At 52.5% G+C, this 57,671-nt stretch carries 50 protein-coding genes, 2 tRNA genes, 3 pseudogenes and 1 riboswitch (2 of these 56 cut by a window edge); of the genes and pseudogenes, 34 read left to right on the forward strand and 21 right to left on the reverse strand.

Going from position 1 to position 57,671, the window contains the following annotated elements; genetic code table 11:
• Both OLM33_05200 and OLM33_05205 read right to left on the reverse strand, forming a co-directional pair.
• Positions 1 to 971, reverse strand: the 5' portion of a protein-coding gene (locus OLM33_05200; GenBank protein MCW1713072.1) for an EAL domain-containing protein. It extends 1,786 nt beyond the left edge of the window; only the first 971 of its 2,757 coding nucleotides appear in the window; the start codon lies at positions 969 to 971; the stop codon falls past the left edge of the window.
• A 366-nt stretch (positions 972 to 1,337) separates the two neighbouring features.
• A tRNA-Leu gene (locus tag OLM33_05205) sits at positions 1,338 to 1,423 on the reverse strand.
• A 114-nt stretch (positions 1,424 to 1,537) separates the two neighbouring features.
• Here OLM33_05205 and OLM33_05210 point away from each other — a divergent pair.
• Positions 1,538 to 2,026 (forward strand): DUF2703 domain-containing protein, encoded by a 489-nt coding sequence (locus OLM33_05210; GenBank protein ID MCW1713073.1) that lies wholly within the window; start codon positions 1,538 to 1,540, stop codon positions 2,024 to 2,026.
• Positions 2,001 to 2,564 (forward strand): cob(I)yrinic acid a,c-diamide adenosyltransferase, encoded by a 564-nt coding sequence (locus tag OLM33_05215; GenBank protein ID MCW1713074.1) that lies wholly within the window; start codon positions 2,001 to 2,003, stop codon positions 2,562 to 2,564. The genes OLM33_05210 and OLM33_05215 overlap by 26 nt, the downstream gene beginning before the upstream one ends.
• A 54-nt stretch (positions 2,565 to 2,618) precedes the next feature.
• Here OLM33_05215 and OLM33_05220 read toward each other — a convergent pair whose 3' ends face one another.
• Both OLM33_05220 and OLM33_05225 read right to left on the reverse strand, forming a co-directional pair.
• A complete protein-coding gene (locus OLM33_05220; GenBank protein ID MCW1713075.1) occupies positions 2,619 to 3,938 on the reverse strand; it encodes a replication-associated recombination protein A in 1,320 nt (439 codons plus the stop codon).
• Positions 3,939 to 4,919 (reverse strand): HAD family phosphatase, encoded by a 981-nt coding sequence (locus OLM33_05225; GenBank protein MCW1713076.1) that lies wholly within the window; start codon positions 4,917 to 4,919, stop codon positions 3,939 to 3,941.
• A gap of 442 nt (positions 4,920 to 5,361) precedes the next feature.
• Here OLM33_05225 and OLM33_05230 point away from each other — a divergent pair.
• The 11 genes and pseudogenes from OLM33_05230 (at position 5,362) to OLM33_05280 (ending at position 17,856) form a co-directional block, all read left to right on the forward strand.
• Positions 5,362 to 6,711 (forward strand): annotated as a pseudogene (locus OLM33_05230) (DUF3536 domain-containing protein).
• A gap of 138 nt (positions 6,712 to 6,849) precedes the next feature.
• Positions 6,850 to 8,586: an alpha-glucan family phosphorylase gene (gene glgP, locus OLM33_05235; GenBank protein MCW1713077.1), complete on the forward strand. Its 1,737-nt coding sequence runs from the start codon at positions 6,850 to 6,852 to the stop codon at positions 8,584 to 8,586.
• A gap of 3 nt (positions 8,587 to 8,589) precedes the next feature.
• Positions 8,590 to 10,071, forward strand: coding sequence for a glycogen synthase (locus OLM33_05240; GenBank protein MCW1713078.1), 1,482 nt, complete (start codon positions 8,590 to 8,592; stop codon positions 10,069 to 10,071).
• A 230-nt stretch (positions 10,072 to 10,301) separates the two neighbouring features.
• Complete coding sequence (gene glgC / locus OLM33_05245; protein MCW1713079.1) at positions 10,302 to 11,606, forward strand: glucose-1-phosphate adenylyltransferase; 1,305 nt, start codon at positions 10,302 to 10,304, stop codon at positions 11,604 to 11,606.
• A complete protein-coding gene (gene glsA / locus OLM33_05250; GenBank protein MCW1713080.1) occupies positions 11,566 to 12,564 on the forward strand; it encodes a glutaminase A in 999 nt (332 codons plus the stop codon). The genes glgC and glsA overlap by 41 nt, the downstream gene beginning before the upstream one ends.
• A gap of 292 nt (positions 12,565 to 12,856) precedes the next feature.
• Positions 12,857 to 12,979, forward strand: coding sequence for a hypothetical protein (locus tag OLM33_05255; GenBank protein MCW1713081.1), 123 nt, complete (start codon positions 12,857 to 12,859; stop codon positions 12,977 to 12,979).
• 154 nt (positions 12,980 to 13,133) lie between these two features.
• The gene (locus OLM33_05260) at positions 13,134 to 13,607 is read left to right on the forward strand and encodes an Rrf2 family transcriptional regulator (protein ID MCW1713082.1); all 474 of its coding nucleotides are present in this window, start codon (positions 13,134 to 13,136) and stop codon (positions 13,605 to 13,607) included.
• A gap of 23 nt (positions 13,608 to 13,630) precedes the next feature.
• On the forward strand, positions 13,631 to 14,806 hold the full coding sequence (gene nifS / locus OLM33_05265) for a cysteine desulfurase NifS (GenBank protein MCW1713083.1): 1,176 nt from the start codon (positions 13,631 to 13,633) through the stop codon (positions 14,804 to 14,806).
• A gap of 35 nt (positions 14,807 to 14,841) precedes the next feature.
• Positions 14,842 to 15,195: pseudogene (nifU, locus tag OLM33_05270) on the forward strand (Fe-S cluster assembly scaffold protein NifU).
• A 208-nt stretch (positions 15,196 to 15,403) separates the two neighbouring features.
• Positions 15,404 to 15,793 (forward strand): MOSC domain-containing protein, encoded by a 390-nt coding sequence (locus tag OLM33_05275; GenBank protein MCW1713084.1) that lies wholly within the window; start codon positions 15,404 to 15,406, stop codon positions 15,791 to 15,793.
• Positions 15,794 to 15,876: 83 nt separating this feature from the next.
• The gene (locus OLM33_05280) at positions 15,877 to 17,856 is read left to right on the forward strand and encodes a heavy metal translocating P-type ATPase (GenBank protein MCW1713085.1); all 1,980 of its coding nucleotides are present in this window, start codon (positions 15,877 to 15,879) and stop codon (positions 17,854 to 17,856) included.
• A 56-nt stretch (positions 17,857 to 17,912) separates the two neighbouring features.
• Here the strand turns inward: OLM33_05280 and OLM33_05285 are convergent, their stop codons facing one another.
• Positions 17,913 to 19,583 carry an FAD-dependent oxidoreductase gene (locus tag OLM33_05285; protein MCW1713086.1) on the reverse strand — a complete coding sequence of 557 codons (1,671 nt, stop codon included), beginning with the start codon at positions 19,581 to 19,583 and terminating at the stop codon, positions 17,913 to 17,915.
• Between the two features lie 207 nt (positions 19,584 to 19,790).
• Between OLM33_05285 and OLM33_05290 the strand changes: the two are divergent.
• From OLM33_05290 to OLM33_05305, 4 genes and pseudogenes are all read left to right on the forward strand, one after another.
• A pseudogene (locus OLM33_05290) lies at positions 19,791 to 20,111 on the forward strand (Spx/MgsR family RNA polymerase-binding regulatory protein).
• A 132-nt stretch (positions 20,112 to 20,243) separates the two neighbouring features.
• Positions 20,244 to 20,672, forward strand: a complete 429-nt coding sequence (locus tag OLM33_05295; protein MCW1713087.1) for a TOBE domain-containing protein — start codon at positions 20,244 to 20,246, stop codon at positions 20,670 to 20,672.
• A gap of 206 nt (positions 20,673 to 20,878) precedes the next feature.
• A complete protein-coding gene (locus OLM33_05300; GenBank protein MCW1713088.1) occupies positions 20,879 to 21,373 on the forward strand; it encodes an Lrp/AsnC family transcriptional regulator in 495 nt (164 codons plus the stop codon).
• On the forward strand, positions 21,370 to 22,545 hold the full coding sequence (locus OLM33_05305) for an aminotransferase class I/II-fold pyridoxal phosphate-dependent enzyme (GenBank protein ID MCW1713089.1): 1,176 nt from the start codon (positions 21,370 to 21,372) through the stop codon (positions 22,543 to 22,545). Before OLM33_05300 ends, OLM33_05305 begins: the two co-directional genes overlap by 4 nt.
• A gap of 65 nt (positions 22,546 to 22,610) precedes the next feature.
• Here the strand turns inward: OLM33_05305 and OLM33_05310 are convergent, their stop codons facing one another.
• The 5 genes from OLM33_05310 to OLM33_05330 all read right to left on the reverse strand — a co-directional run bounded on the left by OLM33_05310 (position 22,611) and on the right by OLM33_05330 (position 26,590).
• Positions 22,611 to 23,789, reverse strand: coding sequence for a DegT/DnrJ/EryC1/StrS family aminotransferase (locus OLM33_05310; protein MCW1713090.1), 1,179 nt, complete (start codon positions 23,787 to 23,789; stop codon positions 22,611 to 22,613).
• Between the two features lie 40 nt (positions 23,790 to 23,829).
• The gene (locus OLM33_05315; GenBank protein MCW1713091.1) at positions 23,830 to 24,945 is read right to left on the reverse strand and encodes an iron-containing alcohol dehydrogenase; all 1,116 of its coding nucleotides are present in this window, start codon (positions 24,943 to 24,945) and stop codon (positions 23,830 to 23,832) included.
• Between the two features lie 121 nt (positions 24,946 to 25,066).
• Positions 25,067 to 25,789, reverse strand: a complete 723-nt coding sequence (gene kdsB / locus OLM33_05320) for a 3-deoxy-manno-octulosonate cytidylyltransferase (protein ID MCW1713092.1) — start codon at positions 25,787 to 25,789, stop codon at positions 25,067 to 25,069.
• A 189-nt stretch (positions 25,790 to 25,978) separates the two neighbouring features.
• The gene (locus tag OLM33_05325) at positions 25,979 to 26,338 is read right to left on the reverse strand and encodes a hypothetical protein (protein ID MCW1713093.1); all 360 of its coding nucleotides are present in this window, start codon (positions 26,336 to 26,338) and stop codon (positions 25,979 to 25,981) included.
• 164 nt (positions 26,339 to 26,502) lie between these two features.
• Positions 26,503 to 26,590 (reverse strand) — tRNA-Ser (locus OLM33_05330).
• Positions 26,591 to 26,662: 72 nt separating this feature from the next.
• On the opposite strand from OLM33_05330, the gene OLM33_05335 reads away from it, so the two are divergent.
• From OLM33_05335 to OLM33_05345, 3 genes are all read left to right on the forward strand, one after another.
• The gene (locus OLM33_05335; protein MCW1713094.1) at positions 26,663 to 28,825 is read left to right on the forward strand and encodes a cation-translocating P-type ATPase; all 2,163 of its coding nucleotides are present in this window, start codon (positions 26,663 to 26,665) and stop codon (positions 28,823 to 28,825) included.
• Between the two features lie 16 nt (positions 28,826 to 28,841).
• Positions 28,842 to 29,045, forward strand: a complete 204-nt coding sequence (locus tag OLM33_05340) for a heavy-metal-associated domain-containing protein (GenBank protein MCW1713095.1) — start codon at positions 28,842 to 28,844, stop codon at positions 29,043 to 29,045.
• Between the two features lie 122 nt (positions 29,046 to 29,167).
• On the forward strand, positions 29,168 to 29,518 hold the full coding sequence (locus OLM33_05345; GenBank protein MCW1713096.1) for a hypothetical protein: 351 nt from the start codon (positions 29,168 to 29,170) through the stop codon (positions 29,516 to 29,518).
• Positions 29,519 to 29,614: 96 nt separating this feature from the next.
• On the opposite strand, the gene OLM33_05350 is transcribed toward OLM33_05345, so the two are convergent.
• The 7 genes from OLM33_05350 to OLM33_05380 form a co-directional block, all read right to left on the reverse strand.
• Positions 29,615 to 30,562 (reverse strand): DUF4115 domain-containing protein, encoded by a 948-nt coding sequence (locus tag OLM33_05350; GenBank protein MCW1713097.1) that lies wholly within the window; start codon positions 30,560 to 30,562, stop codon positions 29,615 to 29,617.
• The gene (gene rpe, locus OLM33_05355; GenBank protein ID MCW1713098.1) at positions 30,555 to 31,268 is read right to left on the reverse strand and encodes a ribulose-phosphate 3-epimerase; all 714 of its coding nucleotides are present in this window, start codon (positions 31,266 to 31,268) and stop codon (positions 30,555 to 30,557) included. Before rpe ends, OLM33_05350 begins: the two co-directional genes overlap by 8 nt.
• The gene (locus OLM33_05360; protein MCW1713099.1) at positions 31,247 to 32,401 is read right to left on the reverse strand and encodes a PASTA domain-containing protein; all 1,155 of its coding nucleotides are present in this window, start codon (positions 32,399 to 32,401) and stop codon (positions 31,247 to 31,249) included. The genes rpe and OLM33_05360 overlap by 22 nt, the downstream gene beginning before the upstream one ends.
• Before the next feature lie 19 nt (positions 32,402 to 32,420).
• A complete protein-coding gene (locus OLM33_05365; GenBank protein MCW1713100.1) occupies positions 32,421 to 33,740 on the reverse strand; it encodes an RNA methyltransferase in 1,320 nt (439 codons plus the stop codon).
• Positions 33,741 to 33,851: 111 nt separating this feature from the next.
• Positions 33,852 to 34,541 (reverse strand): zinc metallopeptidase, encoded by a 690-nt coding sequence (locus tag OLM33_05370; GenBank protein MCW1713101.1) that lies wholly within the window; start codon positions 34,539 to 34,541, stop codon positions 33,852 to 33,854.
• Positions 34,542 to 34,590: 49 nt separating this feature from the next.
• Positions 34,591 to 35,739, reverse strand: coding sequence for a DegT/DnrJ/EryC1/StrS family aminotransferase (locus OLM33_05375; protein MCW1713102.1), 1,149 nt, complete (start codon positions 35,737 to 35,739; stop codon positions 34,591 to 34,593).
• Positions 35,723 to 36,472 carry a GntR family transcriptional regulator gene (locus tag OLM33_05380; protein ID MCW1713103.1) on the reverse strand — a complete coding sequence of 250 codons (750 nt, stop codon included), beginning with the start codon at positions 36,470 to 36,472 and terminating at the stop codon, positions 35,723 to 35,725. The genes OLM33_05375 and OLM33_05380 overlap by 17 nt, the downstream gene beginning before the upstream one ends.
• A gap of 148 nt (positions 36,473 to 36,620) precedes the next feature.
• On the opposite strand from OLM33_05380, the gene OLM33_05385 reads away from it, so the two are divergent.
• The gene (locus tag OLM33_05385) at positions 36,621 to 36,872 is read left to right on the forward strand and encodes a hypothetical protein (protein MCW1713104.1); all 252 of its coding nucleotides are present in this window, start codon (positions 36,621 to 36,623) and stop codon (positions 36,870 to 36,872) included.
• Here the strand turns inward: OLM33_05385 and OLM33_05390 are convergent.
• Positions 36,845 to 38,047 (reverse strand): hypothetical protein, encoded by a 1,203-nt coding sequence (locus OLM33_05390; protein MCW1713105.1) that lies wholly within the window; start codon positions 38,045 to 38,047, stop codon positions 36,845 to 36,847. The genes OLM33_05385 and OLM33_05390 overlap by 28 nt on opposite strands.
• Positions 38,048 to 38,147: 100 nt before the next feature.
• Between OLM33_05390 and OLM33_05395 the strand changes: the two genes are divergently transcribed.
• The 10 genes from OLM33_05395 (at position 38,148) to OLM33_05440 (ending at position 50,881) form a co-directional block, all read left to right on the forward strand.
• Complete coding sequence (locus OLM33_05395; protein ID MCW1713106.1) at positions 38,148 to 38,342, forward strand: hypothetical protein; 195 nt, start codon at positions 38,148 to 38,150, stop codon at positions 38,340 to 38,342.
• Between the two features lie 30 nt (positions 38,343 to 38,372).
• Complete coding sequence (gyrB, locus tag OLM33_05400; GenBank protein ID MCW1713107.1) at positions 38,373 to 40,280, forward strand: DNA topoisomerase (ATP-hydrolyzing) subunit B; 1,908 nt, start codon at positions 38,373 to 38,375, stop codon at positions 40,278 to 40,280.
• A 217-nt stretch (positions 40,281 to 40,497) separates the two neighbouring features.
• Entirely contained in the window at positions 40,498 to 43,593 is a 3,096-nt protein-coding gene (locus OLM33_05405; protein MCW1713108.1) for an efflux RND transporter permease subunit, read from the forward strand.
• A 20-nt stretch (positions 43,594 to 43,613) separates the two neighbouring features.
• Complete coding sequence (locus tag OLM33_05410) at positions 43,614 to 44,918, forward strand: TolC family protein (GenBank protein ID MCW1713109.1); 1,305 nt, start codon at positions 43,614 to 43,616, stop codon at positions 44,916 to 44,918.
• Positions 44,915 to 46,135 (forward strand): efflux RND transporter periplasmic adaptor subunit, encoded by a 1,221-nt coding sequence (locus OLM33_05415; protein ID MCW1713110.1) that lies wholly within the window; start codon positions 44,915 to 44,917, stop codon positions 46,133 to 46,135. The genes OLM33_05410 and OLM33_05415 overlap by 4 nt, the downstream gene beginning before the upstream one ends.
• A 12-nt stretch (positions 46,136 to 46,147) precedes the next feature.
• A complete protein-coding gene (gpmA, locus tag OLM33_05420; protein ID MCW1713111.1) occupies positions 46,148 to 46,894 on the forward strand; it encodes a 2,3-diphosphoglycerate-dependent phosphoglycerate mutase in 747 nt (248 codons plus the stop codon).
• A gap of 162 nt (positions 46,895 to 47,056) precedes the next feature.
• Complete coding sequence (locus OLM33_05425) at positions 47,057 to 48,712, forward strand: diguanylate cyclase (GenBank protein ID MCW1713112.1); 1,656 nt, start codon at positions 47,057 to 47,059, stop codon at positions 48,710 to 48,712.
• Positions 48,713 to 48,949: 237 nt separating this feature from the next.
• The gene (locus OLM33_05430; GenBank protein ID MCW1713113.1) at positions 48,950 to 49,921 is read left to right on the forward strand and encodes a formimidoylglutamase; all 972 of its coding nucleotides are present in this window, start codon (positions 48,950 to 48,952) and stop codon (positions 49,919 to 49,921) included.
• 166 nt (positions 49,922 to 50,087) lie between these two features.
• Entirely contained in the window at positions 50,088 to 50,297 is a 210-nt protein-coding gene (locus OLM33_05435; GenBank protein MCW1713114.1) for a 4Fe-4S binding protein, read from the forward strand.
• Entirely contained in the window at positions 50,294 to 50,881 is a 588-nt protein-coding gene (locus tag OLM33_05440) for a 4Fe-4S binding protein (GenBank protein ID MCW1713115.1), read from the forward strand. Before OLM33_05435 ends, OLM33_05440 begins: the two co-directional genes overlap by 4 nt.
• A gap of 3 nt (positions 50,882 to 50,884) precedes the next feature.
• Here OLM33_05440 and OLM33_05445 read toward each other — a convergent pair whose 3' ends face one another.
• The 3 genes from OLM33_05445 to OLM33_05455 all read right to left on the reverse strand — a co-directional run bounded on the left by OLM33_05445 (position 50,885) and on the right by OLM33_05455 (position 54,513).
• A complete protein-coding gene (locus OLM33_05445; GenBank protein MCW1713116.1) occupies positions 50,885 to 51,565 on the reverse strand; it encodes a Crp/Fnr family transcriptional regulator in 681 nt (226 codons plus the stop codon).
• A 62-nt stretch (positions 51,566 to 51,627) separates the two neighbouring features.
• Positions 51,628 to 52,422: an amidohydrolase family protein gene (locus tag OLM33_05450; protein MCW1713117.1), complete on the reverse strand. Its 795-nt coding sequence runs from the start codon at positions 52,420 to 52,422 to the stop codon at positions 51,628 to 51,630.
• A gap of 135 nt (positions 52,423 to 52,557) precedes the next feature.
• Positions 52,558 to 54,513: a TonB-dependent receptor gene (locus OLM33_05455; protein MCW1713118.1), complete on the reverse strand. Its 1,956-nt coding sequence runs from the start codon at positions 54,511 to 54,513 to the stop codon at positions 52,558 to 52,560.
• 204 nt (positions 54,514 to 54,717) lie between these two features.
• Positions 54,718 to 54,879, reverse strand: a riboswitch (cobalamin riboswitch).
• A gap of 174 nt (positions 54,880 to 55,053) precedes the next feature.
• Here OLM33_05455 and OLM33_05460 point away from each other — a divergent pair.
• The 3 genes from OLM33_05460 to feoB all read left to right on the forward strand — a co-directional run.
• Positions 55,054 to 55,263 (forward strand): ferrous iron transport protein A, encoded by a 210-nt coding sequence (locus OLM33_05460; protein ID MCW1713119.1) that lies wholly within the window; start codon positions 55,054 to 55,056, stop codon positions 55,261 to 55,263.
• A 17-nt stretch (positions 55,264 to 55,280) separates the two neighbouring features.
• A complete protein-coding gene (locus tag OLM33_05465; protein ID MCW1713120.1) occupies positions 55,281 to 55,502 on the forward strand; it encodes a ferrous iron transport protein A in 222 nt (73 codons plus the stop codon).
• A gap of 94 nt (positions 55,503 to 55,596) precedes the next feature.
• Positions 55,597 to 57,671, forward strand: partial view of a ferrous iron transport protein B gene (feoB, locus tag OLM33_05470; protein ID MCW1713121.1) — the 5' portion only. Its footprint extends 115 nt past the window's final position; 2,075 of the gene's 2,190 nt are visible here — the first part of the coding sequence; its start codon is at positions 55,597 to 55,599; its stop codon lies beyond the right edge, outside the window.

Below are 57,671 nucleotides of genomic sequence, written 5' to 3' on the forward strand. Positions count from 1 at the left end.
CTTGATCCGTCCGGCCTCAAAAACCGTTTTTCCAACGAATAACCATCAATTTTACCGGACTTGAACTGATCGAATTTTTCAAGATCGGCGCCAAGATCGTCGGGATGTGTTATTTCTGTCCACACTATATCCGTTAATTCACTGCTTTTCCAGCCAATGATCCGTTCAAACATGGGGTTGATGTTCATCTGTATATATTCAGATCGCGTGGCAAAGCTCTTGTCATTTACTATAGCTATGCCGATCGGTGCCTGGTCAAATACGCTGCGGTAGAGGGCTTCGTTCAGAGCCAGCTTTTTGCTTACTTCCTTCAGTGTGGAGTTCTGGCTCCAGAAGCGAAGAAGGACAAAAAAGAGGATCAGGAGGCTTATTATCACCAGATCGGGGATCATGCGCTCCCTTAAACGGGCATACCACTCTGATGCAGAATAATCTACGCCAAAGATTGCGATCACTTCACCGGTTTCGGGGTCTTTTACCGGCACGACGGCGCTTATCCATCTTCCCCATCTGTCAGTCGCGGGACCGATAAGTTTTGTCTTGTCTGATTTGAAGGCAGATCTGAATTCTTCATCCGCCTCATCGTAGATCTGTCCCGGGGGGGAGTAATCCGGTGAATCGGGCGGCTCTGAATCTACAAGGATAATTATTTTGCCGTCACGTTGAGACATAAGGTAGGCGAAACGGATCGGATTGTTTGTCTTTACCAAATTTGACAGGCTGAGTTTTGTCAAGATGTAATCAGGATTCAAGACATCTTCTTCGCTGCCTGAGAGCTCCAATATATGCTCGGGATGGATGACCGACTCTACCGACTCAGCCAGCATGATAGCCTCAGATGAGGCAATTTCATTGTATCTGTTCCATGAGAAACGCAAATGAAGGGCGACGACAGACAGTACCAGGACAGTAAGAAGGATACCTTGCAGGCGGTTTGGCCCGGTTTTTGAGCTGCCTGGTGAAGAGGGCATATTTAACCCTGCCTCTTTTTTCACTTATGAAGACACCTCTTTCTTTCTGCGCCATAAAATTTCATAATAAACAAAGTGGTAAAATATTGTGTCAATTTTTATATATAAGTATTCTATGTTACGTTTGACCGCACTTAAATAATAAGGAATAAAAAGAAGAGGTTTTTCTAAAAGGTTTTTGATCATTGCCCTAAGGTTTTACCATTGCTTGGCTATCGCTTGTCTACTGCTTGCCAAATTCTTGGGGGTTTGCCGCCGGGCACTTCCCGGCCGCCCTTACAACTGCCTGATCTTACTAATTGATCCCAACAGATTTGCAATCGATTTCCAATTGACTCCCGCAGGATGTGCCATCCTGTATTCCAGTGGTGCCGGAGGGGGGGGTCGAACCCCCACGGGTGTTACCCCGGAGGATTTTGAGTCCTCTGCGTCTGCCATTCCGCCACTCCGGCAATGTTTCAACTCGGATATTCTAGCGGAATTATCCCTTGACCGCAATGCCCTTAGCTTTCAAAATGTTGTAATATATACAGGGAATTCCAAAGCGGCGATTAGGGGGACAAATTATGAAAAATATTATTCTTTCGCACTATACAGTCAAGGACATCGAGCCCGAACCATGGAAGGAGACATGGGAGAACCTCGTCGACTTCGGTGAGAGGATGGCTCCGAAGCTTGAGCCAATGGACATAAAGCTGAAGCTCAGGAAGGTGATCCTTGACGAGATCTCCCAGGATACCCTGATGGCGGGGAACATGGTAACTATACAGTCGCCGGAGATCGACGTGGAGGAGACGCCCATCGAGGAACTGATGATGCTGGAGGTCGGGTTCGCTGAGTGTGATTCCTGCACGGTCCCGGACGGAGGCGGATTCCCCTGCCGGACGCTGAAGGATTTTGACGGGAACGAGAGAATGGTCCTCCCTGAGGAGTTCTTCATGGAAGCCACTCTCCGTGTGGCATTCAAATCCCAGCACGAGAGCAACTGCGGCTGTTCCGACTGTTCTTCCTGCGCCAGCGGATGCGGCGATGAAGAACGTGGGATCCGCCACTAAAGCCGGAATCCACAAGGAGAACATGATGGCGGACATAAAGGTAACGACAAAGGGCGGAGATAAGGGAACGACTTCACTGGGTAACGGCACAAGGATAGCAAAGGACGACATCCGGGTGGAACTATACGGGACACTGGACGAATGCCAGGCAGCTCTCGGGCTTGCCCGCGCAGCGTGCAAGTCTCCGAAGACCTCCGAGGACATATTCTTTCTTGAAGATTATCTTTTCAGCGCGATGGCATATTTCGCGGAATGCGATTTCCCGGAACCCGACCCCATGATACTGGAAAACGTATCCTCCAGGGTGGCGGCATCGATAAAAGAGGCCCAGATCTTCGTCAGACCTGGAGATTCTTCATGCGGCGCGGCTCTTCACCTTGCAAGGACTATAGCGAGGAGGGCGGAGAGGACAGCAACGCCACTTTTCAGGGATAATGGGATCACGGAAAAGAGTTACGCCTTCCTGAACAGGCTTTCGGACGTCATCTACATGATATCCCTCAAGGTCGACGAGGAAGAGCGGGAGATGAACAACTGACGCAATAAATGATCGGGCGGCTTATGCCGCCTTTTTTTGTCCCTATGGTCTCCGTCAGCGTTCCGGTCCCTCTTCCGGGTCGTCCGCAAACCTTTTCCAGAAGAGTTTGAGCCTCTCCCTTATCCTCGCCTCGGCCCCGATCCTTCCCGGATGGTAGAAACGCCTCTGTTCGGGGAGGTATGCCTGAGGAACCCAGTGGCCGGGTGAGTCATGGGGGTAAATGTAGCCTTCGCCGTCATTCCTTAAGTGATATGGGACTTCCATGAGATCTCCCTCTTCCACCGCTTTCAGTGCGGCCCTTATCCCAAGGTAAGAGCTGTTGCTCTTGGGCGCGGAGGCAAGGTAGACGACTGCTTCACCAAGTATTATGTCGGCTTCGGGAAGCCCGACCCTGTCGACCGCGGCGGCAGCGTTCTGAGCTACGACAAGGGCCATCGGCTCTGCCAGGCCTATGTCTTCTGATGCGAATATGCAAAGCCTCCTGCAGATGAATCTGAGGTCGTCCCCCGCGGCGAGCATCCTCGCAAGCCAGTAGAGGGCAGCGTCCGGATCGGATCCCCTGAGGCTCTTTATCAGCGCGGATATTACCGCGTAGTGGTCGTCCGCGACCCTGTCGTAGCGCTGTGTAGCTATTCCTGTGCTTTCGGCGATTATCTTCAGGGTAATCTCGCTCCCGCCGCCAAGCGCAACAGATGAAGCTGCAGCCTCAAGCCTTGTCAGTGCCTGTCTGGCATCTCCTCCGGCGAGCACAGCCAGTTTGCCTATGACGGACTTTTCAGCCGTTACGCCAAGCATGCCCAGACCCTTCACTTGATCTGAGAGTGCTCTTTCAAGCAACGATACGATGTCCTGCTCTTCAAGGGGTTTCAGCATATAAACGACCATACGCGAGAGGAGCGTCTTGTTTATCTCGAACCAGGGGTTTTCAGTCGTGGTTCCGACCAATATTATGTCTCCGGTCTCGACCGACGGAAGAAGCACGTTCTGCTGTTTTGTGTTGAAGTGGTAGATCTCGTCCACGAACGCTATGGCTGACCTGCCTGTGATCCTTTTGGAGGTCTTTGCGTTGTCTACAAGGGTGCGAAGTGTCTCGACCTTGGCGCTTACCGCGTTTATCTCAAGAAGTTCCCTTCCCGTAGCCCTGGACATTATGCGGACGAGGGTGGTCTTACCCACCCCGGGAGGGCCGTAAAGGATGCAGCTTGGGACTTTGCCGCCTTCAAGCATTACACGCAAGGGTTTTCCTGGACCAAGTATGTGCTTCTGACCGGCGTAGTCGTCCAATGTCTCCGGTCGCATGCGTTCGGCAAGGGGTATCTCATAAAGTGCCGTCTTACGGTCATTTCCCCGGCTGAAAAGACTGCCCTCTTCCATTTAGAAGATCTTTCTTTCGATGAACCTCGTCAGGTCAAGAGAGTTCTTCGGCGCCTTGATCCCCTCTCCTCCCGTGGTCACTGTGGCCATGGGATAACGTGACGCAAGGTACTTTTTGGCAATGAATGATATCGTATGTCCCATAAAGTACGGCTCAAAGGACTGGCTGGCCTTCCATTCGACAGGACCGAGCACAAAATCGTCGGAGATCGTTATGGTCCCGATACCCAGGGCGGCGGCCCTGACAAGCCAGCAGTCCAGGGTGGGAGATGTCGTGTCGGGAAGCTCCAGCGTAAGGTCGTAGGCAGCGTTAAGCCACTTGTCGCCGCGCTTTGAGTGTATCTCCCTGTATTCCCACGGCGTTATTGGCTTAGGGTCGTCCAGGTCTGCCACAAGATCTGTCATTTTGGCGTAAACAGCGTCTGCCCATTCATCCCACTCAGGTTCGTTCCTCTGCACTAGGACGGCCCTCATTCCGGCTCTCCTGGCTCCCTGCAGGTCGTAAAGAAAATCTCCGATCAAGACACAGTCGGAAGGTTCCATACCTATAGAAGCAGCGGCCTCCGTAAGGGAACGGGGGTGAGGCTTCACCTTTTTCTGTTCATCCCTGCTCCACGTATGTTCGGGAAGTTCAAGGCCGATGGTCCTGGCTGCAAGTTCGATCGACTTACGGCAGTTCCTGGATACTATCGCATAGGGGATGCCTTCGGATCTCAACCGTTTTATCAGCTCGAATGCTCCTGGTATGGGCTCAGCCCTGCCGGCCCCCTCCATTTCAAGATCGCACAGCTCTTTCATGAAGGAGACTTGATCTTCAGGGGAAAGTGTGTGAACATCTTCAAGCAGCATAGCCCTTCTTCCTCCGTAATATCGTTCCCTCAGTCCGGAGAAATCAAGCTTAGTATCCGCAATGACACCGTCCCAGTCAATGATGAAGCCCTTTGATGCTGATGGATGCCAGAATGGTGGTTTGATGTTCATAAATTTGCTCCTTCACTTAGTTTGACAGAGGCTAAAAATACCCCGCAAGAGCCGTGTACGGAAGGTCTTGACCCGCTCCTAAACAGGATTAGAACCCCACCCGCAAAGCTTGGTCGACCGACGAGGTCTCCGCCGCTGACGGGAAAAAAGTTCAGCCGGGATTTATTGTTGGCTCAAGACACAACCCGTATTCCACGCACTCCGCAGGGTCGATTTTAGGTTCCTGTTCAATTATATCGTTAAGACCAAAAAAAACAAGCGCAACAGCAGTTGTGCCCCTTGCAGCACCACCCGGCACCGTGGCATTTGCCCCTTGTCATAGTATAATCATATTGCCGGATCGACCGGCGGAATCTGCGGAGGTGATCGCCAGTTGTTTAATATTGCGGTACATGGACACTTCTACCAGCCGCCGCGCGAAGATCCATGGTCAAACGCGGTTTTGAAGGACCCCACAGCATCCCCCGCTCATGACTGGAACCAAAGGATAGCCAGCGAATGCTACAGGCCGAACTGCGCGGCAAAGGTACTGGGACCTGACGGCCGCATAGCATCTGTCGTAAATAACTATTCACACCTGAGCTTCAACTTCGGACCAACCCTGCACAGATGGATCGAAAAGGAAGACCCGGTCCTCGACCTGGCCCTCAGGGAGTCGGGCAGGAAGGCCATTGCCCAGTGCTACAGCCACATGATAATGCCGCTCGCCTCGGCAGAGGACAAAAAAACCCAGACGATATGGGGCATCAAGGATTTTGAATACCGTTTCAAAAGAAGGCCCAAAGGCATGTGGCTTCCTGAGACGGCGGTCAACACCGCTGCACTTGAGATCCTCAGCGAAAACGGCATGAGCTTTACCATACTGGCCCCGAGCCAGTGCGAGGCTGTCATCATCGACGGAGTGAGAAAAGAGACCCCGTACGGCAAAGGACTTGATGTCACCCTGCCATACCTTTGCAGGCTTCCTTCCGGAAGAACCATAACGATCGTCTTTTACCACGGCGGGCTGGCCCATGACATTGCTTTCGGAAAACTGCTGGAGAATGGCGACAGATTCAGGGACGCGCTGGTCGGAGCAATAAAGATCCGCTCGGAAGAGAGGCTTCTGGTCGTCGCCACAGACGGTGAGACCTATGGCCACCACCATAAGTTTGGTGAGATGGCCCTCGCCCGCCTTTTTGAAAGGCTTGAAACAGATCCTGAGGTACGCCTCCCGGATATCGGCACTTTCCTTGAGGACCATCCCGCAAAATTTGAGTGCGTGATCAGGGAAAATACATCATGGTCGTGCGTGCACGGCATTGAACGCTGGCGCAGCGACTGCGGCTGCAGCACGGGGGGAAAGCCCGGCTGGAAACAGGCATGGAGGGGACCTCTGAGAGAGGCGTTCGACAAGCTCGCAGAGAGGGTGGACGGAGTATTTTCCGAAACCGTTTCGCCCTATTTCGACCCATGGGAGCTCAGGAACCTTTCGATAGAGCACTTCCGCTCTGCAGGCCACAACAATAAGGAGGAATACGAAAGAGGGCTTGAGTTCCTTTCAAAGCATCTGGGAAGCATCGGTGAAAGAGAGGGGGCTTCGATCCTCTCCGCACTTGAGGCAGAGCGCATGCGGATGTTCATGTACACTTCCTGCGGATGGTTTTTCAACGACATTTCAGGCGTGGAGACAAAGCAGGTCATCTCTTTCGCCATAAGGGCCGCCGAACTTGCCGGGAACCTCTCTGACTGGGACATTATGTCAGACCTGCTCACAGACCTGGAAAAGGCAGAGGGCAACAGCAAGGAATACCCTAACGCGAGAGTCACGGCCGAACGTGAAATAATGCATAAGACCCACTGCAACGGAAACGGCAGGAACGGAAAGTACACCAACGGAGCGGCCTCCCTGGTCTCCGATCTTGAAAGCACCGGATTTGGAGGAGAAAAAATGACAGATATGAATTATGGCGGCAATCTTGCCCAGTCGATCCTGTCTACGCTGGAAAGGGATCCCGCATTCAGAAACGTAGCCTATTTTTCGATGGAGATAGGGCTTACCCCGGAGATCCCGACCTATTCGGGAGGGCTGGGGATACTGGCAGGTGACATACTTAAGAGCGCGGCCGACCTGGGTGTTCCCATGGTGGGGATCACCCTCCTTTACAAGAAGGGATATTTTGCGCAAAAGATAAACAATGAGGGAAGACAGACCGAGAGGCCCGTGGACTGGGACCCCTCAAAACTGCTCACATTCCTCCCCAACAGTGTAAGCATCATGATGAACCACAGGGAGGTAAAGGTAGGGGTATGGTCTTATACCATAATCGGAAATTCGGGACATCCCATCCCGATACTCTTCCTCGATACGGACCTTCCCGAGAACACTCCCGAGGACAGGGCGCTGACGGATGAACTGTACGGAGGCGACAACAGATACCGGCTATGCCAGGAACTGATACTGGGCATAGGCGGACTCAGGATACTCCGCGACCTCGGTTACAGGAACGTGAAGACCTTCCATCTGAACGAGGGACATGCGGGCTTCATAACGCTTGAGCTCCTGAGGGAACAGGGTTACCCTGACCTTCAGAAGATCCGCAATCAGGTCGTCTTCACTACCCATACTCCGGTGGAAGCCGGTCATGACTTCTTCTCATACGACCTCATCAACGAAGTCATAGAGAGCACCTTCATAGAGAAGCTGAGGAACACTGTCGGAGGCAGCGGGCTCTCGATGACGGACCTGGCGCTGAAGTTCAGCAGGTACGTCAACGGGGTCTCACGAAAGCACGCAGAGGTGAGCAGGGCGATGTTCAACAACGATTCCATCGATTGGGTGACCAACGGGGTGCACTCTACCACATGGACATGCGAATCGTTCGCGGCCCTCTATGACAAGTACATCCTGGGATGGCGAACGAATACAAGCAGGCTGATGCAGGCTATACAGATACCCAACGAGGAGATCTGGGAAGCACACAGGACCGCAAAGCTGAAACTTCTCGACATGGTGTTCGAGGAGACCGGACAAAAGCTGGATCCCGATATTCTTACAATAGGCTTCGCAAGGAGGGCCGCGACATATAAGAGGGCAGACCTCATATTCACCGACATAAAAAGGCTCCTCGAGATAGGCGCAGGAAAGATCCAGTTCATATTCTCAGGCAAGGCGCACCCTCACGACGAACCGGGGAAGGACATCCTGCAGAAGATACACAACATATCGAAGGAGCTGGGCACGGCCATGCCCGTGGTGTTCATCGAGAATTACAACATGACACCGGCGAAGCTGATCACCTCCGGAGTGGACCTATGGCTCAACACTCCGGTGAGGCCCAGGGAGGCCTCGGGCACGAGCGGCATGAAATGCGTCCACAACGGGATAATGAACTTCTCCGTCCTGGACGGCTGGTGGATCGAAGGATGCCTGGAAGGGCACACGGGCTGGGCGATAGGACCGGAACCCGGACCGAATGACATGAGAGGATACGATGAGTCGCAGGACGCGGAAGATCTGTACAGGAAGCTGCAGATCAAGATACTGCCGCTCTACTACAACAACAGGCCAAGGTGGATAAGAATGATGAAGCTGGCAATTTCGATCAACGCAAGCTACTTCAACACACACAGGGTCGTCAGAGAGTATTGCGAGAAAGCTTACGGAACAGTCTTCAGAGGTCTTTAGGATATGATCGCCTATAAAAATTTTACGCTCAAGGTGCTTCATATAGCTCCCGAGTGTTCTCCGCTTGCGAAAAAGGGCGGACTCGGAGATGTTGTCGGCACTCTTCCAAAGGCGCTGAAAAAGCAGAGCATAGACGCCAGGGTGCTCATTCCTGCATGGCCGGGAGTACTTGAGAAGGCAGAGGAAATTGGCAGGCTGAAAAGGGAACCGATAGGCGAGATAAGCGTTGCGCTGAACTGGCGGGCCTACACCGCATCTGTCCTCGAAGCGGAGGTGAACGGGCTTCACATATATCTGCTGGACCAGCCGGAACTTTTTTCCGACCCCTGCATATACCCTGAGAAGCTGGATGCCGTGACCGTGCTGCCCTTCATCTTCCTCTCCTTCGCCCCTTTTGAACTGCTGAGGCTCACCGGATGGAAACCGCAGTTCCTCCATGCGCATGACTGGACCACAGCTCCGGTATCCGCAGCTCTGAAGTGGCACAGGTACTACTCTTACTTCAACGGCGACTACGACACGGTCTTTACGATCCACAACCTGGCATTCCAGGGAATAATATCCCCCTCTGTGCTTGAGGGCTGGGGATTCAGCCCCAGAGCGTTCTCAAACCTGGACACGGACAGCTTGGAGTATTTCGGACAGGTGAACATGATGAAGGGCGCAATTACGACAACTGAGGCCTTCACAACCGTAAGCCCCAACTACTCATGGGACATCCAGACGCCCAACGGCGGTCTGGGGCTTGACGGAGTGATAGTCGCCCACAAAAACAAACTTCGCGGGATAATCAACGGGATAGACTACGACGTCTGGAACCCGAAAACTGACTCCCTCCTGCCCGCCAATTACAGTATCGGGGATATGGGCGGTAAAGAAGAATGCCGAAGGGCGCTGCTGAAGGAGTGCGGGTGGAAAGAGGACAGGAGGCCGATCCTGATCTTTGTCGGGAGGCTGACCGAGCAGAAAGGGATAGACATAATGCTGGACGCGGTGAGACCCTTTCTGGCAAAGAAGGCGAGGTTCGTGATAGTCGGCTCGGGAAACGACCTGTACACCAGAAAAGTCTTTGAATTCAGGAAGGAGTATCCCCACTCTGTGCATGAGATCCTGGAGTTCAACGAGGCCAAGGCACATCTCGCATACGCAGGCGGAGACATGCTTCTGATGCCCTCGCTCTTCGAACCTTGCGGACTTTCACAGCTGATAGCCTTCGCCTACGGAACAATCCCTGTTGCAAGGGCAACAGGCGGACTTGCAGATACCGTTATCGACGCAGACGGATCGCCGGACGGTACGGGATTCCTTTTCAAGGACTTTTCCCACGAAGAGCTTCAAAAGGCGATCGACCGGGCTTTGGCGGCCAAAGACGACGGCACGAGATGGGACGGCATAATCAGAAACGCCATGGGCTCCGATTTTTCATGGGACAATTCTGCAAAGGCCTACGCGGAGCTCTACAGGGACATCCTTACGTCAGACTGATTTTTACATTACTGAAACATAAACTTTATGATCTCCTGACCAAATTAAAATATAATAAAATAGTTGTAACGATTACAGAAAAAATATCGATTATATTTTTTTATAGGCTATAATTATTTGTAATATCAGCGGTCCATCTCTGATTCATAACACTGCTCGACCTGAAAATAACTGACTTTTGTCCAAAAATGGCAAGGCATCGTCAAAAAGCTTTTTAAGGAGGGGTCAAGATGATCCATGGCAAGTACGGCCGGGTCCTCGGCATGGTACTGGCGGGAGGCAAGGGCGAACGGCTGATGCCGCTTACAAAATACCGGGCTAAACCTGCAGTCCCTTTCGCCGCAAAGTACAGGATCATAGATTTTGCGCTTTCCAACATGGTCAACAGCGGCCTTTTTTCTATCTACTGTCTTATACAGTTCAAAAGTCAGTCACTGCATGAACATATAGGCAAAGGGTGGCAGTTCGGCAGCGCCCTCCGCGGACGGGACTTTTTCGTGAACGTAGTACCGGCCCAGATGTGGGACGGGGAACGCTGGTACGAGGGCACCGCAGATGCGATCTTCCAGAACCTTCACCTAGTGACCCTCTTCAACGCTGACAGGATCTGCATATTTGCTGCCGACCACGTCTATAAGATGGATGTCGAGCAGATGCTCCAGTACCATGTGGACAACAAGGCCGACGTCACTGTCGCCGCTTATGTCGTCCCCTCTTCCGAGGCAAACCAGTTCGGATGCATAGCGACTGACGAGAACGGCCGGATCATCGATTTCGTGGAAAAACCCTCTGTGCCGCCGGAGATACCCGGAAGGCCCGGCTTCAGCTTCGTTTCTATGGGAAACTACATTTTCGAGAGGGAGATGCTCGAGGAATCGGTGCTTTCCGACAACGAAAAGAAGGACAGCTCCCACGACTTCGGAAGGGATATAATCCCCTCACTTTACAAGTCACATAAGGTAATGGCCTACGATTTTTCCACCAACGTGCTTCCGGGCGGCGACAGGCCTTACTGGAAGGACGTCGGAAGCATCAAGGCTTACTGGGAGGCCCAGATGGACCTTCTCAAACATCCCTCGGAGCTGAGCCTCTACAACCAGCAGTGGCCTATTAGGACTGTATCATATTCTGATCCCCCTGGATTTACATACCCCGCCGCTGACCACTCATGCTCGGTCGACGGCTGTCTGAGGGCTGAGGCAAGCCGCGTACTCGGCGCTTACGTAAGAAAGAGCGTGCTCTCCCGCAACTGCGTCATAAAACCGGGAGCAGTAGTCGAAGAGTCCATAATAGGACAGAATGTCGAGATCGGGGAAAACTGCAGGCTGCGCAGAGTCATAGTTGATGCACACAACATTATTCCGCCTGGGACATCCATAGGCTTCGACCCTGTCGAAGATGCACAGAAATATCACCTTGACCCGGCATCCGGAATAGTGGTTCTGGGCATGCCCAAGATACAGCTGAGGAAAAAACTGATCATCCCCGGAAGCTATGAACAGCTCTTTCGTTCTCCCGATGAGACAGGTTTCTGAAGATCTCCCTGAGCCCATAAAGCAAGGGGCGGAGGGGGACATACAGGATGCCCTGGAAAAGGCGCTGAGTGAAGGAAGGCGTTGTACAAAGACCGGAAAGGTCGCGACATACATCCCCGAACTCTCCAAGGCGGACCCGGAGCACATCGGGGCCTGTGTTAAGACCGTGACCGGCGGGACATATTCCACTGGTGACTGGCAGGAACCCTTTACGATGCAGAGCATATCGAAGACCATATCTTTGACTCTGGCGCTCCAGACAGTGGGTTATGACAAGGTCTTCAGCAAGGTGGGGCTCGAACCTACCGGAGATTCCTTCAACTCGATAGTCAAGCTTGAGACAAGGACTCCCCACCCGCTCAACCCGATGATAAACGCCGGAGCAATAGCCACTGCAAGCTGCATTCCGGGAGATGATCCGTTTGAACTCTATCTGGAGCTTACAAGGAAGGTTTGCCTGAACGAAAACCTTTCGCTCAACCAGGAAGTTTACCTATCTGAAAAGCGCGCCGGTATGAGGAACCGCTCCATGGCATACTGGATGAAGAGCGAAAACATAATCGAAGGGGACCCTGAAGAGGCGCTCGACCTTTACTTTCGTATGTGCTCAGTCAACGTCACTGCAGAAGACCTAGCCAACTGGGGAATGGTTCTGGCAAACGACGGGGTGGATCCGATAAGCTGCACAAGGCTCGCTGAAAGCTGGGCTGTAAGGATAGTCAAGACTTTCATGGTTACGTGCGGAATGTACGACGGCTCCGGAGAGTTCGCGATCAAAGTGGGCATACCCTCAAAGAGCGGCGTAGGCGGGGGGATCCTCTCAGTTGTTGAAGGCAGGATGGGGATCGGGGTCTTCAACCCCTCCCTAGACCGGAAAGGAAACAGCGTAGGAGGAATGCGCCTTCTGGAGGACCTTTCGAAAAGCCTGCGGCTACACTACTTCGCAGGCAAGCAGTAGTTCTAAGTGCGGCTGAGCTATGGCTAAGCAGTTGCTGAGCAGTCGCAGTTCTAAGGGCGGGTAAAAATCAGGCAAGCAATGGGCAAGCGATAGTAAGTACAGGCAAGCAATTGGCGAGCAATGGGCAATCAGGATACTGGCAAGCGATGGTTAAACCCATGAGCCCGGGCTTTCTATGTGATCCCCGTATGCAATCATTCCCGTCGTCCCGGTATGGTTTTGAGCCCCGGAATCCATGCACCCTCGTCGCCCCGGTATGCAACTGAGCCGGGGTCCATTGTTTTGACTTTAAATGCGAGAAAACCCAAAATCTGAACCTGTGGATCCCGGCTCGAGGGCATACCGGGACGACGAGGAGAAGATCATGCCAAAACGACGAGAGGGGGCAGGTTCTCAGGCCCTTACGATCGTTTGACTACTGTTTGACAACGTTTGACGATAGTTTGACCGCACTTACAACTGCTCAGCCATCGCTCAGCTATTGCTCAGCGACTGCTCAGCAATTTTTTCCGCCTTTCATGTATTGACAACATGAAGAAAAAATAGTAATCTTCACTAGCTTGGTAGGGATGGTGAGGATTATGGCGATATCACAAAAATGTCAGTACGCCCTTAGGGCGATTTATGAGCTGGCGCTCCATCAGGACGAAGGCCCGTGCAAGATCGGGGCCATTGCGGAAGCGCAGTCGATACCGGTGCGGTTCCTTGAAAATATCCTTAACAGCCTTAAGGGAGCCGGGCTCGTCGATTCCGCAAGGGGAAAAGACGGCGGGTATTATCTTCTGAAACACGCGGGTGAGATAACCGTCGGTGAGGTGATCAGATTCGTCCAGGGACCGCTGGGACCGGTCGAATGCACCACCAGGGTGGACGATGACTGCGACTTTTACAACGACTGCGTCTTCAGGCCCCTCTGGGACAAAGCCAGAGCGGCGCTTGAAAGCGTCTATGACGGGACCACGTTCCAGGATCTCATCGACCAGTCAGCTAATGTTTGCAGAGTGCCTCAGTGCAGCTGCAATAGAAAAAAAGATAAAATCTAAATCCTATTAAGAGGTGACTTGTTATGACACCGCGTAAAGTATATCTGGACAACTCAGCAACGACACAGGTCGACAGGAAGGTTCTCGAGGCCATGCTCCCCTACTTTTCGGAAGAGTACGGCAACCCCAACAGCCTCCATGCCTGGGGAAGAGAGGCAAGAAAGGGAGTGGACAATGCCAGGTCGCAGGTGGCACAGCTCATTGGAGCGGAACCGAAGGAAGTCATATTCACCGGAGGCGGAAGCGAAGCTGACAACCTGGCCATCAAAGGCGCGGCATGGGCACTTAAGGATAAAGGCAAACACATCATCACAAGTTCGATCGAGCACCATGCTCTTCTGGACACAGTGAAATGGCTTGGCAAGAACGGATATGACTACACGGTCCTCCCCGTCGACGAGACTGGAATGGCGGACCCAAAGGAACTTGAGGCCGCGATAAGGCCGGATACGATACTTACGTCGATAATGTACGCCAACAACGAAATAGGAACAATAGAGCCCGTGGCCGAGCTCGGAGAGGTCTGCCGCAGACACGGTGTCCTCTTCCATACGGACGGCGTCCAGGCGACGGGACATATCAAGATAGATGTGAAGGAACTCCCGATCGACATGATGACGATGGCTGCCCACAAGATGTACGGCCCCAAGGGAGTCGGCGCGCTTTACGTCAGAAAGGGCATCAAGCTGATCCCGGTCATACACGGAGGCGGCCAGGAGTTCGGGGTCCGCTCCGGGACGGAAAACACACCGGGACTGATCGGTTTCGGAATGGCTGCGGAGCTGGCGGCAAACCGTCTTGCAAGCGGTGAGATAGACAACGAGATACGCCTGCGCGACAGGTTGATCGGCGGGCTTACCGAGAGGATCCCTGAGATCACGCTTACCGGGCACAGGACAAAGAGGCTTCCGTACCATGCCAGCATCTGCGTCAAGTATGTCGAGGGCGAAGGGATGCTCCTGCTGATGGACGCAGCCGGAATCGGAGTTTCAAGCGGTTCAGCCTGCACATCGGGAAGCCTCGAGCCAAGCTACGTCCTACTGGCGCTTGGACTCGACCACCCGACCGCGCACGGTTCCGTTAGGATGACCCTGAGCAAGGACACGAATGACGAGGACATCGACTACGTACTTGAGAAATTCCCGCCAATCGTGGAGAAGCTGCGCTCTCTGTCGCCTTTCTACAAGAAAAACCAATAAATATCGAATATCCCCAAAAAGGAGATGTCAGGATCATGTACAGCGAAAAAGTAGTGGATTATTTCATGAATCCCCGCAACGCAGGAAAGCTTGAAGACGCGAACGCGATCGGCGAAGTCGGAAACCCCAAGTGCGGAGACGTTATGAAGATATACCTGAAGATAAACGACAAGGAGATAATCGAGGATATAAAGTTTGAGACTTTCGGGTGTGCGGCCGCAATAGCTACAAGCTCAATGATAACGGAAATGGTGAAGGGCAAGACAATAACCGAAGCTCTCAGCATAAACAACAAGGACGTTGCCGAAGCTCTGGGGGGACTTCCCCCGGCGAAACTCCACTGCTCACTCCTTGCCCAGGAGGGTATCGAGGCGGCGGTAGCCGACTACTTTATCCGCAAGACCGGCAGGGCTCCGGAGGGCTTCAGGCCGGCCCACTCGACATGCACGGCCTGCGGAGGTTCCTGCGGCGGAGGAGCTGCTGTCCAGGCCCAGGAAGAGGAAGAAGAAAAATTTGTGAGCGAGGATCATCGCGTTGCTGAATAAAGAAGAGGCAGCAGGGAAGATAATAGCCGTATGCACGGCTCCAAAGAAGGGTATGATCAAGCATGACGTCGGAGAGGGCCTCCTCCTTGAGGAGATCGGCATCGAGGGAGACGCCCACGCAGGCTTCATGCACCGCCAGGTCAGCCTGATCTCGATCGAGGACATAAGGACCATGATGGAAAAACTTCCGGACCTTGTCCCGGGAAGCTTCGCCGAGAACCTGACTACAGAGGGGTTCGACCTCTCTCAATTGAAGACAGGCGACAGACTCAGGGTCGGTGAGACGGTGCTTGAGGTCTCGCAGATAGGCAAGGAATGCCATACAAAGTGCGAGGTCTTCAAAAAGACCGGTGACTGCATAATGCCGCAGAAGGGCATATTCACCAGGGTCATCAAGGGCGGCAGAGTAAAGACAGGAGATACTGTACGGTTCGACGATTAGGCCATTGTGTATGACATCAGGCAGCACGGCGAAAATTATGCCTGCTGCCTTTTTTATAAGCGAGACATTCCGGAGGAGATAAAATGAGCTTCACTGAAGACGAAAACCGGCACGAGAGGGAGAGCGGACACAATGAAGGTGAATGCTCCTGCTGCTCATGTTCAGCGAATGAAAATATATTCTGCGAATGCGAAGAGGATGAAAACGAGGAAAGGGCGGCCTTTTCAAGGGAGTTAAATTTTCTCTCCGCGGCAGGCATAATATTCTTCCTGCTGCTGATCACAGAAGAATTCTACTTGGATTCTGTCAACAAAGTCCTGCTGAGTTCAGCTTTCATAGCTCTGTACATGGTCTGCGGCCTGCCCGTACTCAGATCGGCGCTGCGTGCGATATCAAAGTTGGATATCTTCAATGAGTTTACCCTCATGGGAGCGGCCACCCTCTCCGCTGTCGCTATAGGGGAGATGTCGGAAGCTGTCGGCGTCATGCTCTTTTACAGGCTGGGAGAGGCTTTTCAGGAGAGGGCCTCCTCCGGATCCAGGCGCTCGATAAAAGCCCTTCTGGCTTCAAAGCCCCTCTCAGCAAGAGTTCTGAAGGATGGTGAGGCGATAGAGGTCGATCCAAAAGAGATAGTAAGAGGCGACATCATACAGGTAATGCCCGGGGAGATGATCCCCATCGACGGCATCATAAGGTCAGGAGCTTCTGACATCGACTCATCTTCGATGACAGGGGAGTCGGTCCCGGTTCATGCGGTCCAGGGAGATCCGGTACACGGAGGCACCCTTGCCCTTGACGGACTTCTGACCATCGAGGCAGCAGGTCCCTTTGAGGATTCGACCATAGCGAGGATGCTTGAGATGGTACAAAACGCGGCAGCCAGGAAATCTCCGACCGAAAGATTTATCACCAGATTCGCAAAATGGTATACGCCCGCAGTCTTCGCCATCGCCTCCATGGTTGCCTTCATCCCCCCGCTTACCGGCCACGGGGAACTGAGGGAATGGTTTTACAGGGGGCTTGTTCTGCTTGTCATATCCTGCCCCTGCGCTCTTGTGATCTCGATACCTCTTGGATATTTCGGAGGCATCGGAAGCGCTTCAAAGAGGGGGATCCTGGTAAAGGGAGCAAATGTATTCGACGCACTTGCAAAGGTGACTACGGCAATTTTTGACAAGACCGGGACACTGACATACGGCCGTTTCAAGGTAACGAAAGTCGTCCCGTCAGAGGGTACGGCGAGGGAAGAGCTCCTTAAGGCCGCTGCCTCCGCCGAGTCAGGCTCTACCCATCCTCTGGCTGCGGCTGTAAGGGAGGCCGCAGGAGAGAGTGAGATCGCCCCTGAAGCCGTTCTTACCCAAGCTTCGGGCAAGGGAATGATCCTTACCCTTGGGGGTTCGGTAACGGCAGCTGGAAACGCAGCCCTTATGGAGGATTTCGGGATAAAGGCAGAGGAAGTCTCCACACCGGGGACTGTGATCCACGTAATGAAAGACGGCAGCTACATGGGCTACATAGTCCTTCAGGACAGCCTCAGAAAGGAATCCGGGAGGGCTGTGAGGGAACTTCGGGAACAGGGAATCAGAGAGGTCTACATGCTTACGGGGGATCGTGACAGTGTAGCCGGCCTTATTTCGGACGAGCTTGGGCTCAACGGTTACCGTTCGGAACTGATGCCTGATGAAAAGGTCGAGGCACTGAAGGAGATATGCAAAGGAGAGACCGAAAAGACCCTCTATGTGGGCGACGGCATAAACGACGGCCCTGTGCTCGTGACCTCGGAAACGGGCATAGCCATGGGCGGGTTCGGCTCGCAGGTAGCGGTGGAAGTCGCCGATGCTGTCATCCTTGACGACTCCCCGCTTAAGGTCGTTGAGCTTCTCCGTATAGCGAGAAAGACAAGGGCTATCGTCTGGCAGAATGTCTTCATGGCTCTGGGGGTGAAAGGGATATTCCTCATAGGAGGCGCGGCAGGCATCGCCGGCCTGTGGGAGGCCGTATTCGCCGATGTCGGCGTCGCCCTTCTCGCGATCCTGAATGCGACAAGGGCATCAAGAGCCTAGCAAGTTAAGAAATTGCCGGTCTCCCCTGGATTGGAGGCCGGCAGCTTTGATATTTATCACTCCGCTTCTGTTCCGCACCCGCAGAGGGAACAGTCCCTGAAGAGGCACCCTCCGTCAAGGTTTGATACGTCGAAGCCCTCCTGCTTCATTATGCAGGAAGCGAAGTATCCCTCTTTTCCGTTACGGCAGTGGACAAATACGGGTTTCTCCCTGTCGAGGCCGCTGAGCCTGCTCCGAAGTTCCTCAAGCGGTATCCTTTCGAATCCCTCGATCCTTATCGTTGATACGGAGATATCGTCGCCGCTCCTGACATCTATAAAGAGAGCGCCTTCTTCCGGCATACCTTCCACGGAACTCCACTCGGCCTTTTCGACCTTCCCCTCAAGTATGTTTTCAATGACGAAGCCTGTCATGTTGACCGGATCCCTCGGAGTTCCGAACGGCGGAGAGTATGCCAGTTCAAGCTCTGTCAGGTCATGTGCGGTCGCCCCCATACGTATGGAAGCGGCAAGCACGTCACACCTCTTGTCGACCCCCGTGTACCCCACTATCTGAACTCCCAGGATCTTCCCTGTCGGCACCTCGAATACGACCTTCATCGCCATTTCCCGGCCTCCGGGATAGTAGCCGGCATGCGGGTGATGGTAGGTAAGCACCTTGTCGTACCGGAGGCCCTGCCTTTCGGCCTCCCTCTCGCTGAGGCCTGTGAAGGCCACAGTCATGTCGAATATCTTCAGTATCCCCGTTCCCTGTATCCCTCCGTAGCGGCTCTTTATTCCGGCAATGTTGTCGGCCGCGATCCTCCCCTGCTTGTTGGCGGGTCCGGCAAGGGCTATGGAAGCGGGCTTTCCCGTGATGAAGTTCCTTACCTCAGTGACGTCGCCCACCGCATAAATATCGTGGTCCGAGGTCCTCATATATTCATCGGTCTTTATAAAACCTCTCTCGTTGAGAGCGAGCCCGGCATCTTTCGCAAGCTCGCTCTGGGGCCTCGCCCCAACGGACATTAGGACCATGTCCGTCACGACCCCGCTCTCCTTAAGCCTCAGCGTAAGGCCGGAGTCTCCCTTCTCTATGGCTGTGACTCCGTCGTTCAGTATGACCTTTATACCCTTTTCCATGACATATTTGAGGACCGGGAGGGCCATGTCGGCATCGATAGGCGCGATAAGGTGGTCGCTCAGCTCGACTATAGTCACTTCGACACCGGACTCCGCGAGGTTTTCGGCCACTTCGAGCCCGATCGCCCCTCCCCCAACTATAGCTGCTTTTCTGACACGCTTCTCCCTGATGTATTCCTTGATCCTGACGGCATCGGGTATGCTCCAGAGGGTAAATACCCCTTCGGCATCGATCCCCGGGATGTTCGGCCTGAACGGAAAGGAACCGGTGGATATGATAAGTTTGTCGTAGCTTTCGATATATTTTATTCCTGTCGTGATATCCTCGACTTCTACTTTTTTGTCCTCCCTGTTTATAGAAGTCACCCTGCTGTTGATTCGGACATCGATATTGTTCTTCTTCCTGAACTCTTCCGGGGTTCTGACTATCAATCTCTTCTCGTCATCTACGAGCTTCCCGCCCAGAAAGTAGGGCAGGCCGCAGGCGGCATAAGAGACGTAAGGCCCCTTATCGAACATTAGGATCTCAGCCTTTTCATCCAACCTTCTGAGCCTGGCCGCTGCAGTCGCTCCCCCAGCCACTCCGCCGATTATGAGCACCTTCATTTCCGCTGCCTCCTTTTGCTTTCTATGCTGCGATAATTTCATTATCGATCAGATGAACACAGCAATATATTAACATCATTTCTATCGTGTCTGTACATAGAACGGCGGATAATGGATAATCTGTATAAGCTTCTAAAAATTCAAACTAAAAAGGGGAGTTAGATCATGCTCTTTATCTGTTATCCTGCCTGAGGGACCTGCAAAAAAGCCCGTGCATGGCTTGACAAAAACAAGATCGGATACTCGGAGAGGGACATAAAGCTGGACAATCCCACAGCAGAGGAAATCAAAAAATGGCACAAAATGAGCGGAGCCGAGCTGAAAAAATTCTTCAACACAAGCGGCCAGATCTACAGAAGCCTGGAACTGAGCGAAAAACTTCCGGACATGAGCGAAGATGAGCAGATAAAACTTCTCGCTAAAGACGGCATGCTAGTCAAAAGACCCCTCCTGGTAGGGAGTGACTTTGTCATTACAGGCTTCAAAGAGGGAGAATGGGAAGAGAAGCTTTTGAAGAAAAACAAATAACTCAGACAAATATCAAAACTAAAGTTTTTCCGCAATAATGCCGATGGAAACCAACAAAACATCGTGTTAAGATTTTAAAACAAACACAAAAAAGATATTTTGGAAAGTTTATAAAAAAGGAGGTACATGCAAATGCTTACAAGTTCACGCAATCAGTTTAAAGGTACGGTAAAATCGATAAAAAAGGGTGCAGTCAACGACGAAATAGTCATCCAACTTCCCGGAGGGACCAAGCTTACCTCGATAATCACCGAGACAAGCACAACTGCGTTGGGGCTAAAAGAGGGAACAGCGGTAATAGCTCTTGTTAAGGCCTCCTGGGTGATCCTGGCAGCGGATCTTGAGGGCATCAGGCTCTCAGCCCGCAACCAGCTCTGCGGCAAGGTAAAGGAAGTCAAGGCCGGATCAGTAAACAGCGAGGTCGTTGTCACGCTTGACGGCGGTGAGGAGCTTGTCGCGATCGTTACATGCGAAAGTGAGAAGAGGCTCGGGCTCGTCCCCGGCAAAAAGGTCACCGCGCTGATAAAGGCACCGCATATCATAGTGGGAGTCGCTGAATAACTTAAATTAGCAACCTTTAACAGCTCAGATAATTATAAAGCCAAAAAATACGGGGCATCCGCCCCGTATTTTTTTATTGACGTCCGGGTGGGTAAGCACTAAAAGCCCTTGACTGATCCCCCTTCAGGCATGAAAATTACATTTTCACCCAAAAACAGGAAAGTGCTGAACAGGCGCACTGAAATAAGGATCAGGAGGGCCGGGAGATGGAAAGTGAGATCAGGAAAAAGATACTTGGGATAATCGAGAAGGATGCCAGGCTGAATGCCGGCGAAATAGCAGCCATGCTCGGCCTGGATGCGGAAGAAACAGCTTCGGAGATCAGGGCCATGGAGAAGGAGGGCATAATCTGCGGATACCATGCCTTCATCAACTGGGACAAGACCGATGACGACAAAATATCTGCCCTTATAGAACTGAAGGTGACTCCCCAAAGGGGCATGGGCTTTGACAAGATAGCGGAGAAGATCTACCAGTACCCTGAGGTGGAATCCCTCTACCTCATGTCAGGCGGATATGACTTTACCGTGATACTGAAGAGGACGACCATGAAGGAGATCGCGGCTTTCGTATCATCGAAGCTCGCGGTGATAGATGAGGTACAGAGCACCGCCACCCACATAGTGCTCGTGAGATATAAGGACCATGGGACACCCTTCATTGAACCCCGCAAAGACATGAGGATGGTAGTCACCCCATGAGGGACTTTATCTCCTCCAGGATCAAAATGATAAAGCCTTCGGGCATACGCAGGCTATTCGACATAGCCAACGAGATACCCGACGTGATATCCCTCGGTGTCGGCGAGCCTGACTTCGATACCCCCTGGCACATAAGGGAGGAGGGCATCTACGCACTCCAAAAGGGCCGGACCTTTTACACCTCAAACTCCGGGCTTCCCGAGCTGCGGGAAGAGATATGCAAAAACATAAAGAGGAAGTACGGCCTCGATTACAACAGCAAAAACGAGGTTGTTGTGACGATAGGCGGCAGCGAAGCTATAGACATCGCACTCAGAACACTTATCGACCCGGGGGACGAGATCGTCTACCCCGAACCCTGCTTCGTCTCCTACCAGCCCTGTATACTGCTCTCGGACGGAGTCCCCGTACCAATAGAGCTGAGCGCAGAGACCGAATTCCGCCTTACGCCGGAGAAGCTTGAAAGCGCGATCACAGAAAAAACAAAGGCGCTCCTTATTTCATACCCGAGCAACCCGACCGGGGCGATAATGGAGAGGGCAGACCTTGAGAAGATAGCCGACGTCGTACGCAGACATGACATCATGGTGATAACGGACGAGATATACAGCGAGCTTTCCTACAAAGACCGCCATGTCAGCATTGCCAATATGCCGGGAATGCAGGAGAGGACCATACTGATCAACGGTTTTTCAAAGGCCTACGCCATGACCGGCTGGCGTCTGGGATATGCACTGGCCCCGGCCCGCATCATGGAATACATGCTCAAGATCCATCAGTTCGCGATAATGTCTGCCCCTACTATCAGCCAGTATGCGGCTGTTTCAGCTCTGCGCGACGGGGACAAAGACATTGAAATGATGAAGGAGTCATACGACCAGAGGAGACGATTCCTGATGGAGACCTTCAGGGAGATGGGACTGCCATGCTTCGAGCCCTACGGGGCCTTCTACGTCTTCCCGGACATTTCCGAGTTCGGCATGAACTCGGAGGAGTTCTGCACGGCCCTGCTGAAGGCGGAGAACGTAGCTGTCGTGCCCGGGTCTGCCTTCGGTGAGTGCGGTGACAGACATGTCAGGATATCCTACGCTTATTCGGTCGATACACTCAAAGAGGCTATGAAAAGGCTCAGCCGTTTCGTCCAGGAACTCCGGGGAAAACATCGTTCCTAAAAATCATGAGAGCCGCAGCGTGGTCTGCGGCTCTTTTTTATCCTTGTTCCGGCATGTTCTCACAGTCAAAGTGCTGTTTTCGCACCATACCTGACCGAGCTGACGATCCGCTCGACCTCTTCGCCGCTCATGTTGATATTCAGCCCCGCCATGACAGCTCTGCTTAAGATCGCATCCGTACCTTCCATCGTCTCGGGTGCGTAGGAGGGCGCCCTTATCCCGAAGATATCTTTTTCCCCCATATCTTCCAGCGCCTTCCAATGTTTGGCGAAGTGCCAGGTGTTTTCCGATATTATGCTGAATTGTGTCCCGGCTTGTGCGGCGGCGCTCCTAAAGCACAGAGCGGCTTCAGTCGAGGGGAGCATGAATATGAGGTGGGATGCGGTGTCACCCTCATCATCATGCATGGGCCTCTCCTTTATGCCCGTATCTTTTACGGCATCCAGTATCCTTTTCTTTGTCGCCCTCATCCTGCTTAGAGCAGCGTCCATCTTGTCAAGCGCGACCGATCCCAGTGCTCCCTGAAGTTCGCTTAGTCTGTAATTGACCCCGAGCCCGAACTTTCCCTCCTGTCCGCGGTCGTGCTCCTTGCTGTGGATGTGGCCGTGGTCGTGGTAGCAATCCATCATGAACCAGAGGTCCTCATCATCCGTAAAGACGATCCCACCCTCTCCGACGGTCAGGGTCTTGTTCGGATCGAAGCTCCAGGTCCCGCATTTTCCTATCGATCCAAGAAACCTTCCTTTGTAAGTCCCCCCGACGACCTCACAGGCGTCTTCGATTACAGGTATGCCGTATATCCTGCTTATCTCCATGAATGCGTCCATATCGGCCGCAGCCCCGAACATGTGTACGGGCATCAGCGCTCCGGTCCTTTCCGTGATCAGCTTTTCGGCGGACCGCGGATCAAGTCCCAGTGTGCTGTCTATCTCCCCGAGGACCGGGACTGCTCCGCATGCGACTATCGCCTCTATCGTAGCTATGAAGGTGAAGGGAGAGGTTATGACCTCGTCTCCCGGCCCGATCCCCAGACCCTTCAGCGCGACTGTCAGCGCTGCCGTTCCGTTTGCTACGGCCAGCGCATGCTTTGATCCGGTGATCCATTTTGCCTTGTTTTCAAATTCTTCGACACGATAGATGCCCTTCCTGACAGAGTGAGATCCGTATCTGTGGATCATTTTCCTCTCTACGACATCTGTAACCGCCCTTATCTCCTCTGCTCCGAAAAGCTCTGTCCCTGCCATGCTCATCCCTCCTATTTCATGTCAGACTGCTGCATGTCCTTTATGCTTCTGATATTTTTCTGTATTTGTCTGCAATGGATCCTGACAAAACCTCTTTATTTAGGCCTGTCCCGAAACAGCTCTCCCAGAGCTTTTCCATTCCAAGTGCGGTTTTCGTCATCTTTGGGATATCTTTTTCTCGGATCCCGTAGTCTGATGCCTTTGGAATCTCCATTCCGTTCAGCTCAAGGAATCTGAGGGTCTCCGCATAGCCGTCAGGATATATCTCCTCCAGGGCGAGCATGGATATCGTTACGGCAACGCTGTGAGGCAGTGTGAGAGAAGAGTTGCTGAGTCCGTACGAAAGGGCATGTGCAGCCCCGACCCTTCCCCCTATACTGCTGCTTCCGCCCAGTACTGACGCCATCGCAGCCATTATCGCAGTTTCAGTTTCATATCCTTCGAGCCTGCGGGAGAGGGCCTCCTTCGCCAGGATCACTCCCTGCGAAGCATCCGCGAGCGCCTCTGCCGAACAGGTCCTGCTTTTTGTGATCTCGTAGTGGTGGTAGTAGCAGTCCATGAGAGTGTAGAACCTGTTGAATTTTTTTGCTCCGGACGAAAGCTGCGGGTCGATGAAGGCAACAGAGGGAGCGGCGAACCTGTTGTTTATGCCAAGCTTCTTTTCCGGACCCCTGAGTACGGCTATGGGTGTGATCTCCGCTCCGGTGCCGCTAAGCGTGGGAAGGACCCACGTTTCAAGCCCCCTTTTCATTTCCATGCCGTAACCCTGGTATCGTGACGAGGGGCCGGGGTTTGCCGTACAGAGAGCGGCCGCCTTGGCCAGGTCCATCACAGATCCGCCTCCTGCCGCAACTATGAGATCCGAGCCCTCCGGATCCGACCTGATCATCCCGGTCAGGAAGTCGACATCCTCTGTTTTTGGTTCGGATGAGGTGGCGTCGAAGATCATGACCGGAGATCCCTCAAAAAGAACAGAGAAGGCCTTCTGTCCCCGAAGCGAGCTGTCCAGCACATAAAAGGGATGCCTAGACTCTCTCCGGGCCCTTTCCAGCAAATCATCAACACCTTCTTTAGTACAGACCACCTCAGTCTCGAATTCAGTGCTCCACCACGGAGCGGCATTTATAAAACTGTCCATATCAGCGGGTATTTTCATATGTACAAGTCCCTCCTTAAAACCTTCCCGCCCTTCCGCATGAGGCACCTGCACACCTGCTCATGGAAGGGTCCAAAAGACTTCCGCTTTTCGAAATTTTTATGCGGAATGTCCGGGAGGTTCAGGGCTCTGAGAGGTATTTCCCTATCCTGGTAAGGTCGTTCGGGGTGTCGATCTCTATTGTGTCCCTCTCGGTCATGATGCATCTGATCGAGTGGCCTCTCTCGAGGACCCTGAGCATCTCGAGGCTCTCTCTCTTTTCGAGGGGGGTCTGTTCCCACTTTGAAAAATCGAGAAGGAAAGAGCGCCGCCATGCATAAGGGCCTATGTGCTTATACCATATACCCTGCCTGGTACGCGGATACGGGATAGGCGAGCGGCTGAAATAGAGGGCCCTTCCCTTCGTGTCGAAGACCATTTTGACTATGTCGGGAGAGTCGATCTCCTCCCTGCACTCTATCTTTTTTGCAAGGAGGGCCAGGGAAACATCATTGTCGGAATCAAGAGCTTCCACAAGGGGGTCTATCATGTCGCTTCCCACAAGGGGATCGTCGACCTGGACGTTTATTACATAATCGGAAGGTGTCCTTTCCGCCGCCCATGCGACACGGTCGCCCCCGCTAGGAAGTTCGGCCGGGGTCATCATCACCTCGCCGCCCTCACGGAGGACGACTTCAGCTATGCGCTCGTCATCGGCGGCGACGATCACACGGTCTACCTTTCTGCATTTGCGGACATTGTCAAGGACTCTTATGACAAGCGGGATCCCTCCGACAGGGATCAGTGGTTTGCCGGGAAGCCTGGTGCTGGCGTATCGTGCGGGTATCACTGCAAGGGTCTTCATCCCTCTAACCTCCTTCTCAGACAGCTTATGCAGTGTATGGCCGAATATCTCGGCTTTCTCAGCTGTCATTTTTTGGTTAGAGGCCAAGAATAATCCTCTTTTTTTAAATTGTCAAATATTTTTTGTGAACAAAAAGGACCGCATGAAGCGGTCCGGGAAAACTGTCTCAGGTAAAATAATCAGCGCATTTTACTGCTCAAGCTTGTATATGGTCCACCTCAGGGAGGCCGCTTTCCTCGCGAGCTTGAGGTCGCCCTTGAGATATAGTCCTTTGAACTGTATGTCCTCACCGGGACCGATCTCGGTCTCCTCGATGAACATGTCCCCTATCTCCTTCCTGTCCTCCCCAATAAAGCTGCAGGCGGCGGAAAATCTGACAGGCCCCTCCCCTTTGTTCACCAGGGTGATGTTTACTCCGTCAGATGTGACCTTCAGCCCCCTGTATTCGACAGGAGCCCCGTTCGGGATCTGCCCCTTGGAGCTGAATACCGCAAAGGCGGGCATTGCAAAGATCAATATCATGATCATCGACATGGCTATCTTTTTCACAATCAGGACTACCCCGCTTTCTTTTCTGATGCATAAATTTTATCATATCGGTCCTCTTACCAATGGTTTATATCAGCAAAAAAACCTGTATCACCATGTAAGAGTGTCGTATCATTAAAATCTAAAGGCGGCCTCCCAGTTGGGAAGCCGCCCCGGATAAAGCCTGGCGGAGAGCAGAGGATTCGAACCCCTGGGGCTGTGACACCCAACTGATTTCAAGTCAGTCACCATAGACCACTCGGACAGCTCTCCGGACAACGTTAATATTATAGCGGCCTTTTGATTTCAGGCAAGTCTAAATGAATTATTTTTCGGAGGAAAGCCATGTCAGAGAACAAAATGTCTTTTCGGGTCACAGGCATGACCTGCACAACATGCTCAAAAATAGTTGAAAGGGCGCTCTCAAAGGTAGAGGGAGTGACCTATGCATCCGTCAACCTGGCAACGGAGAGCGTCTTTGTAGCTGCTGACGACTCCGTAACATTTGAGATCCTTGAAGCTGCTGTTGAAAAAAGCGGCTACAAAATACTGAAAGAGGCACCTGCGGACATAGACGACATAAAGTACCGCGAGGCAAGGAAGGACCTCTTCTTCATCCTTCTCATAGGCATCCCGATGTCGGTGCTGATGTTCATGCACATGGTGATGGGCATACACTACCACTGGTACGGGATGATGGAAGCCGTCGCAGGTAGCATCGCTATATTCTGGGGCGGCCGAAAGACCCTCCGCGGCGCATGGATAGCTCTGGCGCACGCCCACACAAACATGGACACCCTGATCGCCATAAGTGCCGTCGCATCATGGGTCACGGCTCTGATGAACCTGGCAGGACTCGACATACCCTCCTTCGGGACTATCGGCGTGATGATCCTGATGCTGCACCTGACCGGAAGGTATATCGAATCCCATCTGCGGGACAGGGCCGCAAAACAGGTCAAGGCACTCATGACCCTGCAGCCGCGCGAGGCCAGAGTGGTCTCGGACGGAAATACTCTGATGGTACCTATAGAAGCCGTAAAACCGGAGACGATGATCCAGGTCAACCCCGGCGAGAGGATCCCCCTCGACGGTGTAGTCGTGGATGGACTCTCGGGCGTTGACGAATCCCTCCTGACAGGGGAGTCCCAGCCCGTTGCGAAGGACACCGGCTCAGACGTCACAGGGGGGGCGATGAACCTTTCGGGAGTGCTGCTGATAAGGACGACAAAGGTCGGCGAGGACACTTTCCTCTCAAAGATGCTCGACCTCGTAAGGGAAGCACAGGGGAGCAAGGTGCCCCTTCAGGATCTTGCCGACAGGATGACGCTAAAGTTTGTCCCTGCCGTTATTTCACTTGCCGTGATCAGCGCACTCGTCTGGTACTTCTTTTTTGAGAGCCTTTCACTTTATGTCGCGCCTCTGGCTGCATATCTTCCCTGGCCTACCGCATTCGGTTCGCCGGTATCGGCGGCCGCATATTCGTTCGTTGCGACCCTGGTCATAGCATGTCCCTGTGCACTTGGACTGGCGACTCCGCTTGCACTTGTAGTCAGTACGGGCGAGGCCTCGAAAAACGGCCTTCTGATAAGGAATGCCGAGGCAATACAGACACTGCATGAAGTCGATCATGCGATCCTCGACAAGACCGGTACACTTACTATGGGTGAACCCGAGGTCCTTGAGTGGGAGCTTGCAGAAGATGCCATTCCCTTTGTCTGCGCCCTTGAGTCAAATTCCGGTCACCCTGTGGCCAAAGCTGTAGTAAGCAGGCTAGGCGCCCGGGAGTGCGAAAAACCTGAAAGCGCAGAAGAAGTGCCGGGTGAGGGTGTCACCGGAAGGTGGGGTGATAACAAGTGGTTCGTAGGAAGGCCCCTGAACAGGTCGAGATGGACCGCGAAGTCGGCACTTGCCAGGACTATCGTCGAAGTCAGGAAAAACGGAGATCCTATAGGCTTTTTTGCAATATCCGACCCGATAAGGAATGACTCAAAAGAGGCCGTCTCAGAGCTTGCAAGGCTTGGGATAACGACCATGATGGCAACTGGCGACGGCATGGAGGCAGCCCTCGAAATAGCGGGGCAGGCAGGAATAGAAAACGTAAGATGGGAGGTCCGTCCCGAGGACAAGCTCTCGATAGTCAGGGAGACCCAGAGCAGGGGCAAAAAGGTCCTGATGGCCGGAGACGGGATAAACGACGCTGCGGCACTCAAGGGAGCCCATGTCGGAGTGGCTATGGGCGGAGGCATGGACCTCGCGGTCGACAGCGCGGATATAGTGATCCTGAAGGGCGGCATCTCAAAGATAGTATCTGCTGTTAAAATATCTGATAAGACCTGGCAGGTCATTCGCCAGAACCTTTTCGGCGCATTTTTTTACAACATAATAGCTATACCGCTTGCGATGCTTGGCCTTTTGCACCCCCTGGCCGCTGAGCTTGCCATGGCTGCAAGCTCAATAACAGTTATTCTGAACTCGCTCCGCATCTCAGGTTCGGCGGAGAAATAAAAAGGAGGAGACAATAATGAAAAAATTTACGCTCTTGATACCGGATATGATGTGCGGCCACTGTGAGAAACGGATCCGTGAAGCTGTGGCATCGCTTGGAGGAAACGTGACCTCACTTGACCTTGAGACTAAGATAGTTGTCGCCGAAGCGGACGTTTCAGAAGAAGAACTGATCAACGCTATAGATGATGCGGGGTACGATGCACAGATAAAGAGCTGACATTTTTTTGCTGCACCTGGATCCTCTTTTGCAGCGTTAAGCAGGATATGGCAAATTAAGTGAAAATACCTTAAACAACACGAGCAATATGATAGAATCATTTCAGATAAGGGGGAATCAGAATGAAAAAGACATCGATTTTAGCCATAACAGCTCTCATTATGCTGCTTTCGGCAGGACAAGTCTTCGCGCACCCCCCGAAAAGCCCCGCCATTTCCTGGGACAAGGCCTCGGAGACCCTGACCGTTACAGCTGAGCACAGCGTCAACGATCCGCAGAAACATTACATCCTCACCCTCACTGTGTTTGAAGGCAACAAACAGCTGCTGCTAAAGCAGTACGACAGGCAGGGAGATGCGGGGACGTTCAGCGACAGCGTAATGCTTAAGGGGCTGAAACCCGGGTCGCCTGTCAGGGTACAGCTGGTCTGCAATATAATGGGTTCTGTCGAATCAGAGATAACCATCCCTTAACGGACACATTTAATTAAGGACGCAAGAAAAAAGAGGGAAGCCTCCCCGGGAAAGGGAGGCCCCTTCTTTTGCCTTTCATGATCTGAGTCGGTAAGATCAGCTGTCTGTGATCCTGCCGTCAGGCCAGAAGAACTTTGTGGCAGGCTTTTCTCCCGGGGCGGCAGGGAATATCCTCTTTCCCTCCCACTCAACGGAGGCGCTGCCCGGCTTACCGATCCTTACCCTTACAGGCAGATCTTTTCCTGTCTCGAATTCCCTGTACTCGCCGGGCTTCAGGGTGCCCTCGTAGAGGACCTTGTTTCCCTGGCTGATCTTAGTCCAGACGTATGCTTTTTCTGCTGTGACCTTAACGGATCTCGGACGTTCACTCTGCAGTCCAGCCGGCTTCTGTGCCGCATTCCCTGCACCTGCAGCCGCACCGCCTGCGGGCTGCGGCTGCTTGCCGTCCATCCAGGAAAGGTCTACCTGCTGATCGCCGCTTGTGTTGTCAGCCGAAACGGGCTGAACGGCCACATCTGCCGAGACGGGCGAGGAGGCGGGCTCAGGAGCCTGTTCCCTGACTGTGCCAGTAGTGCCTCCGTCTATAGGACTGGTGGCGGAACCGGTGATGTCTCCCCTGTACTGCCAGGTTATCCATCCGGCCGCACCAAGAGAGAGAGTGATCAGAAGATAGAGCCATAAAAATGATCTCGGCCTGAATATTTTCGGGGAATCGATGTAATTCGTCGCTTCTTCTGCAGAAACAGCGGGTGACGCAGCCTTCTGTTTTTTTGTTATCGTATCGTAGCTCTTCCATATATCCTGAGCGCTGATGTGATCACAATACTGTCTGATGAAACTCCTCACATAGGGGCCCTTGGGCAGACGATCCAGATCGCCTTCTTCAATGGCGGCAAGGTAGTGTTTCTGTATCTTTGTTGTGTTGGAGATGTCCGAGATCGAAAGTTCCTGGGCTTCCCTGATGCTTTTTAGACGGGCTCCCAACTCCTTTATCTGCGTTCTTATTTTCTGTTCTTCGCTGATGACAGTCTCTTTTTTATCCAACCTGCCGCCCCCTTTCAGCGTTCACGCGCATCTCCCTGATCACCGCAGCCGGGTCAGGACTGCCGAAGATGGCGCTGCCCGCGACCAGGACATCACAGCCGTGCCTGACGGCCAGTTCCGTGTTGTCAGGTCCTATCCCGCCATCCATCTGGATAAGGTATTCTCCACCGTTGGCCCTGCGCCATTCCGCCAGCGCAGAGACTTTATTCAGAGTCTCCGGTATGAATGACTGTCCGCCGTATCCCGGATCGACCGACATGATCAGTACAAGGTCCGTCATGTGGAGTATGGGCCAGAGGAGCTCTGCGGGAGTACCGGGATTTATTGAGACACCGCATGGGACACCTTCGTTCCTTATGCTCTGCAGGACCCTGTGTATGTGAGGGGTAGCCTCGGCATGGACAGTCAGGACCGAAGGTTTTTCTGCAAGAAACATGGTGGTAAATGCCTCGGGTGGTTCGACCATGATGTGAACATCTATGAACTTGTAAGGATACCTCTTTCTCAGTGCTTTCAAAAGCGAGGGCCCGTATGAAAGGTTCGGGACAAAATGTCCGTCCATTATGTCAAGGTGGAGCCACTCGGCCTCTTTTCCTATCTTATCAATGTCCCTCTCCATGTTCAGGACATCTGCGGAGAGAAGGGAGGGCGAGATTATCACGCTCCTGCCTTCCATTTTTTTTATCAGTTGAAACGATCCTGCCATACGAAATCACCTCCCAGATAGATGGTAACCGTGGCCTGTCCGGTGAAAGGCACATTCATTGAGATATATTCGCTTCCGTTGGCCATAGCGTCTCTTATCACCTTAGTACCGGTATCGTCAGTAAGCTCTATTTTAAGTGAAAGAGGCTTCGTGAGAGGAGGTACCTGATATCTCAGCTTGGCCGTCTTCTGAGGAGCTGCAGGGATCGGTTTTTCAGGCTGGGGAGCCTTTACAGGTTCAGGCTCGGCCTTGGTTTCCTCTTTTTTGGGCTCCTTCGAAGAGTCCGCAGCAGGTTTATCCGGGAGCTTCGTAGGGATATCCGAAGGTTCCGTGTTCTTGATAACTACGGTCCTCACAGCGGCTGCCCTCTGCGGATCCTGATCGTCGGCAGGAGGCGTTTCGGGTGACGCCTCTCCCGGCTTGGGCGGCCTTGCTATTACCAGGTTTATCTGGGATCCTGCCGGAACGTTGGCTCCATTCCTCGGATTCGTTCTCAGCACTGTACCTGCAGGCACCTCCGCCGAGGGAGTCTCTGTACTGCTTCCGACCAAAAGACCTATCTGTTCGAGTACCTGTGTTACGACATCTATGCCCTGACCCTTAAGATCCGGCACGTTAACAAATGCTCCGCCGCCCGTCCCGCCTGCGCTTACGAGGAGGTTTACCATGCAGTTCGCAGCCACCTGCTGCGGTGCCGCAGGATTCTGGGCTATTATGGATCCAGCGGGTTTCAGCTTGTCCGTCACCCTTATGATCTTGTCGACCTTGAAGCCTGCTTCGCTGAGCCTCTTCACGCCCTCTTCAAATTTCAGGCCTCTCACGTCAGGGACCGGGAGTATCGAGCCTCCCTTGCTCACCCTTACAATGACCACTTTACCTTTAGATACCTTCTCGCCTGCCGGAAGGTTCTGCGAGATCACCGTATCGGCCCTTTCCGGAGAATCGACCTGATCGACTTTGGCGAGGAGGCCTTCCTTCTGGAGGGCCTCAACGGCATCTACCAGCTGCATTCCTGCCATGTTCGGCACAGTAGCGCTCTTATCTTCTACAAAGACCGTCCTTATACCAAAATAGGCACTGGCTATTATAACGACAAAGGCGACTGCCATGCCCCAGCGATGCACTTTACCCATAAGAAGTTCCCCTTCCCCTCTATTTGCGCTTCACAAGCAGCGCCAGATAGAAACCGTCGATCCACGGAAGACCGGGCCATATGACGGTCCCATATGGTTTGCCTTTGGACATAAGCTTATGGCTTCTTTCAACAGGCGCCTCAGTCAGTTCAGGGTGCCGGGCCATGACCGCAGCAACGACCTTCTCATTCTCTTCCCTGAACATGCTGCAGGTACTGTACGCCACGACACCTCCGGGAGCGACCAACGAGACTGCCCTCTCGAGAAGTTTCCTCTGCAGATCCGCCGCTTCCGTTACCATTTCGGGGGTTATCCTCCATTTGCTCTCGGGATGTCTTCCCCATGTGCCGCTTCCTGTACAAGGCGCGTCAAGCAGTATGGCTTTGGGTTCCGTTGAGGGAACGAGGCTGAGGGAATCGCCGCAGCGAAACTTCACCCTGTCCCGGATCCGCATCCTTATCATTTCGTATTCCGCAGCCCTGATCCTGCCCTCTGATATGTCCCAGGCCTCGATCTCCGCTTCCGGGACCATGTCCGCGAGCTGGCCTGTCTTGATCCCCCGTCCGCAGCACATGTCCAGCAAAGGTTCTCCCTTCCACCGCCTGGAGAATGCCTCGGCGACAAACATCGAAGATTCGCTCTGGGGTGTCGCCCTTCCCTCCGAAAAACCGGGAATGTCAAGCGGATACGGGTTTGCAGGCGTCCGGACTGACCTGTCAAGTAACGGGGAAGCCCATGCCTTTTTGCCTGAAGCCCTGTATTGAGTGAGCCACTCATCCCTGTCTACGCCCCTTGAAAGCCTCAGGGAGAGATATGTCCTCATTCCGCTGCCCCTCACCAGGCGTTTTGCTTCAGGGATGGACATGTCCTTGGACCATTGGGCCGCAGCCCAGCCGGGGATACCCCAGTAGAGTGCCTGGTCCCTGAGTGCGCTGCTCTTCTTCAGTTCGGCGAGATATGGCTTTGCTTCGTCCGCGACGGTGTGCAGGACTGCGTTTACAAGGCCAATGTCGCGGTCCTCGCCGTTTGATTTTATTGCCTGAACAAGACCGTTGATAAGGACGGGAAGGGCGAAGTATCTGAGCTCGACTATCCCTGCTATTCCTACGATAAGTGCATCATGGGTGAGGACAGACATTTCTTTTGTGTTCCGCCTGCAGTATTTCATGAGCAGATGCTTCCAGAGACCCTGTCTTCTCAGTGAACAGTAGACCAGGGTCGCAGCAAGGACCCTATCGGAAGGAGCAATATCCGTGTATAACTTCCTTAGCGCTTCGGCGGCGAATGCGCCTTCGTTTACTTCGCCATAGACCCTGAGCGCTGCTTCAATGCCTCTCATCAGGCTTGATCACCTCTATGCGCGGGGACCCGCTGTTTCATGGAACGCTTAAAAATGTAACAAAAAAGGAGGCAGCCAGTATGCCACCTCCCAACATTTTACACTATTTTCCTAGTCTCTGCGCATTCCTCTGAGAGCGAGCAGCCTTATCAGCTGGAGGACCGTCATAACGAGCGCTGCGACATAAGTGAGGGCGGCCGCGTCGAGGACAGCTTTAGCACCGCCCACTTCGCTGCCCTTGAGGAGGCCCGTCTCGGAAAGGAGCTTGAGTGCCCTTGCGCTTGCATCGAACTCTACGGGAAGCGTTACCAGATGGAAAACCAGCACCCCGCAGAAGAGAAGTATTCCTATGTTCAGCAGGGGGGCGGAACCCATTATCAGTCCTATGAAGAAAAGGGGCATCGACATCGTTGAACCGATGTTGACCGCCGGAACTATAGAATTCCTGAAACGAAGGAAGGCATAGCCTTCCTTATCCTGGATCGCATGTCCGACCTCGTGCGCGGCAACTCCTATCGCGGCTATGCTGGAATTGCCTGCAACGGCGTCAGAGAGACGGAGCACCTTGCTTCTTGGGTCATAGTGGTCGGTCAGATGTCCCTGTATCCTTTCGACGCGGACATTGCCCAGCCCAAATCTGTCGAGCAATTCCCTCGACACCTGGTCCGCAGTAACGCCGCTTGATGCCCTTACCTCGCTGTATCTTGAAAAGGCGCCCTTGACCTTGAACTGTGCCCAGAGGGAAAAGAGCACCGCAGGTATCAGAAGCACTATTGTAGGATCAAGATATGGAAACATCATTTTACAACACCTCCGTTGTGATAGACCTTGTTAGTCTATATTAGTCAGACTAACTGTGTCTTCCGTAAAATCCCGCAATCTCCTCCACTGTTCTTTCCTGCTCTTCGGGGAGCAGTTCCGGGAAGATCGGAAGCGCCAGCACTGAACCGGCAAGTTTTTCTGAAACAGGGAAATCCCCTTCTTTGTACCCAAGGTCTGAGAAGCAGTGCTGGAGGTGGAGGGGAAGCGGATAGTAGACCCTGGTTACGACTCCGCGTTCCTCAAGGTATGCCTGGAGTTCGTCTCTTCTCTCGGCCTTTATGACATACTGGTGATATACGTGCCTGTTGCCATCGTCTTCGGCAGGGGGAGTTATGTTTCCAAGAAGGCCCTTCTCCCTGAAGAGGAGCATGTACCTCTCAGCCACGATGCGGCGCTCCTCGTTCCATTCTTCCAGATGGCGCAGCCTGACCCTGAGAATGGCTGCCTGCAGCGCGTCAAGACGGCTGTTGATGCCTACTTCGTCGTGGAAATACGTCTTTCCGGAACCGTGCACCCTCAGACTTCTGATTCGGTCTGAGATCACTTTGCTGCCCGGGATGGAGACCATTCCGCCGTCTCCGTAGCAGCCAAGATTTTTCGTCGGGAAGAAGGAAAAACATCCAAGATCTCCGACCGACCCGGCCCTGCATATCTTCTTTTCTATCATCCGATGGGCACCGATCGCCTGTGCGCAGTCCTCAACCAGTACGATACCTCTCTCCTTCAGTTCGTCCCTTATGAGCTCAAGCCTGCACATCTGGCCGAAAAGGTGTACCGGGAGGACAGCTTTTGTCCTGGGCGTGACCTTGTCCATGACCGAGCCCATGTCCAGGTTGTAGGTATCGGGATCCACATCTGCAAAGACAGGTCTGGCTCCGTTTCTTGTAATGCAGCTCGCCGTGGCGAAGAATGTGAAGGGCGTGGTGATCACCTCGTCGCCCTCCTTAAGATCGAGGGACATAAGCGCGAGAACCAGTGCATCAGTGCCGGAGGCACATCCGACTGCGCTTTCCACTTCAAGGTAGGCGGCTATCTCCTTTTCCAGACATTCGACTTCAGGTCCCAAAATGAAGTGCTGTGTCTCAAGCACCCTGTCCAGGGCTACCCTTACCTCTTCCCTCACCCTGTCATAGTTTCTCGTAAGGTCGAAGGACGGTATTTTATTTTGTGCTGCCATGATCGGATTCCTCCCTGTTTGTTGAAAATTCCTTATTCTGCCTGGCAAGGCCGTTCAGGTCAGCCAGCATGTTCCTTCTGTCATGCGGTTTCTCAAGAACGGCATGGGAATGGTGGAGGTGATCCTTCATAAGCTTTCCCGCCAGATCGCCGTCTCCTGATATGATCGATGCCAGTATTTTCCTGTGTTCTTCGCTGCTGTAATTTTTTTCCTCTGTGAACGGATCGTAGAAAAGGATGTATACGTTCGTCCGAAGGATTATGTTTTCAACGTATTCGATAAGGACTATGTTTTTGCTTGCGTCTGCTATGAGCCTGTGAAAATTATTGTTTGCCTCCAGAGATGCCTCCAGGTCCCTCGCAATGAAAGCGGACTCCTCATCTCTGAGCACATCTTCAAACCGCTCTACGGTACGGCTGTCGATGCCGTTTTTGCACGCAAGACTTACGCTTAAAGCTTCAAGATGTTCCCTAACACTGTAAGCTCCCTCTACCTCTGCCGCGCTTGGAGCTGTGACCCTTGCCCCGCTGTTCGGGATCACCCTTACAAGGCCTTCGCTTGCGAGCCTTCTCAGGGCCTCTCTGACAGGGGTCCGGCTAACTCCCATTTCCTTTGAGATCCTGACCTCGGGAAGTCTCTCCCCTGGTTTGAGCTGTTTGTTAACGATCCTTGCCCGCAGCTCAAGATATACGAAATCTGACGAAGTGTTATAGTAGCTTGAATGACGTATCAATGATTTTCCCCCTGGGCCTCTGCATTTGAGCGAGGTCAATTCCGCAGTTCGACAACGTCTCATGATAACACATATTCATCCGATGGCAAGTTTGACAGTTTGACATAACTTGTTTTATGAATAGAATTATCCCATGCGAAAACGACTATTGGTACTTTTTCTTTCATTCGGGACGATTATCGCCTTCGGATATGCGCTGGGCGGTCTGGGCAGCTACATGTTCGGAGAGGGCAAGCCTCTTGTGATCGCTGCCGGTCTTATAGGAGGCGCTCTCTCAGGCTTTATGGCATTGAAAATATGGAGGACTTACCTGGACGACATCGAAAGGGAGGACAAGGGGGCCGGAAAAGCTGCCGGCGTATCTGAAAGTCCTCAGCCTGACGATGACTGCGAAAAGTAGTCACTGACCTTCGCTGCTATCCTTGACGCGGCCCCCCGTTCCGGAGATATATCGGAATATCCCCTTACTATCATGCTGAGCCTTTCCGGATCGTTGACAAGCTCTTCAACAAGCCCCGCTATCATTGACGGAGTCATGACTCCTCTGTGCTCGGGAACTATCTCTCTGCCCGCGATCCTGTTCGGAAGAGAAGCATACTTGAGCCTTCCGCTGTACCAGTAGACCAGTTTTTTCTTTAGTTGGCGCGCGCCGGGGATCGACATTGGGATCATGCCCGGGATCCCGTCGAGCGGGATATCCTCAGCATTATTTAGCGGTATGACTGTAAGCAGCGGCACACAGAGCGATGTTATCTGCATGTTGTTCGTGCCCGGGAATGCGACAGCCAGTCTTGAGGCCTTTATAGCCTCAAAATTGCTCCCCCGGATAAACCTTATCCTCCCCGGCCCGTCCCATAATATCTCCTCCGCAGCCGACAGCCCTTCCCATTGAAGTCCTGCTTTATCGAGACCCTCGATCAGCAGTCTTTCGTCAACGGTCGGTGCCACGGGCAAAAAGGCATGGTAATTAGGATGTTTCCTGAGGAACTCCATTGCCGCGCATGAGAAGAATGCGAAGCCGTCACGGTACTCGAAAGGCCTGCTGCCGGCCAGGAAGGATACAGCTTCCTCCCCCTCCCTGAGTCCCATGATGGCTCTGGCTTCATCGGGGTCTTGACATTCCGGCGCGCTGTCGAAGATAAGGTTGCCCACCCTTGTTACCCTGTCGCTCCTGACGCCCTGCAGCATGAACCTGTCCTCAGCCGCGGCATCGGGAACAAAATAATGGTCCACACGCGACTTCCATCTTGGCCTTGCAGTGTATATCATCCATGCGCATCTCATCTTTGCGGAAAGCAGCGCCCCGAAGAAAGGGTCCCCACCAAGCTGGAGGACAAGCCTTTTTGTCTCCTTAACAGCAGCCGCCCGACCCCACAGCTCTTTGAAAGTAAAGACGGACCTTGCCCCGACTATCTCTTTTCCGTACTCGGCCTCCATGCCGCTCGCGTACTGGCAGGGCAGAACGACCAAAGAGATCTTCGCCGCAAAACCCAGCAAAGTCAGTTCAGACACTACAGGCCTGACCCATCCGGATACTTCTCCCGGAGAATTGGTAAGTATAAAAAGTTCGTCCATATTCTGTTGCCACTCTTTCTGCATTCAATGTCGCTGAGGAACATTGGGCAATGAGATGGTATAATTATAAGGTTAAAAATTACAGATTGGGGACCTGTCGTTGTTTATTCCTCTTGAGGGCGAAAACATTATATGCCTTGCCAACGTCATTGCCATGTACAAGACAGACAAAGGCACGGCGATACTCAAAAGAGACGGATCTGTGATCAGAACGGGCTTTAACCCTGCCACACTCAAAAAAAGACAGCTTGATCTCCCGGAAAAAGGCGATCGACGGAAGGAGTTCATTAAATAAATGGATAATATGTGCATACCAAACAACTCGATGCTGAACGGGAATTCCGAATATTCAGCAAAGGATATACATGTGCTCGAGGGCCTTGAAGCAGTAAGGAAACGTCCGGGCATGTACATCGGAGACCAGGGGCCGAGGGGTCTGCACCACCTGGTTTACGAGGTGGTAGACAACTCTATCGACGAATCGCTTGCGGGGTACTGCGACACGATAAACGTGACCATTAATGAAGACGGGAGCATCACCGTCGTCGACAACGGGCGCGGCATACCGACGGAAGAACATGAGTCCGGCAAGTCGGCCGCTGAGGTCGTCATGACCGTCCTGCACGCGGGCGGAAAGTTCGACAAGAGCGCATACCAGGTCTCGGGCGGACTTCACGGCGTCGGAGTCTCCGTTGTAAACGCGCTCTCCGAATGGCTTGAGCTGACTATATGGAGAGAGGGCAAGGAACATAACCAGCGCTACGAAAGAGGCATTCCCGCAACTTCGCTGTGCGTGACCGGGGAGACCGACATGAGGGGGACAAGGGTCCGCTTCATGCCCGATACGCAGATATTCACCTCGATCGAGTTCCAGGCCGACATCCTCAAATCAAGGCTTCGCGAGCTTGCCTTCCTTAACTCCCACATAACTATAAATTTCGCAGACAAAAGGCCGGAGAAACCCCAGGAACGCACCTATAACTATCCGGGGGGGATATCAACGTTCGTTGAATATCTCAATAAGGGCAAAGAGGTCCTCTTCAAGGATCCGATAATCATTACCGGCGAAAAGGAAAAGACCGAACTCGAGGTAGCGATACAGTACAATGACTCCTATCTTGAGAGGCTCTACGGCTTCGTCAACCTTATCAATACCATCGAGGGCGGCACCCATGTCGCCGGTTTCAGGACAGCTCTGACAAGGGCGGTAAACGACGAGGCGAGGAAGCTTAAAATACTCAGGGAAAAGGACACCAACCTCTCGGGGGACGACCTCAAGGAAGGACTCACCGCAGTTATATCAGTCAAGGTCATGGAGCCTCAGTTCGAGGGACAGACAAAGACGAAGCTGGGGAACGGCGACGTCAAGGGCATAGTGGATTCTCTCGTATACGAAGGCCTCAAGGAGGTCCTCGAAGAGAGGCCCGAGATCCTCAAGCCGATAGTCGAGAGCGCTCTGAGAGCGAGGCAGGCAAGGGAGGCCGCAAAGAAGGCCAAAGACCTTGTGAGAAGGAAATCTGTGATGAACGGCCTCACCCTTCCGGGCAAGCTTGCTGACTGCTCCAACAGGAACGCTGCCGACTGCGAGCTCTACATAGTTGAGGGCGACAGCGCCGGAGGCAGCGCCAAGCAGGGCAGGAACCGCGAGTTCCAGGCCATCCTGCCGCTGAGGGGAAAGATCCTCAACGTCGAAAAGGCGCGCCTGGAGAAGATCCTGGGAAGCGAGACCATCAGGAACATCATCCTCGCACTGGGGGCCGGGGTGGGAGACGATTTCAACGAAGACAAGCTACGTTACCACAAAATATTCATAATGGCAGACGCAGACGTAGACGGCGCGCATATACGCACCCTGCTGCTCACCCTATTCTTCAGGTACATGCCCCAGATAATAGAGAGGGGGTATCTGTACGTGGCGCAGCCGCCGCTTTACAGAGTACAGGCCGGCAAGGAGGTCACCTACTGCTTCTCGGAGAAGGAGATGAAGGATATCCAGGCCGCGGCGGCAGGCAAGAAGATCGAAGTGCAGCGTTACAAGGGGCTTGGTGAAATGAACGCCGAACAGCTGTGGGAAACCACCATGAACCCGGAGAACCGCATAGTCAACAGGGTGGAGGTCCAGGATGCGGTCGAGGCAGACGAACTTTTCGGCATCCTCATGGGAGACAACGTGGAACCGCGAAGGAAGTTCATCGAGACCTACGGGCGCGAAGTCCGCAATCTTGACGTTTAATCTTGAATATGAGAACTCCGAAACAGGTAATGATCTCCGAAAGACGGGGCCGGGCGCAGAAATTTGATTTCTGCGCCCTTTTATCAGGCATCAAACGTTATCATCCAGGCAACATAATAAGCTATAATTGTTCTCTGATGTGAGGCACCATATATTTGGGGGCAACAGCACCGATGCTCCGTACGGTAAAAACTTTACATAAGGATGAAATCCATAAATGAAAATCATTGAAGTGTCACTGCGCAGGCCTGTAACGGTCCTCATCTGCACCATAGCCCTGATAGTCTTCGGCACCTATTCATACATGAACATGGGCGTTGAACGGATGCCAAACGTGGAATTCCCCATAGTCGTAGTCAGGACGGTAATGGAAGGTGCAAGCCCAGCGATCATCGACAATGATGTAACAGACGTGCTTGAAGCAAGGATAAACACGATAGAAGGCATAAAGAATCTGAGTTCAAGCAGCTACGAGGGGCGCTCCGTGATAGTCATAGAGTTCGACCTTGACAGAGACGTCGACGACGCTGCGGCTGACGTACGCGGAAAGGTGAGCATGGCTGCAGGCAGACTTCCGGATGACGCTGAGACCCCGCAGGTCGACAAATACGATCCTGCCGACAGGCCGATAATGAATGTAGCCGTCAAAAATGACGGCAGGACGGACATGAAAACCCTTGCCCGGTATGTTGACAAGGTCGTGACTGAACGCCTCCAGACCGTCAAGGGCGTCGGAGGCGTCCAGCTTGCAGGTTTCAGGGACAGGGAGATACGGATATGGATCAATACCGACAGCCTGGAAGCCTACGACCTTACGACAAAAGATATAAAATCCGCCATATACACGAAGCATGTCGAGCTCCCGGCTGGGCGCATTGAGACACCGACCAAGGAGTACGGGATAAGGCTTGAGGGAGAGTACTCATCCGTGGCAGAGCTTGAGTATCTGCCTGTCGCGGTAAGAAATGGCGCCGTCATAAGGCTGAGGGACATAGCGAGGATCGAAGACGGCCTTGAGGACAAGCGGAGCGGGGCAATTTACGAGGGCAGGCCCACTGTCATGGTGCAGATACGCAAGCAGAAGGGCGCCAACGAGGTCCTTCTATCCCGGCTGGTAAACGAGAGGATAAAAGAACTTAACAGCACTGCCCCTCCCGGGACGAGCCTTGCGGTGATGCAGGACAACGCCAAGTTCATAATGCGCTCCATGAACGGGGTCTTCTGGGACATCATAGCATCGGTCCTCCTAACCTCCATCATAATGTTCATCTTCCTAAAAACCATAAGGGCAACGATAGTCGCAGTCATAACGATACCCGTATGTCTTCTCGGCAGCCTCTCTGTGCTTTACTGGATGGGCATCACTATAAACAACATGTCGATGATGGGGCTCTCCCTGGCTGTCGGCATGGTAGTCGACGCAACAACTGTCGTAATGGAAAACATAACCAGGCACCGCGATATGGGCAAGACCCCCTACAGGGCGGCCCAGGACGGCGGTAGCGAAGTAGCCTTCGCTGTAATTGCGGGCGCTGCGACGACTCTTGCCGTATTTGTGCCCGTTGCTTTCATGGGAGGGATAATGGGGCGATTTTTCAATTCCTTCGGAGTTACCGTCGCTACTACGATAAGCATATCACTCATCATATCCCTGACTCTGACACCATATCTATGCTCCAGGATACTGGGGAAGAAGATCGACGGCCCCCTGCAGCAGAGGCTGGAAAAACCATTCTTATGGCTTGAGGATAAATACTCAGGGTCGCTCAAATATGCCGTAACACACCGTAAAACCATTTTGATCGCGGGTCTGGGGCTTTTCATGCTGGGCATAGGATTTGCAACAACACTCGGAACAGAATTTTTCCCAAGCGAGGACCAGGGGCGGCTGAGGGTGCAGATAGAACTGCCTGCCGATTCATCCCTTGAGATGACCGAAAGCGTCGTAAGAGACATGGTCGACGTCATACAGGCGGACGAGAGGGTCGCTTATACTTACGGTATAGTGGGAAGCGGCGGAGGCGAGGAGGTCTACAAGGCATCCATAAATATGGAGCTGATAGACAGGGGGAGCAGGCCGGCTGCAGGCACAGTCATGAGGCAGCTTCGAAACAAACTCTCCGTCTTCAGGGATGTGGACTTCAAAATGGGAACATGGGGAGGTTCTGACATCACACTCGTGATCCAGGGACCCACAAGCGAATCCCTGGCAGAGATCGGGGAACTGATAAAGAAAGACCTGGCAGATAACGCCAGAGGGCTTGTCGACATAACGACAGACCTGCAGATGAACAAGCCCAGGATAAACCTTGCGCTGAACCGTGCTCTGGCGGATGACCTGAACATCAACATAAGGGACCTCTCCGACGAACTTATGACATGGTTCGGCGGAGACAGGGCAGGTTCTTTCAACCAGGATGGATACAGGTATGACATAAGAGTCCGGGCTGAAGCGATAGGAAGGGACGATCCCGAAAAACTGAAAAACACTCTGGTCAGGACAAATGACGGCCAGATAATAAGGGCAGAAGGCCTCGTAAGCAGTTCCGTAGGCATGTCGCCCAACGTCATAAAGAGGTACAACAGGCAGCGCTCCCTCCAGATCGGGGCTAATGTCGAAGGGATATCACCGGGCGAAGGCATCCTCATAATGGAGGAAGTATTCCGGAAGTTTGCGCCTCAGGACGGCAGGTTCACCATTACCCCCGCCGGGGATTCAGAGTACATGAAAGAGAGCTTCTACTACATGTCCATAGCTCTGGTCTTCGCGATAATACTGGTATACATGGTCATGGCGATACAGTTTGAATCCTTTATCCATCCCTTCACGGTCATGTTCTCCCTTCCGCTGATGACTGCAGGCTCTTTCGGACTGCTCGCACTGGCAGGCCTCAGGATAAGCGTGATGAGCTTCATGGGCATAATCCTTCTTGTCGGCGTCGTGGTCAACAACGCGATACTGCTTGTGGACTTCATAAATCAGCTAAGGGCCAGAGGCGTGGAGAAGACGGAGGCTGTTCTGCAGGCAGGGCCGCTGAGACTGAGGGCCATACTGATGACCACAGTTTCGACAATGTTCGGCTCCCTGCCAGTGGCGCTGGCGCTGAGCGAGGGCGGCGAGACCCGTCAGCCGATGTCCGTGGCGGTCATCGGAGGCCTTTTTACATCTACCATGCTTACTCTTATCGTCATTCCTGTCGTCTATCTCATGCTCGACGACATAAAGGACAGGGCGATGGCGGGAATAAAAAGATACCGCGCCTACAGGCGATTCAACAGGTCCGCACAGTCCAGGACGCTTAACTCCAAATAGGGGGAGTGACATAGAGAATTATGAAAAAAAAGGCAACCATCCTAATGATAATGGTTTTGGCGCTGCTCTGCCGGACACTGCCTGCCGGAGCTGATGACGGGCTTATCGACATACACGGGGCTGTCGAACTCACCCTGAAGAACAATTCAGGCCTTAGATTACTCAGGCAGGAGACAATAAAGGCATACGCGTTCAAGATACAGGCCGACGGGACTCTCCTCCCGAGCATCACCGCCAACGCCGGCCTGGACAGGCAGAAGGAGAGTACTACTAATGACGGAGAAAGAAACGACAACAAAACTGCCGGGGTGACGCTTGAGCAGACGATCTACTCCGGAGGCAAAAATTCCGCGATAAGAGACCAGTCAAAACAGGTAAAGAACATGGCGGAGATGATAATAGCAGACGGCGAGAACAATGCTGTGGGAGAACTCTACGCAAGGTTCTACAACGTGCTTCTGCAGTGTGAGAGGATAAAGGCCGAGGAGTCAGCTGTCAGTACATCCGAACAGCACCTCAGGGAGGTCCGAAGGATGAGGGAGCTTGGGCTCGCCAACAGTCTTGAAGTGATACGTGCAGGACAGCAGCTCGCCACGAACACGGCAAACCTAAGCACCGCAAAGGGGCTGTATGAGTCTGCCCATATCTCGCTTATGAATTACATGGCCATCCCTCCCGAGAAAAGGGTCGGTGTGAAGGGAGAACTTAACGTCCCGGAAGCGGAAGGAGGCAGGCCGCTCTCCCTCGAAAGAGCTCAGGCCAACAGGGCTGACCTGAAGAAACTTGAAGAACAGCTGGAATACCAGAAAAACCAGATATTGATAGAAAAAAGCGGCAGCAGGCCTAAAATAACCTTTGGCGCATCAGCAGGATATCTGGATCCCTACCAGAAGACAGATAGAGGGGACGACACCTGGAGGGCCGAGCTCTCGGTCACTGTGCCCATCTTCGACAGGAACACCTCAAGGGGAAACGCAATAAAGGCCGGCGCCGTGCTTGAACAGGACAAAATTGCGCTTGAACAGAAGGAACTGGACATAAAATCAGAGGTGGAGATCGCCTGGTCAGAGACAGAAAGCACCCTCCACCACCTTAAGGCTTCGGAAAAGGCCCTTGATCTGGCAAAGGAGTCCCTGCGGCTCGCCGAGGTGGGATTCCGTGAAGGAGTAACTCCGCAGCTTGACCTGCTGAACGCACAGACTTCGCTCACATCGGCAAGGCTGGATCACGCCAGGTCCCAGTTCAACCACCTTATAGCGATAGTTGCGCTGAAAGTTACAGAGGGGACAGTCATACAATGGACCGGGGAGAGAAGACTACCATGACGAACAACAACGACAATGGCTTTTTTAAGAAAAAGGGCACTGAAAGAAAGAGGCTTTTCCTGATAATCGGAGCGGCAGTGCTTTTGCTGACCTTTATTGGCATATACAGCAGAAGGGAGGCAATATTTTCCAAAACCCAGAACAGCAACGGATCTCAGCCTGCCGCGGTCAAGGTCCAGACTGTCAAAGCCGATAAGGTCGTCAGGGAGAGCATAATCCAGAACACTTCGATAGACGCGGTAGACAGGGTAAAGATCCTGCCGAGGGTAACGGGGAGGCTTGAAAAACTCCATGTGCTCCGGGGTGACACCGTGAAGAAGGGACAGACGATAGCCACCCTTGAACACGACCAGCAGGATGCCCTGATAGGTTCGGTCCGGGCACAGGAGGCATCCGCGAAAGCAGATTCCGAGAGGGCAAGGGCTGAGATGATGAACGCGAAGACCAACCTCGACAGGTACGCAAGGCTTGTCAAAGAGGGCTTCAGCACGCAGCAGCAGTACGATTCCGTAGAGACCGCCTATACAAGCGCAAGGGCTTCCTACAATGCGGCACTTGCCAAAGAGAAACAGGCGGCCGCAGAGCTGGAGCGAGTAAGCTCAGCAAAGGCGGATTACATAATGGTCGCCCCGATAGACGGAACAGTGCTGGATGATTTCTCACTCACTACGGGAGCGATGATATCGCCCAGCTCTCCCCTGCTTGACATCGCCGACCTCAGCAGGCTCAAGGCAACGCTGAAAGTTCCCGAATCCAAGATCTTCGCCGTGAAAGCAGGAATGCCGGTCTTCCTCAGGTTTGACGCATTGCCGGCTGAGGAGTTCATCGGTAAGGTAACGAGGATCGACCAGTATGTAGACCCCTCAACAAGAACGAGCAACGTCGAGATAGAGCTGGACAACAGGGAGACGGGCGGAAGGCTCCGCCCGGGAATGTTCGGCCAGGCTTCCATAATTGAGAGGGAAATAGCGAACGCAGTTTTGATACCTGAGAACGCCCTTCACGAAAGTGAAAAAGGGTTCTATGTCCTGCTTGAAGAAAATGGGACCGCGAAGCTTCGTGAAGTTTCGACCGGCGTAAGGCAAGGGGCCCTGATACACATTACAGGAGGACTTAATGAGGGAGAGAGGGTTATAATCTTCGGAGGAAGCACTCTCAACGACGGAGACAGCGTAACTGTCGGCGGAGAAGAGAATAACAAGGATAAATCTGAATAGGGGGCATCTGAAATGTACAAGGTGGTCTTGCTCAGGCACGGGGAAAGCGAATGGAACAGGGAGAACAGGTTTACGGGATGGACGGACGTGCCGCTTTCCGAAAAGGGACTTACGGAAGCACAGTCTGCGGGCAGAATACTGAAGGAAAAGGGATTTGTCTTCGACAAGGCCTATACCTCCGTCCTAAAAAGAGCGATCAAGACCCTCTGGTGCGTACTTGAAGAAATGGACCTCATGTGGATCCCCGTGGAGAACTCATGGAAGCTTAACGAACGCCACTACGGAGGGCTCCAGGGGCTCAACAAGTCCGAGACCGCCGCGAAGTACGGAGATGAACAGGTAAAGATCTGGAGGCGCAGCTACGCCACACGCCCCCCCCTTCTCGATAAAAGCGATGAAAGGTACCCGGGGAAAGATCCCAGGTACGCCGGACTTTCCGAAAAGGAGCTCCCTGAGGGAGAGTGCCTTGAAGACACAGTGGCAAGAGTAGTGCCGTACTGGAAAGAAACCATCGCTCCGGACATAAGGGCAGGCAAGAAACTTGTTATAGCGGCTCACGGCAACAGCCTCAGGGCACTTGTAAAGTACCTTGACGTAATATCGGAGAAAGAGATACTGGAACTCAACATCCCCACCGGCATCCCCCTCATCTACGAACTTGACGAAGAGCTCAAACCGATCAGGCACTATTACCTCGGCGATGAGGACGCTATAGCAGCTGCCCAGGCCGCTGTTGCAAACCAGGGCAAGAGCAGGTAAGTGCGGAATAGCGATATTATTTGAAGAACAGCGCCCCTTCTACCTCCGGGAAAAGGGGTCTTTTTTAATTTAAATAATAATTGAAGCGGTTTTCAAAAAGATATGGTAATATCGTTGAAACAGAGGCACTGATCATATAACCGACCGACAGAGGGTGTTTTTTTGAAACTTCGGCGCCTGTTTTGGCTTGTCTTTCTACTGTGCTCTGTAATACCGCCCCTTATACTCTCCGTTTTCCTTATCACCAGATCATACAATACCGAGAAAAATCTGGTACTCAGAAACCTCCAGACAACTTCGGCCGTATTATCGACTTCACTGAGCAACATTCTTGATGCCAACAGGACAGACATAGCCGCCACTTTCGAAGGACCGGCACTGCAGAGAGTACTCGCATCAGGAAAAGATTTCCGGGAGCTGGACAAGGATTCAAAGGAATACCTCGTTAAGGTTTTCAAATCCAGAGTAAGGGCTTCCGCACTTGTAATGGGAGTCGCCCTGATGGACAAAGAGGGATACATTGTAGCAAGCAGCAACGAGCAGCTTATGGGCAGCAAAAACCCCCTCCCGGAAAACTCCCTCGAAAAGGCCAAAGAAAAAAAAGGCTATTACCTGACTGACACCTTCTACATCCCGCTTATGACCAAAGTACCCCTCTACGCGATGATAATGCCCCTTTACAATAATGGAAATTTCAGAGGAGCGCTTGGGTTCTCCTTTTCTGCGGATTTTATCCAAAAAATGGTGGACAGGGCGGAGCTGACCAAAAGATTCCAGACAAGGCTTATAACTGTAGTTGACAGGAACAACAGGATAATCTCGACGAGCGATCCTGATTTCTACAGAGGAGAGTCCTTAAGCAATTACCTTGAAAAGCCCTTGTCAGAAGGTTCTTCAGATATTTCCGGAGGGGAAAACGGAGCTCCGAAAAAGCCGGAGCTTGTAAGGTTCAAAACATCAAGGGGAAATAACATAGGCTATTTTTCAAGGATAGAAGAAAATGGATGGGGCCTGATCCTCTCGATAGACGAGAACGAGATAATGGCGCCCCTCCGCGAAATGATACTTTGGAACGCAATCTTCGCAGCCGCGGTGATCATTGCGGTCTCGATGATCTTCACCCGCCTGTCCTCCTATTTTTCAGGACCTTTCCTTAAACTGACAGACGCAATGGAGAGGTATCGCAGAGGAGATCAATCAGCCAGGTTCGAATACAGGGGAGACGATGAGTTCGGACAGATAGCCGTTACGTTCAACGAAATGGCAGAGACTCTAAATGTTGTCCTGTCCAATGAGAAATTGAAAAGCAAGTATTACGAGGACAAATCAAACGTTGACCAGCTTTCGGGCATACTGAACAAAGCAGCCACGGAGACACTCATATCAAAGATACTTGACGACAGTACCGATACCGACGCACATGCGGTCTTGATCATGGACATCGACAACTTCAAATCGATAAACGACAATTTCGGACACGCGGCAGGCGACAGAGTGATAAAGGAAGTCGCGGCCGAACTTAAAAAAACGTTCAGGGAGATGGATATCGTTGGGAGGATCGGCGGTGATGAGTTCATGGTCTTCATAAGACACGTTGAGGACATTGCAGTTATCAGGGAAAAAGCAGAGCACATAGCAGAGGCCGCGGCAAGGTCATCCTGCATTGTGGAAAGCCTGCCCGATATAACCATGAGCATCGGATGCAGCAGGTTCCCCGCAGACGGAACGACTTTCAGAGAACTATACGAAAAGGCAGATAAAGCTCTCTACACCACTAAAAGGAGCGGCAAAAACGGCTTCACAGTATACGAGGCCTGATCATATCAACGGAAAGCAGATGGCAAAAGAAGTTTGCCGTCTGCTATTTTCGGCACTTAAAGACAGTAAAAGACAAACTTGCCAAACGCTTTTCATCTTTACTCATTTGCAGTAACCCGGACAGCAGAGATTTTTTACAACACTTTTTTCAATCAGCCAAAAGCACTATGCACGGAGCTTCCATACGGATAGAATCTGAAAATATACAATGCAGACGCATGTCGGGGAGGGAAAAACATGGTATACATTCTCGAAAAGGCAGACAGAGACCTCTTTTACAGCAGGAACGACCCAAAAGACAGACGGCTGGGTGAACTGATCCACAGAGGCAAACTCTCGGCCGTTCGCGATTCCGATGTGGTCATCATAGGCGCCCCCGAAGACAGGGGCGTGACGGCAAACAAGGGCAGGCCCGGCGCAGCGAAAGGCCCCGACGACGTCAGGCGGCGCCTTTACAAACTGACTCCGGGATTCAACATGGACCTGGACAGGATAAGGGTCATAGATACAGGGAACATATCGACAAAGGGGCTGACCCTGGAAGAGGTGCACCTCGCCCTGCAGGAAGCTGTGGCCGATGCAGTCTCAAGGGGCGGGATCCCCCTGGTAATAGGCGGGGGACACGACCTCACGTATCCGGGTGTCGCAGGGCTGGTGCAGGGCGCCGGACTGAAAAAGGACTCCCTGGGACTGATAAACGTAGACGCGCACCTCGACGTCAGGACGGACGAGAACGGCATAAACAGCGGCACTTCCTTCTACAGGGCCCTTACACAGCTTCCGGACAAAGCCCTGTTGGGAAACGCGTTCGTTGAATTCGCCATACAGGAACCTTACAACTCACCCTACTATTACAACTGGGTAAAGAAGCAGGGAGGAAGTGTATTCACCCTTAAAGAGGTCTCGGAACGGGTGATGGAATCTTTTTTGCAGGCCCTCAGCATCGTCAGCAAGAAAGGTCGTACAGTCGCACTCTCCCTTGACATAGACGCCGTCAGAAGCACTGAGGCGCCGGGAGCATCAGCGAGCAACCCGAGCGGACTCAAGGCGCCCGAACTGGACAAGATAGCCTACCTTGCAGGCAGAAGCCAGCAGATACGGTACCTCGACATAATGGAGGTCTCCCCTCCGTTGGACCAGGACCACCGAACGGCATCCCTTGCGGCATCCTCCATCTTCTGGTTCCTCAGGGGCCTCTCCGAAAGATAATAAACTTCGCACACAATAATATTCCCCACAGATTTACCTGAACTGTTCAGAGAGGATCATTTCATGACCCTCTTTTTTTATTCCGGTTCGCGTGTGACCAGGTCACAGACCACAGGACTTCTCCGTGTTATAAAAAAGGGGAACAGCAGATATAGGATGTGATCGTATGGCGATATCAGTCAAAAAAAGGAGACAGGCAAGAGTATTGCACCAAGATTGTGTGGCCTGCGGCGCATGCGTCAACGTATGCCCGATCAGCGCAATTTCCATATATAAGGGGATATGGGCTGATGTGGACCCGAATAAGTGCATCGGATGCTCCAAATGTGAAAGGATCTGCCCTCCCTCCGCAATAACAATGGGGGTTTTGGAATGAGCGTGAGCAGGAGCTGGAAGGACAAAATGTGGATCTCCTCTCTCTTCTACTTCTCACTTGGCTTCTTCAACATAATGTTCGCATGGCTGGGCATGATCTGCTTTGTCATTCCCATACTGATGTCAATGTCCGGCAGGGAGAAGACCTTCTGCAACAGCTACTGCGGGAGGGGACAGCTCTTTACGCTTCTCGGCTCGAGGAAAAAGATCTCCCTCAACATGGACCTCCCGGCATTTTTGAAAAGCAAATGGTTTCGTTATGGATTTCTCCTGTTCTTTATGGTCATGTTCATCAACATGCTCTTTGCGACATGGACTGTATTTTCGGGAAGCGGGAGCCTGAATGAAGCGGTAAGACTCTTCTGGACCTTCGATGTGCCATGGGAGTGGGCAAACAGGGCCGGGGAAGGCATTCCGCTCTGGACAGTACAGTTTGCCTATGGTTTTTACAGCCTCATGCTCACGTCACTCATACTTGGCCTTTTGAGCATGCTTATCTTTAAACCCAGGTCCTGGTGCGTATATTGCCCTATGGGCACCGCTACCCAGATTATTTGCAAAATAAAGGAAGGAGAGAAACTGTAAAAGTCACCTGCTCATGCTCTGAAGCAGCTTTTTATCGATTATTTTTATCCCGCCTCTGGAAAGTTCGACCGCCCCCATCACGTAGAAGGACTTAAGCGTCCTTGAGACAACTTCTCTGGCGCTGCCAATATACCTGGCGATCTGTTCATGCGTCAGAGATATAACATCAGTCCCCTTTATCTCCATCTCTTCCAGCAGAAAGTTTGCCAGCCTCTTGTCGATACTCAGGAAGAAGATCCGCTGTATGGCATCCATGACATCCGAGAAACGGAGGGCAGCCACTTTGTAAGAAAAATTCTCGACCCATACGTTCCTCTCCGCAAGTTCGGAAAAGAATTGCGCGTTTATCACAAGTATCCTGCACTCTGTTTCAGCCTCGATTAATACTTCAAAACGGACTAGCTTCAGGACACATGAGGCAGAAAGGATACAGACATCGCCTGACTCCAGGCGGAAAAGCGTCAGGTCCTTGCCATCCTCGGAAAGCATATATACCCTTAGCGTCCCTGATCTTATCAGGAAGACACCTGCGCAGGAATCATCACTTCCGCCGAGGCAGGTCCCCTTTTCGTATTTTATGTCAGATACATTGCCCTTGAGAGCTTCTTTTTCAAGGTCACTAAGCTTGTCCCAGAAAGAAAAGCTCTTTTCCATAAGGGATATCAGCGGTCCATCGTGGATCAAATCATACACCTCCAATCCAAAATGTGCGGTCTGCATAAACTGCTGCATGCCGGCCTCTCCGGTCATATCCCCAGCAGCCGTCCGGCGTTTCCCCCGAGTATCATCTCTTTCTCCTCTTCCGATATATCAAGCGATCTGATCAGTGATATTTCCTGAGAAGGCATGTGCCATGGGTAGTCGCTGCCGAACAGTATTTTATCCGCCCCGTGCTTCCGTATGATCTCCTTCATCATTCCCCTGTCCAGCCAGGGTTCGGCGCAGTAAGCCGTGTCCATATAGATGTCCGCCTGTCCTGCCACCGCCTCGAGTACTTCGTCTGCCATCTTCAGTCCGCCTAAGTGGGCCGCAACGATCCTGAGTCCTGGGAAATTCCTTGCTATTTTCATCATCGATTCAGGCGAGGCATTCATTTCGTCAGGGAACGAGTAATCGAAACCTACGTGGAAGACTGCGATCAGGTTAAGCGCACGGGCAAGGTCATATATCGGAAAGTACTGTTCGTCATCGGCATATATCCGCTGGAGCGCAGGATGGAACTTGATGCCTCTGAGTCCTTCGTCGGAGATCTTCCAGACATACTCAAGTGCATATACCGAACTTGGGAGTACAGAACCGAAGGCTATGACCCTCTCCGAATCTGTCTCCTTCGCGAAGCTAAGGACATTCTCATGCTGGCTCTCCTTTGTGACGACGTTAAGGACAACAGACCTGTCGACCCCGCGCTCATCCATTGATGCAACAAGTCCGTTCAAGGTCGCAGGGGCCGCGTATCCGACATTGCCATTGGCTGACAAAACTGACATCGCGCGGTCGGCGAATCCGTCCGGAAATATGTGCGTATGGAAATCTATTATCATGGGATCACTATCCCGCCTTTCCTCATTTCTTCCAAACTATATCACAAAACAGTGATGGAAGAAAAAAGTTGAGGACTCCCGGTGTGCAGTCCGGGAGTCCTCTGGGAGGAACGGATGACCTATTGTTTCTGTTCTCTAGAATTCATACTGCCAGGAGAGGATGAACTTGCGTTCGGGGTTGATATACCCCTGATCGTCAAGCACGAACTCCCTGTCAAAGATGTTTGTGCAGGAGAGTACCACCTTATGGCCTCCCTCTTTCCATGAGACGGATGCGTTCATCAGGAAGATCCCGTCATCTTTGTAAACGCCTCCGTCAATGTTCCTGTCGCCGTAGTAGTGGGCGTTCAGTTCCGCAGCCCATGGGCCCTTCGCATAGTTGAGGCTTCCCATCAGATCCAGCCTTGGCATGTTGGATCTTGTCCATTCATCGGAGCCCTCGGTCTTCTCGTCGGCATCGGTCCAGGAGATACCCTGTGTGTAGCTCCAGTTCTCGTGGAAATTGAACTTCATCTCCGCCTCTATGCCCCAGGCCCTGTACTGGTCAAGGTTAACGTACTGCCCTACCCATGTGACCGGATCTGATTCGTATTTTATCCTGTCCTCCATATCCATGTAGAATATGCCGAAGCTCCATGGGTTAGCGGCCTTTTCATCTTTTACGCCAATATCGTAGGTCCAGCCCTTCTCGGGCTTTAGATCGGGGTTTGGTGTGCCGTAATTCCTGTCAGGCATGAATATCTGGTAAAAACTGGGCATGGCGAAGAACCTTCCCGCTGTCAGATACCATATCTTACCGGAAGGGCTCTCCCAGTTTAATGAAAGTCTCGGGATCAGTTCATTTACATCCTCGCTCTCGTCAACGTTCCAGTGTTCGTACCTGAGTCCTATATCAAGCCCCATTTCTCCAATCGGTACCGAAACCTCAAAGTATGGTGAGAATCCATCCCTTTTCAGGTCGTAAGGGGTGTCTTCCGTTATCCAGCCATAAGAATTTGAAAGTCCCTTATACTCTGACTCTTCCCTGCGCCATTCAAAGCCCCAGATCCCTGTCAGGCCAAATATATCCTGCTTTCGGTTGAACATGAGGCCCATCGAACTATCCCTGTAATCGTAACTGCTTACGTAGAGAGGGTCTGAATAAAAGGAATAATCCTTCTCATTTTCGTTATAGTATATTTTGCCGGTGTTCACTTCATCAGCATATGTAATTGCAAAACGCCGGTACTTGTTTTCCTGTGTGTTTTTGTAAACAGTGGAAAGATCATAGTTATATGTATTCTCCCAGTCTGAGTTGAAATCCCCCCATGCCCCGAAAAAAGCCCACTTCCCCTTCTCTATTCCAAATATGAAGTCATCTCCACTGTAGTCCGTGGCCCTGTCATATGTACCGTCGGGTCTTTTTCTGATATTTATTTCTGTGTTTTCACTGGTTTTGGTATATCCGACTGTAACTTTGAGATCATCGCTCAGGACTGCCGTTCCCCTGACAGAGCCCCTGAACCATCCATGGTTCCCGCCTTCGATCAGGATGCTCCCTCCGGACTTCTCCATACCTTTTTTAGTAATTATGTTTATTACACCGCCCGCAGCGTTGGATCCATAGACCGCTGAACTCGCACCCTTAACGACCTCTATCCTCTCTATGGACTCAAGCGGTACTGTCCTCAAGTCAAAAGGTGAACCCATCGACACCCCTGTGCCGTAGCTCGAAGTCCTGAAGGGTATTCCGTCAACAAGAAGCAGGACCTCTGTGGTAAGCCCCCTTACCACTACGCTCTTGTCAAGAGCTGATGCGGAGCTGTTTCTGAGGCCGTTGACCCCGGGCACTCTGTCGAGGACTTCCTGGGTGCTCCTGGCACCGCTCATCTCTATCTCCTCTTTGGTGATAACATAGGCGGGGGCAGGGACCTCAGTGATGTCCTCAGCCAGGCGCGATCCGGTGACCTCGACCCTGGCTACCTCCTGCACCTCTTCTTTCTTATCGCCGCTGACGGCCTCTGCCGATGTCTCGGCAAAAGCGGCAGAGGAAGATGCCATTATAAACACGACCATGGGTATAAGGCTGTACTTTCTGATCTTACTGAACACTTTCAACACTCCTTTTTAAAAAACTATGCCTGGTTATATGACCGGATGTTTTCTCTCTAATCTTCCCTGATGCCTCACTCCTCCAGTACTCCTCCCAAAAAAGAGGGATCCCCTTGATATCGGGGACCCCTCTGTGACAAACATTTAATGTATGGCAGGTCTTCCTGCAGACATATGGTTTGCCGCCTCTCGCCCACGCGATGATCAACAATTCGGTCTTTCAGCAGGTCTCCTGGCTCCCGTTCATCCTACTCCCGTGCCTTCCCGTCCTCAGACAGTGGCTTGTTACGGTTTCGTCCCGGTCACAGTAGCGGGGCTGCTCCGGCATCTGACCGGATTCCCTTGACTGAAATTCCATGACGCTATTCATTTGTCAGTAAGTTTTACCCCATGTCCGGGGCAATGTCAAGCAGGTCGAAGATCCCGGAAAAAAATCTTTCATAAATGCCTGTTGACATTTTTTCCAAAGGAGTGTTAAAATTCACTATGGTTAGCAATGGCTAATTATCGATAGCTAACTACTATGTTGGAGGGATCGGTATGCCAGTCAATTTCTTGTCACCCGGAATGCAAGGCTGTGTCAAAAGGATCACCGGACGAGATGATACAAGACGCTTCCTCGAGAGCCTGGGGCTTGTACCCGGAGGCTGTGTCACAATGATCTCTTCTGCAGGCGACAACGTCATACTTGGGGTCAGGGGAACAAGGATCGCGATCAGCAGGAAACTGGCTGACCGGATACACATATAGAAAACGGAGGGATCCATATGAAAGTACTCAGGGATACCGGCTGCGGCGAGAGAGTCAGAGTGAAAGGCATAAACGGCACGGGACCGCTTAAGAGAAGGATAATGGATATGGGCATAACAAAGGGGACGGAACTTATTGTCAGAAAGGTAGCTCCGCTCGGTGACCCCGTTGAGATCACAGTCAGAGGATACGAGCTCTCGCTCAGAAAGGCCGACGCGGAGATCATTGAGGTCGAATAGAAACAGTCGGTAATTTACAGTCAGTGACGGGGGCAAGGACCCCATTTTTTTAAAACATACCAGTTAGCTAATGCTAACTAACGGAGGTCGGCTTATGGGACTCAAAATAGCACTTATAGGAAACCCGAACAGCGGAAAGACTACTATGTTCAACGCTGTAACAGGAAGCACCCAATATGTAGGCAACTGGCCGGGTGTGACGGTAGAAAAAAAAGAAGGTGCGGTCAGGGGACACGAGGATGCTCTTCTGGTCGACCTCCCCGGAGTTTATTCGCTCTCTCCGTACACCCTTGAGGAGCGGATCACACGGGAATTCCTGACAAACGGAAGGCCCGACGCAGTAATAAACATCGTTGATTCTACAAATATCGAGAGAAGCCTCTACCTGACAACGGAGCTTCTGGAGATGGAGATACCCGTAATAGTCGCACTTAATATGACGGACGCAGCAGAAAAGGCCGGGATAATGATCGATGAAGTCAAACTTTCGGAACGTCTGGGATGCAGGGTAGTAAAGACATCGGCATCCGAGGGCACCGGCATCGGGGAACTCGTCAAAAGCATCCTCGAAGTGGCCACCCTGAAGGAGAGACCGGTAAAACGCCCCCTTTTCGGCAGCGATGCAGAGGATACGCTTGAACTTATAAGAGAGAGGGCGTCAAGGCATACTGAAGGGATGCCGGAAAGGTGGCTCTCGGTCAACCTCTTCAGCAGGGACCCCATACTCCGCGGCAGGCTTCCACTCTGCGAAGAGGACATTGAACGGATCGACAGGCTGATAGGTCTCTGCGAGGAAAAACTTGACGACGACTCCGAGAGCATCATAGCCAACGAACGCTACAGGTACATAGACTGCATCCTCGAAGGAACCCTTATTAAAAGGGGAACGGGGTCGCTTTCCATATCCGACAGGATAGACATGGTGCTTACCAACAGGCTTCTGGGTCTCCCCATTTTTTTCATGATAATGTGGGGCATCTATTATGTTTCGATACAGACTCTTGGGGATATGACCATCGGGTGGACAGAGGAACTTTTCGGAGGGATCTCCGAGAGTGTATCTGCCATGCTTATTTCCGGAAATGCCGCAGAGTGGCTGCATGCGCTGGTGACAGACGGCATCATCGGCGGAGTCGGAGCAGTTCTTGGATTCGTTCCGCAGCTGATGATCCTGTTCCTCTTCATATCCTTGCTGGAGGACTGCGGGTACATGGCCAGGGTAGCCTTCATTATGGACAGGATATTCCGCCAGTTCGGCCTCTCTGGAAAATCCTTTATTCCCATGCTTGTGGGGACCGGCTGTTCGGTCCCGGGCATCATGGCTTCAAGGACCATTGAGAACGAATCGGACCGGAGGCTGACTATAATGCTCACACCCTTCGTGCCATGCGGCGCAAAGCTGCCTGTTTTCGCACTCTTTGCCGCCTCCTTTTTCCCGGAAAGTTCGTGGGTGGCACCTTCGATGTACATGATAGGGATCAGCATGGTCATAGTTTCAGGGGTACTCCTGAAGAAGACGGATCTCTTCGGCGGAGAACCGGCGCCCTTCGTAATGGAACTTCCATCCTACCGGATGCCGAAGCCGAAAGGTGTGTTCATCCACATGTGGGAGCGGGCCAGGGCATTCATAGTAAAAGCAGGGACAATAATATTCTTTGCGGCGGGACTGATCTGGTTCCTCCAGGCATTCAGCTGGTCACTGCAGATGGTGGAGCCTGACGAAAGCATACTGGCATCCATAGGCAGCTTTATGTCGCCCGTATTCAGGCCTCTAGGGTTCGGCAACTGGCAGTCGTCAGTGGCTGTTGTTACGGGCTTCCTTGCAAAAGAGGCGGTAGTATCGACTTACGGCGTCCTGCTGGGGGTCGGTGAAGTTCTCGAAGACGATCCGGTGCTTGTCTCACAAATATCCCGGATATTCACCCCCGTGAGTGCCTACGCTTTCATGGTCTTCACCCTTCTTGCCCCCCCGTGCTTCGCGGCGCTCGGGGCGATAAGAAGCGAGATGCGTTCATGGAAGTGGACATTGTTTGCGATCGCCTGGCAGACAGGACTTGCCTACCTGCTCTCAATGCTGATTTACCAGGTCGGCGGCATAATATTTGAAGGAAAGGACTTGAGCGGAATGACAACAGCGATATTGGGATCTTTGGTAATAATTGCTATGGG

The sequence above is a fragment of the Synergistaceae bacterium DZ-S4 genome, assembly GCA_025943965.1.
GTDB lineage: Bacteria > Synergistota > Synergistia > Synergistales > Synergistaceae > Caenicola > Caenicola nitritireducens.

Excerpts from the sequence above, each read along its gene's own strand:
- OLM33_05210 (MCW1713073.1), top strand. The coding sequence starts at position 1,538 with ATGAAAAATATTATTCTTTCGCACTATACAGTCAAGGACATCGAGCCC.
- OLM33_05215 (MCW1713074.1), top strand. The coding sequence starts at position 2,001 with ATGAAGAACGTGGGATCCGCCACTAAAGCCGGAATCCACAAGGAGAAC.
- OLM33_05220 (MCW1713075.1), bottom strand. The coding sequence starts at position 3,938 with ATGGAAGAGGGCAGTCTTTTCAGCCGGGGAAATGACCGTAAGACGGCA.
- OLM33_05225 (MCW1713076.1), bottom strand. The coding sequence starts at position 4,919 with ATGAACATCAAACCACCATTCTGGCATCCATCAGCATCAAAGGGCTTC.
- glgP (MCW1713077.1), top strand. The coding sequence starts at position 6,850 with ATGACAGATATGAATTATGGCGGCAATCTTGCCCAGTCGATCCTGTCT.
- OLM33_05240 (MCW1713078.1), top strand. The coding sequence starts at position 8,590 with ATGATCGCCTATAAAAATTTTACGCTCAAGGTGCTTCATATAGCTCCC.
- glgC (MCW1713079.1), top strand. The coding sequence starts at position 10,302 with ATGATCCATGGCAAGTACGGCCGGGTCCTCGGCATGGTACTGGCGGGA.
- glsA (MCW1713080.1), top strand. The coding sequence starts at position 11,566 with ATGAACAGCTCTTTCGTTCTCCCGATGAGACAGGTTTCTGAAGATCTC.
- OLM33_05255 (MCW1713081.1), top strand. The coding sequence starts at position 12,857 with ATGCGAGAAAACCCAAAATCTGAACCTGTGGATCCCGGCTCGAGGGCA.
- OLM33_05260 (MCW1713082.1), top strand. The coding sequence starts at position 13,134 with ATGGTGAGGATTATGGCGATATCACAAAAATGTCAGTACGCCCTTAGG.
- nifS (MCW1713083.1), top strand. The coding sequence starts at position 13,631 with ATGACACCGCGTAAAGTATATCTGGACAACTCAGCAACGACACAGGTC.
- OLM33_05275 (MCW1713084.1), top strand. The coding sequence starts at position 15,404 with ATGATCAAGCATGACGTCGGAGAGGGCCTCCTCCTTGAGGAGATCGGC.
- OLM33_05280 (MCW1713085.1), top strand. The coding sequence starts at position 15,877 with ATGAGCTTCACTGAAGACGAAAACCGGCACGAGAGGGAGAGCGGACAC.
- OLM33_05285 (MCW1713086.1), bottom strand. The coding sequence starts at position 19,583 with ATGAAGGTGCTCATAATCGGCGGAGTGGCTGGGGGAGCGACTGCAGCG.
- OLM33_05295 (MCW1713087.1), top strand. The coding sequence starts at position 20,244 with ATGCTTACAAGTTCACGCAATCAGTTTAAAGGTACGGTAAAATCGATA.
- OLM33_05300 (MCW1713088.1), top strand. The coding sequence starts at position 20,879 with ATGGAAAGTGAGATCAGGAAAAAGATACTTGGGATAATCGAGAAGGAT.
- OLM33_05305 (MCW1713089.1), top strand. The coding sequence starts at position 21,370 with ATGAGGGACTTTATCTCCTCCAGGATCAAAATGATAAAGCCTTCGGGC.
- OLM33_05310 (MCW1713090.1), bottom strand. The coding sequence starts at position 23,789 with ATGGCAGGGACAGAGCTTTTCGGAGCAGAGGAGATAAGGGCGGTTACA.
- OLM33_05315 (MCW1713091.1), bottom strand. The coding sequence starts at position 24,945 with ATGAAAATACCCGCTGATATGGACAGTTTTATAAATGCCGCTCCGTGG.
- kdsB (MCW1713092.1), bottom strand. The coding sequence starts at position 25,789 with ATGAAGACCCTTGCAGTGATACCCGCACGATACGCCAGCACCAGGCTT.
- OLM33_05335 (MCW1713094.1), top strand. The coding sequence starts at position 26,663 with ATGTCAGAGAACAAAATGTCTTTTCGGGTCACAGGCATGACCTGCACA.
- OLM33_05340 (MCW1713095.1), top strand. The coding sequence starts at position 28,842 with ATGAAAAAATTTACGCTCTTGATACCGGATATGATGTGCGGCCACTGT.
- OLM33_05345 (MCW1713096.1), top strand. The coding sequence starts at position 29,168 with ATGAAAAAGACATCGATTTTAGCCATAACAGCTCTCATTATGCTGCTT.
- rpe (MCW1713098.1), bottom strand. The coding sequence starts at position 31,268 with ATGGCAGGATCGTTTCAACTGATAAAAAAAATGGAAGGCAGGAGCGTG.
- OLM33_05360 (MCW1713099.1), bottom strand. The coding sequence starts at position 32,401 with ATGGGTAAAGTGCATCGCTGGGGCATGGCAGTCGCCTTTGTCGTTATA.
- OLM33_05365 (MCW1713100.1), bottom strand. The coding sequence starts at position 33,740 with ATGAGAGGCATTGAAGCAGCGCTCAGGGTCTATGGCGAAGTAAACGAA.
- OLM33_05370 (MCW1713101.1), bottom strand. The coding sequence starts at position 34,541 with ATGATGTTTCCATATCTTGATCCTACAATAGTGCTTCTGATACCTGCG.
- OLM33_05375 (MCW1713102.1), bottom strand. The coding sequence starts at position 35,739 with ATGGCAGCACAAAATAAAATACCGTCCTTCGACCTTACGAGAAACTAT.
- OLM33_05390 (MCW1713105.1), bottom strand. The coding sequence starts at position 38,047 with ATGGACGAACTTTTTATACTTACCAATTCTCCGGGAGAAGTATCCGGA.
- gyrB (MCW1713107.1), top strand. The coding sequence starts at position 38,373 with ATGCTGAACGGGAATTCCGAATATTCAGCAAAGGATATACATGTGCTC.
- OLM33_05405 (MCW1713108.1), top strand. The coding sequence starts at position 40,498 with ATGAAAATCATTGAAGTGTCACTGCGCAGGCCTGTAACGGTCCTCATC.
- OLM33_05410 (MCW1713109.1), top strand. The coding sequence starts at position 43,614 with ATGAAAAAAAAGGCAACCATCCTAATGATAATGGTTTTGGCGCTGCTC.
- OLM33_05415 (MCW1713110.1), top strand. The coding sequence starts at position 44,915 with ATGACGAACAACAACGACAATGGCTTTTTTAAGAAAAAGGGCACTGAA.
- gpmA (MCW1713111.1), top strand. The coding sequence starts at position 46,148 with ATGTACAAGGTGGTCTTGCTCAGGCACGGGGAAAGCGAATGGAACAGG.
- OLM33_05430 (MCW1713113.1), top strand. The coding sequence starts at position 48,950 with ATGGTATACATTCTCGAAAAGGCAGACAGAGACCTCTTTTACAGCAGG.
- OLM33_05435 (MCW1713114.1), top strand. The coding sequence starts at position 50,088 with ATGGCGATATCAGTCAAAAAAAGGAGACAGGCAAGAGTATTGCACCAA.
- OLM33_05440 (MCW1713115.1), top strand. The coding sequence starts at position 50,294 with ATGAGCGTGAGCAGGAGCTGGAAGGACAAAATGTGGATCTCCTCTCTC.
- OLM33_05450 (MCW1713117.1), bottom strand. The coding sequence starts at position 52,422 with ATGATAATAGATTTCCATACGCACATATTTCCGGACGGATTCGCCGAC.
- OLM33_05460 (MCW1713119.1), top strand. The coding sequence starts at position 55,054 with ATGCCAGTCAATTTCTTGTCACCCGGAATGCAAGGCTGTGTCAAAAGG.
- OLM33_05465 (MCW1713120.1), top strand. The coding sequence starts at position 55,281 with ATGAAAGTACTCAGGGATACCGGCTGCGGCGAGAGAGTCAGAGTGAAA.